40 protein-coding genes and 1 pseudogene are annotated in these 44524 nt (G+C 64.5%); 14 read left to right on the top strand and 27 right to left on the bottom strand.

Going from position 1 to position 44524, the window contains the following annotated elements:
• A partial coding sequence (locus AC630_RS23425) for a hypothetical protein (RefSeq protein WP_143198253.1) occupies positions 1-505 on the top strand: 505 nt, incomplete at its 5' end.
• A gap of 73 nt (positions 506-578) precedes the next feature.
• On the opposite strand, the gene AC630_RS23420 is transcribed toward AC630_RS23425, so the two are convergent.
• The 7 genes from AC630_RS23420 to AC630_RS23390 form a co-directional block, all read right to left on the bottom strand.
• Positions 579-1232, bottom strand: a complete 654-nt coding sequence (locus AC630_RS23420; RefSeq protein WP_083636356.1) for a response regulator — start codon at positions 1230-1232, stop codon at positions 579-581.
• Positions 1229-4780 carry a hybrid sensor histidine kinase/response regulator gene (locus AC630_RS23415; RefSeq protein WP_074120804.1) on the bottom strand — a complete coding sequence of 1184 codons (3552 nt, stop codon included), beginning with the start codon at positions 4778-4780 and terminating at the stop codon, positions 1229-1231. The genes AC630_RS23420 and AC630_RS23415 overlap by 4 nt, the downstream gene beginning before the upstream one ends.
• Before the next feature lie 137 nt (positions 4781-4917).
• Positions 4918-6408 carry a monocarboxylate uptake permease MctP gene (gene mctP, locus AC630_RS23410; RefSeq protein WP_074120803.1) on the bottom strand — a complete coding sequence of 497 codons (1491 nt, stop codon included), beginning with the start codon at positions 6406-6408 and terminating at the stop codon, positions 4918-4920.
• Positions 6398-6574 (bottom strand): DUF3311 domain-containing protein, encoded by a 177-nt coding sequence (locus AC630_RS23405; protein ID WP_074120802.1) that lies wholly within the window; start codon positions 6572-6574, stop codon positions 6398-6400. Before AC630_RS23405 ends, mctP begins: the two co-directional genes overlap by 11 nt.
• A 224-nt stretch (positions 6575-6798) precedes the next feature.
• The gene (locus AC630_RS23400) at positions 6799-7671 is read right to left on the bottom strand and encodes an MlaD family protein (protein ID WP_074120801.1); all 873 of its coding nucleotides are present in this window, start codon (positions 7669-7671) and stop codon (positions 6799-6801) included.
• A gap of 30 nt (positions 7672-7701) precedes the next feature.
• Entirely contained in the window at positions 7702-8472 is a 771-nt protein-coding gene (locus AC630_RS23395) for an ABC transporter ATP-binding protein (RefSeq protein WP_074120800.1), read from the bottom strand.
• Between the two features lie 2 nt (positions 8473-8474).
• Positions 8475-9608, bottom strand: a complete 1134-nt coding sequence (locus tag AC630_RS23390) for an MlaE family ABC transporter permease (RefSeq protein ID WP_074120799.1) — start codon at positions 9606-9608, stop codon at positions 8475-8477.
• Positions 9609-9741: 133 nt separating this feature from the next.
• Between AC630_RS23390 and dgcA the strand changes: the two genes are divergently transcribed.
• On the top strand, positions 9742-10737 hold the full coding sequence (gene dgcA, locus AC630_RS23385) for an N-acetyl-D-Glu racemase DgcA (protein ID WP_074120798.1): 996 nt from the start codon (positions 9742-9744) through the stop codon (positions 10735-10737).
• Here dgcA and AC630_RS23380 read toward each other — a convergent pair.
• Positions 10707-11903, bottom strand: coding sequence for an MFS transporter (locus AC630_RS23380; protein ID WP_074120797.1), 1197 nt, complete (start codon positions 11901-11903; stop codon positions 10707-10709). The two genes, dgcA and AC630_RS23380, sit on opposite strands and share 31 nt — an antisense overlap.
• 75 nt (positions 11904-11978) lie before the next feature.
• Between AC630_RS23380 and AC630_RS23375 the strand changes: the two genes are divergently transcribed.
• Complete coding sequence (locus tag AC630_RS23375; RefSeq protein WP_074120809.1) at positions 11979-13298, top strand: hypothetical protein; 1320 nt, start codon at positions 11979-11981, stop codon at positions 13296-13298.
• Positions 13299-13681: 383 nt separating this feature from the next.
• Positions 13682-14035 (top strand): ADP-ribosylation/crystallin J1, encoded by a 354-nt coding sequence (locus AC630_RS23370; protein WP_074120808.1) that lies wholly within the window; start codon positions 13682-13684, stop codon positions 14033-14035.
• Positions 14036-14054: 19 nt separating this feature from the next.
• Here AC630_RS23370 and AC630_RS23365 read toward each other — a convergent pair whose 3' ends face one another.
• On the bottom strand, positions 14055-14414 hold the full coding sequence (locus tag AC630_RS23365; RefSeq protein ID WP_074120807.1) for a hypothetical protein: 360 nt from the start codon (positions 14412-14414) through the stop codon (positions 14055-14057).
• 179 nt (positions 14415-14593) lie between these two features.
• On the opposite strand from AC630_RS23365, the gene AC630_RS23360 reads away from it, so the two are divergent.
• Positions 14594-16270, top strand: a complete 1677-nt coding sequence (locus AC630_RS23360) for a Na/Pi cotransporter family protein (RefSeq protein ID WP_074120796.1) — start codon at positions 14594-14596, stop codon at positions 16268-16270.
• 59 nt (positions 16271-16329) lie between these two features.
• Here the strand turns inward: AC630_RS23360 and AC630_RS23355 are convergent, their stop codons facing one another.
• The 3 genes from AC630_RS23355 to AC630_RS23345 are packed head-to-tail and all read right to left on the bottom strand — an operon-like array spanning position 16330 to position 18542.
• Entirely contained in the window at positions 16330-16770 is a 441-nt protein-coding gene (locus tag AC630_RS23355; protein ID WP_074120795.1) for an RbsD/FucU family protein, read from the bottom strand.
• A gap of 42 nt (positions 16771-16812) precedes the next feature.
• A complete protein-coding gene (locus AC630_RS23350) occupies positions 16813-17847 on the bottom strand; it encodes an aldo/keto reductase (protein ID WP_245330491.1) in 1035 nt (344 codons plus the stop codon).
• Entirely contained in the window at positions 17844-18542 is a 699-nt protein-coding gene (locus AC630_RS23345; protein WP_074120793.1) for an alpha/beta fold hydrolase, read from the bottom strand. The genes AC630_RS23350 and AC630_RS23345 overlap by 4 nt, the downstream gene beginning before the upstream one ends.
• Positions 18543-18650: 108 nt before the next feature.
• Here AC630_RS23345 and AC630_RS23340 point away from each other — a divergent pair, with 108 nt between their 5' ends.
• Complete coding sequence (locus AC630_RS23340) at positions 18651-19664, top strand: LacI family DNA-binding transcriptional regulator (protein ID WP_167561260.1); 1014 nt, start codon at positions 18651-18653, stop codon at positions 19662-19664.
• Positions 19665-19702: 38 nt separating this feature from the next.
• On the opposite strand, the gene AC630_RS23335 is transcribed toward AC630_RS23340, so the two are convergent.
• The 4 genes from AC630_RS23335 to AC630_RS23320 are packed head-to-tail and all read right to left on the bottom strand — an operon-like array spanning position 19703 to position 24096.
• Entirely contained in the window at positions 19703-20935 is a 1233-nt protein-coding gene (locus tag AC630_RS23335) for a glycoside hydrolase family protein (RefSeq protein WP_074120792.1), read from the bottom strand.
• A gap of 24 nt (positions 20936-20959) precedes the next feature.
• Complete coding sequence (locus AC630_RS23330; RefSeq protein ID WP_074120791.1) at positions 20960-21790, bottom strand: carbohydrate ABC transporter permease; 831 nt, start codon at positions 21788-21790, stop codon at positions 20960-20962.
• Between the two features lie 7 nt (positions 21791-21797).
• A complete protein-coding gene (locus AC630_RS23325) occupies positions 21798-22730 on the bottom strand; it encodes a carbohydrate ABC transporter permease (RefSeq protein WP_074120790.1) in 933 nt (310 codons plus the stop codon).
• A gap of 22 nt (positions 22731-22752) precedes the next feature.
• Positions 22753-24096, bottom strand: coding sequence for an ABC transporter substrate-binding protein (locus tag AC630_RS23320; RefSeq protein ID WP_074120789.1), 1344 nt, complete (start codon positions 24094-24096; stop codon positions 22753-22755).
• A 277-nt stretch (positions 24097-24373) separates the two neighbouring features.
• Between AC630_RS23320 and AC630_RS23315 the strand changes: the two genes are divergently transcribed.
• Entirely contained in the window at positions 24374-26146 is a 1773-nt protein-coding gene (locus AC630_RS23315) for a caspase family protein (protein ID WP_074120788.1), read from the top strand.
• 218 nt (positions 26147-26364) lie between these two features.
• Here the strand turns inward: AC630_RS23315 and AC630_RS23310 are convergent, their stop codons facing one another.
• The 4 genes from AC630_RS23310 to thiD all read right to left on the bottom strand — a co-directional run bounded on the left by AC630_RS23310 (position 26365) and on the right by thiD (position 30396).
• A complete protein-coding gene (locus AC630_RS23310) occupies positions 26365-27348 on the bottom strand; it encodes a threonine/serine dehydratase family protein (protein WP_074120787.1) in 984 nt (327 codons plus the stop codon).
• Between the two features lie 164 nt (positions 27349-27512).
• The gene (locus AC630_RS23305; RefSeq protein ID WP_074120786.1) at positions 27513-28556 is read right to left on the bottom strand and encodes a glycosyltransferase family 4 protein; all 1044 of its coding nucleotides are present in this window, start codon (positions 28554-28556) and stop codon (positions 27513-27515) included.
• Complete coding sequence (locus AC630_RS23300) at positions 28556-29368, bottom strand: UDP-2,3-diacylglucosamine diphosphatase (RefSeq protein ID WP_074120785.1); 813 nt, start codon at positions 29366-29368, stop codon at positions 28556-28558. The genes AC630_RS23305 and AC630_RS23300 overlap by 1 nt, the downstream gene beginning before the upstream one ends.
• A gap of 227 nt (positions 29369-29595) precedes the next feature.
• The gene (gene thiD, locus AC630_RS23295) at positions 29596-30396 is read right to left on the bottom strand and encodes a bifunctional hydroxymethylpyrimidine kinase/phosphomethylpyrimidine kinase (RefSeq protein ID WP_074120784.1); all 801 of its coding nucleotides are present in this window, start codon (positions 30394-30396) and stop codon (positions 29596-29598) included.
• Positions 30397-30641: 245 nt separating this feature from the next.
• Here thiD and AC630_RS23290 point away from each other — a divergent pair, with 245 nt between their 5' ends.
• Positions 30642-30887 (top strand): Lrp/AsnC ligand binding domain-containing protein, encoded by a 246-nt coding sequence (locus tag AC630_RS23290; RefSeq protein ID WP_014493934.1) that lies wholly within the window; start codon positions 30642-30644, stop codon positions 30885-30887.
• Here the strand turns inward: AC630_RS23290 and AC630_RS23285 are convergent.
• Positions 30884-31810 (bottom strand): cytochrome c, encoded by a 927-nt coding sequence (locus AC630_RS23285; RefSeq protein ID WP_074120783.1) that lies wholly within the window; start codon positions 31808-31810, stop codon positions 30884-30886. The genes AC630_RS23290 and AC630_RS23285 overlap by 4 nt on opposite strands.
• 153 nt (positions 31811-31963) lie before the next feature.
• Here AC630_RS23285 and AC630_RS23280 point away from each other — a divergent pair, with 153 nt between their 5' ends.
• On the top strand, positions 31964-32380 hold the full coding sequence (locus AC630_RS23280; protein ID WP_074120782.1) for a CHRD domain-containing protein: 417 nt from the start codon (positions 31964-31966) through the stop codon (positions 32378-32380).
• A gap of 234 nt (positions 32381-32614) precedes the next feature.
• On the opposite strand, the gene AC630_RS23275 is transcribed toward AC630_RS23280, so the two are convergent.
• A complete protein-coding gene (locus AC630_RS23275; RefSeq protein ID WP_074120781.1) occupies positions 32615-33898 on the bottom strand; it encodes a cystathionine gamma-synthase family protein in 1284 nt (427 codons plus the stop codon).
• A gap of 205 nt (positions 33899-34103) precedes the next feature.
• On the opposite strand from AC630_RS23275, the gene AC630_RS23270 reads away from it, so the two are divergent.
• Together AC630_RS23270 and AC630_RS23265 are read left to right on the top strand one after the other, a co-directional pair.
• Positions 34104-34322 (top strand): hypothetical protein, encoded by a 219-nt coding sequence (locus tag AC630_RS23270; RefSeq protein ID WP_074120780.1) that lies wholly within the window; start codon positions 34104-34106, stop codon positions 34320-34322.
• 159 nt (positions 34323-34481) lie between these two features.
• Positions 34482-34760: a hypothetical protein gene (locus AC630_RS23265; protein ID WP_143198247.1), complete on the top strand. Its 279-nt coding sequence runs from the start codon at positions 34482-34484 to the stop codon at positions 34758-34760.
• 141 nt (positions 34761-34901) lie between these two features.
• Here the strand turns inward: AC630_RS23265 and AC630_RS23260 are convergent, their stop codons facing one another.
• Positions 34902-35348 carry a c-type cytochrome gene (locus AC630_RS23260; RefSeq protein WP_074120778.1) on the bottom strand — a complete coding sequence of 149 codons (447 nt, stop codon included), beginning with the start codon at positions 35346-35348 and terminating at the stop codon, positions 34902-34904.
• Positions 35349-35538: 190 nt separating this feature from the next.
• Complete coding sequence (locus tag AC630_RS23255) at positions 35539-37848, bottom strand: xanthine dehydrogenase family protein molybdopterin-binding subunit (RefSeq protein ID WP_074120777.1); 2310 nt, start codon at positions 37846-37848, stop codon at positions 35539-35541.
• A 183-nt stretch (positions 37849-38031) separates the two neighbouring features.
• Here AC630_RS23255 and AC630_RS23250 point away from each other — a divergent pair, with 183 nt between their 5' ends.
• A complete protein-coding gene (locus AC630_RS23250; RefSeq protein ID WP_074120776.1) occupies positions 38032-38652 on the top strand; it encodes a GyrI-like domain-containing protein in 621 nt (206 codons plus the stop codon).
• A 24-nt stretch (positions 38653-38676) separates the two neighbouring features.
• On the opposite strand, the pseudogene murJ reads toward AC630_RS23250, so the two are convergent.
• Positions 38677-40207: pseudogene (murJ, locus tag AC630_RS23245) on the bottom strand (murein biosynthesis integral membrane protein MurJ).
• A 210-nt stretch (positions 40208-40417) separates the two neighbouring features.
• Between murJ and AC630_RS23240 the strand changes: the two are divergent.
• The gene (locus AC630_RS23240; RefSeq protein WP_074120775.1) at positions 40418-40846 is read left to right on the top strand and encodes a SufE family protein; all 429 of its coding nucleotides are present in this window, start codon (positions 40418-40420) and stop codon (positions 40844-40846) included.
• 4 nt (positions 40847-40850) lie between these two features.
• Here the strand turns inward: AC630_RS23240 and AC630_RS23235 are convergent, their stop codons facing one another.
• Complete coding sequence (locus AC630_RS23235; protein ID WP_074120774.1) at positions 40851-41267, bottom strand: Ros/MucR family transcriptional regulator; 417 nt, start codon at positions 41265-41267, stop codon at positions 40851-40853.
• 255 nt (positions 41268-41522) lie between these two features.
• Positions 41523-42395, bottom strand: coding sequence for a hypothetical protein (locus AC630_RS23230; protein WP_074120773.1), 873 nt, complete (start codon positions 42393-42395; stop codon positions 41523-41525).
• A gap of 312 nt (positions 42396-42707) precedes the next feature.
• Between AC630_RS23230 and AC630_RS23225 the strand changes: the two genes are divergently transcribed.
• On the top strand, positions 42708-44357 hold the full coding sequence (locus AC630_RS23225; RefSeq protein WP_074120772.1) for a glycosyltransferase family 39 protein: 1650 nt from the start codon (positions 42708-42710) through the stop codon (positions 44355-44357).
• The last annotated feature ends 167 nt before the right edge of the window (positions 44358-44524 follow it).

Below are 44524 nucleotides of genomic sequence, written 5' to 3'. Positions count from 1 at the left end.
CACCGAAGCTCCGCCGGTCGCGCCCGCGGGCAACGACCAGAGCCGCGACGGCTGGCTGTCGGACCTGCTGAACCGTACGGACGCCAACCAGGGTGCTCCGAACGGCCGTGAGGCCCCGCGTGGCCGCACGACACCCGCTCCGCAGCCGCAGGCTCCGCAGGGTAGCGGCAATCCGCTGGAATCGCTGTCGCTCGACATCGGCCGGCTGATGGACCGCAACCTTGCCGCCGAGATGTGGGATCGCTACCAGCGCGGCGAGAACAAGGCCTTCACCAAGCGCCTCTACACGCCCGCCGGCCAGAAGGCCTTTGATGAGGTCGCCCGCAAGTACCGCGCCGACCGCAACTTCAAGGGCACGGTCGACCGCTATGTCGCAGAGTTCGAGCGCCTGCTCGATGAAGTCGCCCGCGACGGCCGCGGCCCGCAGGAGCTGCGCAACCACCTGACCTCGGAGACGGGTCTGGTCTACACCCTCCTCGCCCACGCGGCGGGACGGCTGGGGTGAGACGCGGATAGCCAGTAGCGAATAAGAAAACGGAGGCCTCACGGCCTCCGTTTTTGTTATTGATGTCGAGGATTCAAGTCCCGCCGGGCTGCCCGAACGACAGTCGCTCCGCGAGGACGGCAGCCTGGGTGCGCGAGCCGACACCGAGCTTGCGCAGGATCGTCGAGACATGGCCCTTCACGGTCTGCTCGACGATGTCGAGCTCGCCCGCGATCTGCTTGTTGAGCTTGCCCTCGACGATCATTGCGAGAATGCGCAGCTGCTGCGCCGACAGCGAGGCCATGCGCGCGGCGAGCTCGACGTCGGCGTTCTGGATCGAGCCGCGGCCGCCGACGTTGGGCGGCATCCAGATTTCGCCCGCGAGGATCTTCGTGATCGCGTCCGCCATCTCGGGCAGGCTGAGCGATTTCGGGATGTAGCCGGATGCGCCATAAGCGATCGCGCGGCGGATCGTGGCGGCGTCCTGCCGCGCGGAGATGATCGCGACCGGCACCGTTGGGAATTGCGCCGACAGGATGAACAACGCGGCCAATCCCTGGATGCCCGGCATCGTCAGGTCCCACAGGATCAGGTCGATCTCGTCCGACTGGGTCGAGAGCACGCCAATCGCCTCGTCGAGGGACTGGCAGGCGATGATGTCGAGATCGGGCAGCACGGTCGACAGCGCGCTGCGCAACGCGGCCTGCACCAACGGATGATCGTCGCCGATAAGGATGCGCATAGTCACGCCAAGGAGGCTCCTTGTTTCGTCCCGAACCGCCGGCTCAAGGCTTCGCCGCCGAGGAAGCGCCGCAGCGCTGCCGGCTTGACCGGCTTCGACACGACCTCGCAGCTGCGCGCCCTCGCCTCTCCGCGTACCGCCTCGCTGCGATCTCCGGTGACGACGAGCGCACGGATGTCGTGACCCGACTTCTGCCGCAGATCGTCGAGAAAGTCCAAGCCGCTGCGCTCCCCATCGAGATGATAGTCGAGCAGCACCAGGTCCGGCGGGCTGGCTGCGGCCGTAGCCATCGCCTTGGCGGCATCCGATGCGACCAGCACACGATGCCCCCAGCCGCCGAGCAGCGCCGTCAGGCCATCGAGGATGGTCGCATCATTGTCGAGACACAGGATCGTCAGCGGCCGCTCCGCTACCGGCGGCACCGCAGCCGCGGCCTTGCGCTGAAGCGAGGTTCCCGGCCCGGACGCAAGCGGTACCGTGACGGCAAAGCACGAACCATGTCCCGGGCGCGAACGGACATCGACAGCATGGCCCAGGAGCCGCGAGACGCGATCGACGATCGCGAGCCCAAGGCCCAACCCCTTCTCCGACCCGGGCGCGAGGCGCTGGAACTCCTCGAAGATCCGCTTCTGATCCTCCGCGGCGATCCCGACGCCGGTATCCCAGGCCTCGATGCGCAGATCTCCGCCGCGCCGCCGGCAACCGAGCAGGATGCGCCCCTTTGGCGTGTAGCGAAGTGCGTTCGATAGCAGGTTCTGTAATATCCGTCGCAGAAGATGCGGATCGCTACGCACCGCGAGGCGGCAATTGACGACGCGGAGGACGAGCCCTCGCTCGCGCGCCATCGCCGAAAATTCCACGTTCAACTGCACGAGCAGATCTGCAATCGGAAAGTCGAGCGGCTCGGCACGAACGGCGCCGGCATCGTAGGAGGAGATGTCGAGCAGCCTGTCGAGCACATGCTCGGTCGAGCGCAGCGCCGTGATCGCGCTGCTCGCCAGGGTGCGTTCCTTGTCGGCCGCGCCAGATTGCGGCGAGGTGTGCAGGCTCTCGTCGAGCGCGGACAGGAACAGGCGAGCCGCGTTCAGCGGTTGCAGCAGATCGTGACTTGCCGCTGCAAGGAAGCGGGTCTTGCCGAGATTGGCCTGCTCGGCTTCCGCCTTCGCCTGTTCGAGCGCCTCGGTCCGCTCACGGACACGCAGCTCGAGATCCTCGTTGGCGTGCCGCAACGCTTCCGCTGCGCGATGACGCTCGGTCACGTCGGTGTAGGTCGAGACATAGCCGCCCTCGGCGATGCGATCGTAGACGATCTCGAGCACCGTGCCGTCCGGCCGCTTGCGCTCGTACAGATAGGGCCAACTCTGCGTGGCGACGTCGCGATTGACCAGGAGCGCGGCGAATTCGGACGCGGCATACTCGCCGCGCTCGACGTTGAAGGCGATGAGCTCCGCGAGCGGAAGGCCGACGCGCACAAAATCCGGCGGCAGGTCCAGGAGCGCGATCAAACGGCCGTTCCAGGCCGTGATGTTGAAATCGGCGTCAAACGCGCAGATGCCCTGCGGCACGCTCTCGAGCGTGCTCTGCAGGAGGCTGCGGTTGAATCGCAATGCCTCGGAGGCTTCATCAAGCATCGCCATCGCCGCCCGCCGCGACAGCGAATGCCCTTCCAGCGAAGCCGCGATCACCACCCGCGCCGAGGCCGCGCCGATTGCGCCGGCGAGAAGATTCTCGGTGAAGCGGATCGAGTCGAGATCGACCAGCCCCGACGGATCCAGGCGCGGCCCGGTTCCCGAGGTGCGAGCCGCGACATAGCTGTCGAACGCTGCCGCGCCGCGCTCCGCGCCGACAAAGCGCAGCGCGAGCGCGCGGAGATCGTCGAGGCGGACCACCACTCGCGAGGACAGCTTTGGGACCGATTCGCGGACGACACCATCCGCAAACGCCGCGGCCTGGTTGCGCTCGACGGTCGATTGCCATCCAAGCGCCGAGAACACGACGAAGCAGACGAGGTTGGCGGCGAGGCTCCAGAGCGTTGCATGCGAGATCGGGTCCAGCCCTTCGAGGCCGAACAGCGCGTTGGGCCTCAGGGAAGCGAGCTGCCACGGACCTTGCCGAACGATCCCCTCGATCGCGGGCCAGAGCAGCGCGGCCGAGGGCAGCAGCAGCGTATAGGCCCAGATGCAGAATCCGACGGCGATCCCGATCGCGGCGCCTATCTTGTTGGCACGCTGCCAGAACAGACCGCCGACGAACGCCGGGCCGAATTGCGCGACCGCGACGAACGACAGAAGACCGATCACGGTCAATGGATAGGCCTGGTTGACCAGGCGGTGCATCAGATAAGCGAGCAGCAGGATACCGAGGATCGAGAGCCTGCGCACCGCCACCAGCACCGAGGTCACCGGCCGGCTCTGCGTGCGCAGGCCGAAGAAGCGCGAGCGCAGCAGCAGCGGCATGATGACGTCGTTGCACAGCATGGTGCTCAGCGCGACGGAGGTCATGATCACCATGCCCGTGGCGGCCGACAGCCCGCCCAGGAAGGCGATCAGGCTGATGGTGCTCGCATCCGCTGCAATCGGGAGCGAGATGACGTAGGTGTCGGCGTCCATCATCGCACCGAACCTGGTAAGCCCGGCCGCGGCGATCGGCAGGATCAGCAGGCTGAAAAGCGCGAGATAGGTGGGATAGAGCCACGCGGCGGTGCGCGTGTGGCTTGGGCTCTCGTTCTCGACGACCGCGACGTGGAACGCCTGCGGCAGGCACAGGAAGGCGATCGCCGAGATGATGATCGTCGAGGGCCAGACCGGCTGCGTTGGGTCGAATGTCAGGATCCCGGCCAATTGCGGGTCCGATTGGAACTGCGACAGCAGAGCGGCTGGTCCGCCGGACAAACCAAACAGGACGAACAGCGCCACGATCAGGAATGCGACCAGCTTGACGACGCTCTCGAAGGCGATCGCGAGCATCAGCCCGCGATGATGCTCGCTGGCATGCACGTGCCGGACGCCGAACACGATCGCAAACAGCGCCATCGATGCGGCGACTCCGAATGCGGAGTCCTGCCAGAAGCGCAGTGCTTCGCCGCCCGCACGCTCGGGCTGCAGGATGAGATAGTCAAAGCTCTTGCCGACGGCCTTGAGCTGAAGCGCGATATAGGGAAGAACGCCAAGCAGCGAAGCGAGCGTCACGAACGCCGCAAGCACCTGGCTCTTGCCATAACGCGCGGCAATGAAGTCCGCGATCGAGGTGACGTTCTGCGCCTTCGCAATCGCGATCACCTTGGACAGGAGCGTCTGTCCGAACAGCAGCACCAGCGTCGGGCCGATATAGATCGTGGCGAAGTCGAGGCCACTCGTGGCGGCGCGACCGACCGATCCGTAAAAGCTCCATGAGGTGTTGTAGACCGCAAGCGTCAGGCAATAGCTGACCGCGGCGGCCCAGGATTTTGGCGAAACCAGCGGCCCGTCCACGCTCCGCCGATCGCCCCACCAGGCAATCAGGAACAGCGTGGTCACATAGCCGGCTGCGACCGCGAGTACGAGCCACGCTTGCAAGACATCCTCACTCGAGACCGGTCCGCCCGCCCACAGGCGGATTCGGGACGCGGGCGGATACTAGAGCGTTTTCAATCGCGTGGAAGGTACTTTCAGGACCGGCGGCCGGCTGTCCGGCCGCCGGTTGGAGATTGACCTCAGGCCGCCTCGCGCGACAGCCTGGCCTGCGGCAGGCGCTTGAGCGCGAGGTTGACCACGACGGCAACCACGATGTTGAGCGCGAGCGCCAACACCCCGGTGTAGACCGCAACCGTGCCCGCGCCGAAGTCGATGCCGTGCAGCGGCTTCAGCCCGTCCGACCAGGCGAGCCACGATCCGCCTGCAAGGCCGACGGCCCAGCCGGCCAGGAGCGCCGTGCTCGAGAACCAGTTCAGATAAAGGCCGAACACCAGCGCCGGGAGCGTCTGCAGTATCCAGAGGCCACCGAGCAGTTGCAGGTCGAGCGCAAACTGCGTCGGCATCAGCAGGATCGCGAGCAGCGCGCCGACCTTCACCAGCATGGAGGTGATCTTGGCGACCTTCGCCTCGCCCGCCGGCGTCACCTTCGGATCGACCCACACCTTCCAGAAGTTGCGGGTGAACAAGTTGGCCGCACCGATGCTCATGACGGCCGCCGGCACGAGCGCGCCGATCGCGATCGCGGCGAACGCAAAGCCCGCGAACCAGCTCGGGAACAGCGTCTTGAACAGCTCCGGCACGACGTCGTTGTTGCTCGCGAGCTTCAACCCCGCCGCGTGGCCCATGTATCCGAGCAGCGCGAGCAGACCGAGCAGCAGCGTATACGCCGGAAGCAGCATCGCATTCTTGCGAATGGTGTTACCGCCGGAGGACGCGAAAATACCCGTCAGCGTGTGCGGGTACATGAAGGCGGCGAGCGCCGAGCCCAGCGCCAGCGACGCATAAGGCACGATCTGCGACGGCGACAGCAGGATGCCGCCCGAGCCCTTAGCCGCGAATGCCGCATCCGCCGCCGTGAAGATCGCGCCGTAGCCGCCGAGCTTGGACGGCACGATCGCGATCGCGGCGATCACCACGATGTAGATCATGATGTCCTTGACGAAGGCGATCAACGCCGGTGCCCGCAACCCCGACGAATAGGTGTAGAGCGCCAGGACCAGGAAGGCGAGAACCAGCGGCACCTCGCCGCTCAGCCCTAGCGCCTTGATCGCCACCTCCATGCCGATGAGCTGAAGCGCGATGTAGGGCATCGTCGCCAGCACGCCGGTGGCAGCAACGGCAAGCTCAAGCCCGCGCGAACCGTAAGCACCGCGCACCACGTCGCCTGCGGTGACGTAGCCGCGCTCCTTGGCGACCTTCCACAACACGGGCATCACCGCGAACACGAAGGGATAGACGATGATGGTGTAGGGAAGCGCGAAGAATCCGTAGGCGCCGACAGCATAGACCAATGCAGGCACGGCGATCACGGTGTAGGCGGTGTAGAAGTCGCCACCGACCAGGAACCAGGTGATCCAGGTCCCGAACTTGCGGCCGCCGAGGCCCCACTCGTCGAGATGGGCGAGCGTCTCCGGCTTGCGCCAGCGCGAGGCGACGAAGCCCATGCCGGTGACGAGGATGAACAGTGTGAGGAATACGGCGAACGCCGCGCTATCGACATTAGTCAGCACGGCGCACGCTCCTGTAGACGATGTAGGTGAGCAGCGAGGTCAGCGGCACCCAGGCGAGCTGATACCAGTAGAAGAATGGGAAGCCGAACAGATAGGGCTCCCGGACATTGTAGAACGGCACAATCATCAGGCCGATGAACGGCAACAGCAGCAACAGACGTATCACGCTCTCCTCCCCTGCGAGTGAAATCGACGCGCTTTGCTTGAAGCGCGACTTGAGCGCGATATAGCTGACAATGACGGCCGGCCCCTCCCCCTACCTTGGCTCGGCCAGACCCCCATACTTTCGTATCGCCGCCTCACGAACGGAGCAGCGCGCATGATGCACATCGTCGCGCGCGGCTGATGCCTGTCGCGCGAGGACCTGTGTTGGGCGGAGAGGGACTGCTACTACCGCCGGCGCTCGGTCGCCGCCGCCGGCTTCGGCGGCTCGGGCGGCGGAGCTGGTTGCGAGCTGTTGCTGGCGCCGAACAGCACGCGGGTCGGGTTGCGGTCGAAATTGTTCACGGCCCGGCTGATGTCGCCGAGGGTGCGGCGGCCGTCGGACATCAGCGCGCCGGAGCGCTTGTCGAAATCGTCGGCCAGTTCGCGGATCGACCTCACCGCCTGGAACAGTTCGCCACCGTCCCTGCCGCCGGCCAGCGTGTTGAGGCCGAGCATGAGGTTGTCGGCCTTGAGCATCACGCCGTCGACCTTGGCCATCACGACGTCGATCTTCTCGGAGTTGCGGGCGAGCGAGTTGGTGAAGGTCTCGAGGTTCTTCAGCGAGTTCTTCACCGACTCCTGGTTGTCGGCGACGATCTTGTTGATGTTCTGCAGCGTGCCGCGGATCGCCTCGGTGACGTCCTGGAGCTTGTTGGGATCGGCCGTCAGTGTCGGAATGCCGTCCTGGTCGAGCGGCGGCGGGGCCGCGGCCTCCTCGCCGCCCTTGAGCGAGATCGCTGCAACACCGGTCAGACCCTGGAATTCGAGGCCGACCAGGGTGTCCTTGCGGATCGGGGCGTTGTTCTCGATCATGGCGAGTGCGACAACCCGCCGCGGGTTGTCCAGCTTCACCGAGACCACTTCACCCACCCGGATACCGTTGAAATTGACGCTGCCCCCGTTACGCAGGCCCGCCGCCGGGCCTTCGAACACGACGCGCAGCGGACTGCGCTGCTTGGTGGTGTGCAGCGACTGGAACCACAGCACGAAGCCAATCGCCGCGGCGATCACCGCCAGCGTGAATGACCCGATCAGTACGTAATTCGCCCGCGTTTCCATCAGGTGCTCCGGCTACTCAACCCAGCTGCTTCAACCCATGACCGCGCGGGCGCGCTTGCCATGGAAATATTGCCTCAACCAGGGATGCTGCGAGGCCTGCATGTCGGCGATCGACCCTGCCGCAATGATCTTACCGTTCCCTAAAACGGCAATGCGGTCACATGCTGTGTAAAGGCTGTCGAGGTCGTGCGTTACCATGAAAACGGTCAGTCCCAAAGTGCGCTGGAGCGTCCGCACCAGCTCGTCGAAGTCGCCCGCGCCGATCGGGTCCAGACCCGAGGTCGGCTCGTCCAGGAACACGAGGTCGGGATCGAGCGACAGCGCGCGTGCAAGTGCGACGCGCTTGATCATGCCGCCCGACAGTTCCGATGGAAACCGCTCCGCGACTTCGGGCTTGAGGCCGACCATGGTGAGCTTGGCCATGGTGATCTCGTCCATCAGCCGCTGCGAGACCCGGAGATATTCGCGCATCGGGAACTGGATGTTCTGCCGCACGGTCAGCGAGGAGAACAGCGCGCCCTGCTGGAACAGCACGCCCCAGCGGCGCTCCACGTTGCGGCGTTGCGATGTGTTGGAGGAATCCAGATCGACGCCGAACACCTCGATGCTCCCGGCAAGCTTCGGCACGAGGCCGATGATGGTGCGCGTCAGCACCGACTTGCCCGCGCCCGAGGGGCCGACAAAGCCCAGGATCTCGCCGCGCTTGACGTCGAGGTCGAGCCCGTTGAGCACGCGCGTCGCGCCGAACTGCACGGTCACGTCGCGGACGCGGATGATGGGGTTTTGGATCTCGCCTGCCATCGTCACATTCCGATCGAGGCGAAGAAGATGGCGAAGACGCCGTCCATCACGATGACGAAGAAGATGCCCTTCACGACCGACGCGGTCGTGTGCTGTCCGAGCGATTCCGCGCTGCCCTGCACGGCGAGGCCCTCGACGCAGGCGACGATGCCGATCACCGCAGCCATCACCGGTGCTTTCACGATGCCGACGATGAAATGATCGATCGAGATGGCGTCGCGCAGGCGCAGCAGGAACGCTTCGGGCTCGACACCGCCATAGAGCCAGGCGACGAGACCGCCGCCATAGAGCGCGGCCATCGCACCGAGGAAGGCCAGGATCGGCAGCGCCAGCACCAGGGCCAGCAAGCGCGGCAGCACCAGGACCTCGATGGGGTCAAAACCCATGGTGCGCAGCGCGTCGATCTCCTCGCGCATCTTCATCGAGCCGAGCTCGGCGGTGTAGGCGCTGCCGGAGCGGCCGGCGACCATGATCGCGACCAGCAGCACGCCGATCTCGCGCAGCACCAGCACGCCGAGCATGTCGACGACGAAGATGTCGGCGCCGAACCGGCGGAAATGAAAAATGCCCTGTTGCGCGATGATGCAGCCGATCAGGAAGGTGATCAGCACGATGATCGGCACCGCCCGCCAGCACACCTGCTCCATGTGGTGCACGGTCGAGGTCAGGCGGAACGAGCGCGGGTGAATCAGCACACGCCCAGCCGCAGCCAACACCGCGCCGAGCATGTCCACGAGGCCCGCGACCGTCCCGGCGATACCGGCGACAGTGCGGCCGATCTGCTCCAGCATGCCGGTAATGGTCACAGTACCGGTGTCGATGACGGGCGTCGCCTTGACCCGCCGGACCTCGTCGACGAGGCTCGAATAGTTCGCGGAGAGCCCCGCGATCTGCGCCTCGACGGCCCCTTGCGTCAGGCTGCGGCGCAGCCGCTCGATCAGCCAGGCGCCGAAGGTGTCGAGCTGGGCGACCTCGGAGACGTCGATGAAGATGCTTTGCGGGGTGCCAGCGAGCTTCTCCGCGTCGGCCACCATCCGCTCCAGGACCGGCGCGAAGCTCGCGGTCCAGGTTCCGGTGGCGCAAAGAGCCAGCGCGTTGCCCTTGGCAATCCGTTCCAGCTTCGGATCGCCGTTCAAGATGTCCGCTCCCGTCCCGAGGCGGAGGAAATCAGATCGTTGCGCACGCGCCCTTACCTAGAAAAGGTACCCCAACTGGCCATTGTTAGTTGCTACAGGTAACCAGCAGGTTCAGATTTCGCCAGAGTTCAAAATGACTTCCAGCAAAGTTCCGTCCCTCTCCGCGCGAATCGAGCGCTTTCCCATCGCCGGCAGTTTCACCATCAGCCGGGGCGCCAAGACCGAGGCCGTCACCGTCGTGGCCGAAGTGAGCCAAAACGGCCTGACCGGCCGCGGCGAGTGCGTGCCCTATCCCCGCTATAGCGAGACGCCCGAGGCGACGCTAGCCGCCCTTCAAGCGATGCAGGACGCCGTAGCCGGCGGCCTCACGCGGCAGACCCTGCAAGCCGCCATGCCACCCGGCGCGGCCCGCAACGCGCTGGATTGCGCCCTGATCGACCTCGAGGCCAAGTCGGCCGGCCTGCGCGCCTGGAGCCTCCTGGACCGCCCGGTGCCGGGCGAGCGCACCACGGCCTACACGATCTCGTTAGGTACCCCCGACGCCATGGCGGCGGCGACCGCCAGGGCGGCGCACCGGCCGCTGCTCAAGATCAAGCTCGGTGGCGAGGGCGATGCGGAGCGGATCGCGGCGGTACGCAAAGCCGCGCCCGAATCCGAGCTGATCGTGGATGCCAACGAGGCCTGGACCGAGGCCAATCTCGAGCGCAATCTCGCCGCCTGCGACGCCGCCGGCGTCACCCTGGTGGAGCAGCCGCTGCCGGCCGGCAAGGACGACGCGCTGGCGCGGATCAGGCGCCCGCTCGCAGTCTGCGCCGACGAGAGCGTGCATGACCGTGGCTCGCTCGCGCCCTTGCGCGAGCGCTACGACGCCGTGAACATCAAGCTCGACAAGACCGGCGGCCTCACCGAGGCGCTGGCGATGGCCGATGCCGCGCAGGCGCTCGGCTTCGAGATCATGATCGGCTGCATGGTCGCGACCTCGCTGTCGATGGCGCCGGCAATGCTGGTGACGCCGCAAGCGCGCTTCGTCGATCTCGACGGCCCGCTGCTGCTGGCGCGCGATCGCGACCACGCCCTGCGTTATGACGGCAGCCTGGTCTATCCGCCCGACGCCTCGCTGTGGGGATGAGCCCTGAGGCGGTGCCGTGCCGACCAGATGACGAGCGCTCCGGCAGCGGCCATCGCCGCCATGACATAGTACAGGCCGTCGCCGATGCGGGCGTAGATCGCGCCTGACGCGATCGAGGTCGTCGCGCCCAGAAGCCCATTGCACGCGGCGTAGTAGCCCTGCCCCCGCGCGATCTGATGCGGCGGCACGCGCTGCACCAGCAGGTTCATGGTGCCGACGATCGTCATGCCGAAGGTGAGGCCATGGCCGAGCTGCACGATCGCGAGCAGCGCCAGCGGCGGCTCCTGCGCCGTGACGATCCAGCGCACGACGGCACTCGCGCCGCCGATTGCGATCAGCGAGGACGGATGCAGCGAGAAACGCGGCGACAGCGCGAAGACGACAATCTCGGCGATCACGCCCAGCGTCCAGAGGCCCGCGATCGTGAGCCCGCCGAGACCGTGCGCCTGCCAGTTGATGGCCGAGAACGTGTAGTAGGCGACGTGGCTGCCCTGGATTAGCGCCGCCGAGGCGATGACGGCCCAGAAGCCGCCATCGCGCAGCAGCGCCTTGCCGGCATGCGTCTCGGCGGTCTTGCGCCTGACATCGTCGAGCGGCTGAAGCAGCAGGCTGGCGAGGACCGCGATGACAGCCCATGCGACGATGACCCAGATCAGGTCGCGCGCGGCGATGCTGTCGACGAGATAGCCGCAGGCGAGCGAGCCGGCGGCGAAGGCCGCCGAGCCCCATAACCGCAGCGGCCCGTAGTCGAGCCCGTAACGGGCGACACCGCGCAGCGCATAGGCATCGGTCAGCGGGGTCGTCGGCGTCCACATCATGCAGGTCAGCGCATAGATCAGGAACAGTGCCAGCGGCTGCTGCTGCAAGCCGACCGCCGTAAAGCCGATCGCCGTCGCCAGCACCGACACCATCATGCCGGCGCGAATGGCATGTCGCTTCTCGGCAAAGGCGGTGATTTGCGGCAGCGTGGTGAAGCGCGTGATCGCCGGCAGCGCGTTGATGATGCCGATCCAGGAGGCGTCGATGCCGATCGCCTTGAGCCAGACCGGAAAGAACGGCAGATGCGTGCCCGACACCGCGAATACGGCCGAGTAGAACACGGCGAGACTCACGGCGAATCGCCGCTTCACGGAATCTGGCGTGGGGATTTGTGATTCGCGTGCCATCAAACCAATTGCGATTCGGTCGATATCGTGGTGATCGTTACAGTAACGCGCAGCGATTTGCGCGACGAGATTGTCATGGCCAACGAAGCATTCGCCCTCTCGCCCATGTCTGCCCGCGCTGCCGAGCCGAACGAGCAGGATTACGACGCGATCCGCGAAGCCTTCATGGAGACCGCGCGCGGCCGCTGGTTCCTCGGCGAATATGCCAAGCGCAACCGCAATGCGGATACCCGCATGGTGCTCGAAGCGGTCGCAAAAATCGAAGAAACCCTTGCGGCACAGCGACAACCCGTCGTCGAGGACCGCCTGCCCGAGGCGCTGGTCGAGATCCGCCGCGCCATCCGCGAGGCTGAGACGATCGCGATCGCGGCGTTCGATCCCGCGGCGATCGAGGCGAGCCTTGCGCCGATTCCGCGCGGCATCCGCATCATCAAGGAGATCTCCTGGCGCTGGCGCGAGATCGGCGCCGACGGGCGAATCTGCGACATGATTGATTCGCAGCTCGCGTCCATCGAGGCCGCCTGCGCGCAGGTGTCGATCATCGACCCCCGCGCTGAGCTCAAGGCCGCATTCGATCTGCTCAAGGACCGGGTCGAACAGACCGACGGCGACGCAACGCCGCAGGCAGCGCGTCCCGCCCCTGCTCCGATGCGGCAAGCGACGCCGCCTGTCGCAGAGACTCCGCCTGCCGAGGCCGCGCCTGTCGCGATGGCGAGCGAAGCATCCGTGGCTTTTACGGAGACGCCGCAGGACGTCGCAGAGGCTGCCGAGCCCGAAGCGGCCGTTGAGACGGCCGGCACCGCCGAAGCATTCGCGATTGCCGAGCAGGCAATGGACGCCGCCGTAGAGCCGGAGATCGCTGCCGAAAGCCAGATCGCTTTTGAAAACGCCACGTTCGACGAGGCGGCGGTTGAGCCCGCTGCCTTCGCAGAGATAGCGGACGAATTCTTGCTCGATGCCGCCGCGGAAGCCGAGGACGAAGCCGTGCTCGAGCGCATTGCTCTGGAGATGGCCGCTCCCGATCTGGAGTTCGACGAGATCATCGAGCCGTTCGAGATGCCTGCCCCAGCGCCGGAGCCGATGGCTGCTGCGGTCGCAGAAGAGCCCGCCGAAGACGCGCCGATCGCGATGGACTCGCTGGCGCGCCTCACCGGCGCCATTGCGGAGGCCGCGGCCGAAGCGATGGAGCAACCCGCCCTGGCCATGGCAGCCTCGACAACGTTCGCCGCGGCGCCGACCACGACGCTTCCGATGCCCTCGCCCGTCCCCGAGCCCTCGCTCGGCGCCACCATCCTCGCCAGCGGCATTTTGCAAAAGCCTCGCGCGCCGGCCAACGATCCGCTCGCGCCGATCCGCCGCATGACCCAGGCCGAGAAGATCGCGTTCTTCTCGTAAGGGGTACAGGTCCTTGCGCCGTTCACTCTCGTGTCCCGGACAAGCGAAGCGCAGATATGGGACCCAGGAGCCAAAGCCTCCTCAGCAACATGGGCCCCGGCTCTGCAGCGCACCGCCGAAGTGGCGCTGCGCTGCGTCCGGGGCACGAGCGCAGGATGCGGCGCGCTCTCTCCACATCACCATTGCGAGCGCAGCGAAGCAATCCAGACCGTCACCGCGGTGAGATTCTGGATTGCTTCGCTGCGCTCGCAATGACGGAGTATGAGGCAACAGCGCACTCACTCTCGCGTCCCGGACGCGCTGCGACGCGCGGCCGAGTTGCTAGGTGGTTTGCCCCTCGCAGCTGGTGTATGCAGGGACCTCAAGAGCCGGTCATCACAACCATGTCCCCCACCGAAGACACTCTCACCCTCTGGCGCCCCGTCGGTCCGAAGGAGCTGGAGCTGATCCAGCAAACCGGCATGCGCGCGTTTCCGCCGCGCCTGCCGGACCAGCCGATCTTCTATCCAGTGCTGACCGAAGACTACGCCATCAAGATCGCGCGCGACTGGAATGTCCCGGCGAGCGGCTCCGGCTTCGTGACGCGTTTTGTAATCAAACGCGACTTCATCACGAAGTACGACGTACGGGAGGCCGGCGGGCGCTCACATCTGGAGTACTGGATTCCGGCCGACGAGCTCGATGCCTTCAATGCCGCGATCGTCGGCTTGATCGAGGTCGTCCGCACCTTCCCCTAGCCGCCGCGCGCTCGACCGGTCACCCGCAGTTCCAGACCGCGCCGATCGGCGTCCGCGTCCAGCACGGACCGAAGCTGCCGCCGTTGTAGCGGCCGCCGCCGAAGCCGGGCCGGCCGAAATAGTGCCACTCGCCATCCCAGCCGTAATACTTCGGGACCGGATCGATGTACCAATGGCGACGGTCGTTGCGCGAGAGGCGCCGCATTGCGTCTTTCTGGGCGTAGAGCGGCTGGCTGTTGCTCAGCGGTTGACGATAGCCCGGTAGGAAGCCGTAGCCATGCCAGACCGGCTTGGGGCGCTTTTGAGTTGACGCCGCCGGCGCCACGGCCGGCAGCAGCGACAGAATGATAGCAACAGATAGACACAGGACTCGTGACATGACTGCACGATAGACAGTCGCATGCGGGAGGGCCACTCAAATCCGAGTGGGCCGCTGGTTCTGCTCCATCCTGCCCCGCAACTTGCACCGACGCGCCAATCAGGCAGTGACTGAATTCCGGCCTTTGTTGCTGTACAGTCTGCTTCGCTATTCGTGGTGCTCTGCCGGAAGGAGCGCGCATGTCCACGGCGATCTCGACGCTCGGCGGGGTAGGTCTCTTCCTGCTCGGCATGACCGTGATGACGGAGGGCCTGAAGACGCTGGCCGGCTCCGCGCTGCGCGCGGTGCTCGGCAAGGCGGCGTCGACGCCGCTGCTTGGCTCATTTTGGGGTGCCATCGTCACGCTGCTGGTGCAGTCCTCCAGCGCGACGACGATGACGACGATCGGTCTCGTCAGCGCCGGCCTGCTGACGTTCCAGCAAGGGTTGAGCCTCGTCTTCGGCGCGAATATCGGCACCACGGGGACCGGCTGGCTGGTCGCGCTGATCGGCGTTCGCGTCTCGCTCACGGCCGCGGCGCTGCCGATGATCTTCGTCGGCGCGTTGACCAAGCTCCTCAGCCGAGGGCGAATTTCCGGGGTCGGTGCCGCGCTCGCAGGCTTCGGACTTGTGCTGTTCGGGCTGACGACCCTGCAGCAGGGCATGAGTGGGCTGGCGGAGCGATTGCACCCGGCGGACCTGCCTGCGGTCCTCGCGAGTCCCGGAGTGTCATGGTGGTCGGGCCTGCTCGGCGCGCTGGCGCTGGTCGTGATCGGATTGGTCATGACCGCGCTGATGCAATCGTCGACGGCCGCCATCGCGGTGACCTTGTCCGGCTATTTCGCAGGCGCGATCGGGTTGGACCAGGCCTGCGCGTTGATCATCGGCCAGAACATCGGAACGGCAACGAGTTCTGCGCTCGCCGCGATCGGCGCGAGCGCCACCGCAAAGCGGCTGGCGATCGCCTACGTCCTTTTCAAGCTGATCGCCGCGCTCATCGCGCTGCTGACTTTTCCCGTCGTAACGCCTTTGCTGCTGCGCGCCTCCGGCACGATCGACGGCGTCACGCTGCTGGCCGGGTACCACACGGCGTTTAACGTCCTCGGCGTCGCGGTCCTGCTGCCGCTGATCAACCCGTTCACGCGATTGGTCGAACGGATTCTGCCCGAGCGCAGCTCGCCGCTGACGCGGTGTCTCGATCCTTCGGCGCTTGAGACCCCGATCGTGGCGGTGGAAGCGGTGCGGCGGACGATCGCGCGCGTGCTGGTGACGGTGTGCGGCACGGTCGAGGCGCGACTGACCGGCCGCGCTGGACCCATACGCCTGGGAAAGGACACCGTCTCCGTGCAGGAAGCGGCCGATGCCGTGCGCCAGGCGCAAATATTTCTGTCGGACGTGGCCGGACCACCCGACACCGACGACGAGCAACGGCGTCTCACGAGCACGCTGCACGCACTCGATCACGCGTCCCGACTGACAGACCTCGCAAATGGAGGAAGCAAATTCGGTTCGGTGGCAGGCGGACCGGAGGACATCCGCGCCGGAGAACTATGCGCAGAAATTATGCGAAGCGCGGCCGCGATTGCGCGCGGCGTAGCGGCGCCGCCCGGCGTCGATGGATCGCCGCGATTTGCGCCTGGCGACGCCATGGCCGGTCCGCGCGCGAACCCACCCGACGAGGCCATCGCCGAGCTCGAGCGTTGTACGGCACAGCTCGGCGAAGTGCTGCGCACCCACCGCAGCGCGACGCTCGGCGCGGTGGCCAATGGAACCCTCACCGCCGACGCCGCCCTCCTTCGCGTCGAGGCGATTCGCAACGTCGAGGCCCTGTCGCAGCACGCCTGGCGTTCGGCGATCCATCTCATCGGTCGCGGCTAAAGCGCGATGAGTTTTGGTTGAATCGACGCACAGCCGACTGAACCTAATTTCATCGCGCTTTAGATCACGCCCTTGCGGATCAGGAAGCATCCATAGGCCCTGTTGTCGCCAACCTGCACGACACCAAAGCCCGCCGCCGCCGCGCGATAGAAGTCCGGCCGCGAGAGCTTGCCGGGACGAACGGGATGGCCGGTGGCGCGCTCGATCTCCGCCAGCACCTCGCGCTGCACGTCCGGCACGCGGTCGGGATCGTCGACCGGCATCATCACGCGCACCGGATCGGGATCGAAATCGTCGAGCGGATAGACCGACATGATGGCGCGGACGGCCGTCTCCATGCTCATGCCCGGCAACTGGATCAGGCGCTGCGATGAGGTGCTCAGTGCGATACGGGTGGCCGGGTGATTGGCGTCGACAAAAACGAGGTCGTCGCCGTGGCCCATGGATGCCAAAAGCCAGAGCAGGTCGGGCGTCAGGATCGGGTCAATTGATTTCAGCATGTTAGGGGACGCCTCCGGTGAATGAAATGAATCCCAGACTGATCATGTCGGAATCGGCGCTTCAAGAGAAAGCAGCCGTTCCGACTTCAGATCGCCCCAGAGCCCGCTAGGGACCCTCCTGCTCAATCGCGCCGCATTTTGCCGGACCTCTGCCGGGGAAACCGCGCCCAGCACGACACTCGACACGGCCGGATGTGCGAGCACAAATTGCAAGGCAACGTCCGGAAGCGAAACGTCGTGCGCACTGCATACGGCCTCGATCTGACGCACTCGCGCAAGGACCGCTTCACTTGCAGCGGAATAGTTATAGCGTGCGCCTTCCCTGGCGCCAGTCGCCAGGATTCCGGAATTGAACACGCCGCCGAGAAGGAGACCTATCCCCTTGCGTTGCGCAAGGGGGAAGAAGGTGTGAGCCGCCCCCTGTTCCAGCAACGAGTAACGGCCGGCCAGGAGCATGACGTCGAAGTCGCCGGCACTCGCGAAGCGCTCGCACATCGCCACGTCGTTGACACCGACGCCGATCGCCTTGACCACGCCATCCGCGCGCAGGCGGGCAAGAGCACGATAGGCCCCCTCCATTGCTTCTGCGAACCGCGTCTCGACCGCAGCCTCGCCGTGTGTCCACGCGTCGACGTCGTGAATGAGCAAAACATCGATGCGCCCGACACCGAGCCGAAGCATCGACTGCTCGATTGACCGCATCGCGCCATCATACGAGTAATCGATGATCGCACCGTGAGGTAGACCGCCGACATAGCCCGAGCCGGTTCCGCGCTCCACAAGAGGGTTGAGCCAGCGCCCCACTTTCGTGGACAGCAGGAAATCGTCGCGCGGCACGCCACGAAGCGCCGTGCCGCAACGATGTTCAGCCAGACCATGCCCGTAGAGCGGAGCGACATCGAAGATATTCATGCCGACGTCGTGCGCAGCAATGACGGCGTCGATGGCACGGCCTTCATCCAGCACCTGATAGAGGTCACCGATGGGCGCTGCACCGAAACCGAGACAGCTGACCGACAATCCGGTGCGCCCGAGCGTGCGGGTGGGCAACGGCTTCTCGTCTGTGAAACCCATCATTCATCCATCCACATTTGCAGAACTTCCGTGACGCGCCGGGGCGCCTCCAGCGGTGCGCAGTGACCACAGTCGGGGATCATAGACAGCGTGCTCCCGGTGATACCGGCAGCCAGCTCGAGCGAACAATCCGGCGGCGTAACCTGATCCTGTTCACCCACGATGACGGCAGTCGGGCACGATATTGACGCCAGCATAGGGCGGGCATCGGGCCGCGCGATGACAGCATCGACCTGCCGCGTGATTGCGTCGAGGCCCACAGACTCGGCCATTGCGACCATCAGAGCCGCAAGGCGGAGATCGTATCGATGAGCATGATGGAAGTCGCGATCCAATCCGGCCGCAGCCATCGCCCCGACACCATCGCGCCGCGCAAGTGCGAGTGCCGCATGGCGCAGCGGCGTGGTGGCAGGATTCTCCGGGCGCGCCGACGTCGAGACGAGCACCAGCCGCTCCACGCGTTCAGGCGCCAATCGCATGACCTCCAAGGCGACATAGCCGCCCATCGAACATCCTGCGAGCGCAAATCGTGCGGGCGCAGCGGCCAGCACGGCCGCGGCCATTCCGGCAATACTCCCGGAGTCGAGAGCAGCGACCGGGACGATGACTTCGCATCGACGCCCAAGCCGGTCTATCTGGGGCTGCCAGACACGATGGTCGCTCTTGAGGCCAGGAAGCAGGATCAATGGCGGAGGCATCGGATATCTTTAACGATTGCCGTCAATCGGATCACAGATCACTACCTCTCGACAAAGATAACGTTTAGATTGATGACGTGACTTCGTTCCCTCTTGAAGATGGCGTCGATGGCGAACATACGTGACGTTGCTAGGCAGGCTGGAGTTTCGATCGCCACGGTGTCTGCCGCACTCAATCGCAGCGGGACTGTCAGTGAAAAAACCCTTCGGCGGATTCTCGATGCGGTCGACGCAGTCGGTTACGCGCCGAATGGAATTGCCCGCAGCCTCAGGATGGGACGCAGCCAGCTGTTCGGTCTCATCGTCTCGGAGATCACAAACCCCTTCTTCGGCACGCTCACGCGCGCGATCGAGAAGGCGGCGCACGACGCCGGCTACGCCGTCATCATCTGCAACAGCGACGAGGATGAGGCGCGCGAGCTCGAGCTGCTCGAGCTCCTGCGCGTCCAGCGCGTTGCCGGCGTGATTCTGTCGCCGTCCGGACAGGGCACGGCCTACCGCGAAAAACTCACGCGCGAGATCGGCGCGCCGCTGATCACCATCGACCGGCGGATCGAAGGCCTCGATCGGGACTTCATCGGCCTCGACAATCGAGCCGCGGGCAGGATGATTACCGAGTATGTCCTGCGGCTGGGCCATCGTCGGATTGCCTTCATCGGTGGTCGAGCGGGCCTGTCGACCAGCGATGAACGCTATCAGGGGTTTTGCGAGGCTTTGCACGACATCGGCCTTCAGCCTGATCCTGCGATATGCCTCCGCGCCGACTTCCGCGGCGAGGCGGCCTATATGGTGGCCCAGCCGCTGTTGTCGGGTCGAAACCGTCCCACGGCGATCGTCGCTGCAAACAACGTGATGGCCCTTGGCGCGCTGCAGGCGATCGGCGATCTCGGCTTCAGATGTCCGCAGGACATCTCGCTGGCGGCGATCGACGACTTTCCCTGGAGCACGGCGTTGCGACCACGGCTGACGGCGATTGCCCAGCCCATCGAAGAGATGGGCCGCATCGCCGTGGACTATCTTCTCGACCGCGTCGGCGAGATCGAGACGGTCCCTGCCGCGCGCAGCCAGATATTCGCACCAACGCTGATCGCACGCGATTCCTGCGTAGCGCTGGAGCAGTAGCGCGCGCGACCGGGCCGGTAGCATGTCTTGCGCAGCGCTCAAATATGCAGCCCCGCCCATTCCGGACGCGTGATCCTGTGCACGGCGGACCATAGGCCGATATCCTTGCGGCCACCGCCGCCGATGCCGCCGCCCCAGGCGTGCACATTGTTGGACTCGAGCAGGCAGACACCCTCGGCGTCGCCGCGCTGGGCGCCGTCGGCGAGGCTCTCGAGTTGACCGGAGGCGTCAAGCGCGCTGCGCTCATGCATGTCGAACATGAACAGTCCGATCGTCAGCGTCCCCTTCCCGGCCATTCGCTCGCGCGCGTCGAGCGCCTCGCGCCAGACATCCGCGGCGCTAATGTCGAACAGATCCCAGTTGTCCATGAACAGGACGACATCGTCGACGAGCCCTTGCCTCGCCCATTCCGCCCAATCGACGAACGAGCCGCGCCGCGAGTCGGTCGGATAGCGCTCGGATACCCACCACGGCATCGGCAAGGCCATCGATCGGAGCGAGCGAACCCGTACCGCCAAGCGCTTTCCCTTCCCGTGCACGAGCGCCGCAGCCTCGCGCATGAACTCGGTGTTCTGCGCGACACGAAAGTCCACCCAGACAGGATCGTCGTTGCGCAGGTCGCGCGGATCCTTGCCATGAAGCGCGCGAAACGCGTCGCGCATCGGCGGCTCATAGCCGTAGATCGAGACCCCGCTGGGATCGACTTCCACACTTGGCTGCCGGCGAAACTCCCATTCCTGCGTCTCACGGTAAAAGTCGAGCATCACATAGTCGGGATTGTAGCCGAGTTGTTCGGTCAGCATTCCCAGCTTGTGTGCACGTGTCGCCGGATGCGCAAAACTGAGCTTGCTGCGCCGCGTCTTGCCCTCTCGCGTCTCGACCCAACACTGCGGATTTTCCCGCGCAAACCGCGAGACATCGAGCTGAAAATGCGTCTCCTCGAACAACGGATACCAGGCACCAATTTCGAGCCCTCTCTCCCGACCAACTTCGATCGCATCGGGCAGCGGGTCCCATTGACGCAAATCGTAGCTGCGTCGCGCCGTGCCTTCATTGCCGGGACGATCGATTCCGGTGCCACCTTCCCGGCCCCAGTAGATCGTTTCCAGCTTGGAATGGTACTGCGCCCGCGCCCCGAACATCGTGCGCCACGGCACCCGCTGCACGCCAGCTTCCTTGAGCTGATCGAGGATGCGTTCGACTGACGGACGACCCCAGCTGCCCCAGGAATTGAACCAGTCGCCGTGACTGACCGTGACATCAACCCGCATTCATGCCCCCCGTTTCCCGTACCGTCATCCCTTGACCGCGCCAGCCGTAATGCCTTGCACGAACCACTTTTGGATTAGCGTGAAGAGAATCAACACGGGCACCGTGGTCAGTGCGCCGAGAACCATGATCTCGCCCCATGGCGCGTGCCCGGAACTCGCGATCTCGGCGAGAGCGACCGGGACCGTTTTCATTTCGCTGCGCGTGAGAACCGTGCTGGAAAAGAGATACTCGCTCCACGAGATGATGAACGCGAGAATGCCGACGGCAAGGATACCGGGCGCAGCGAGCGGCAGGATCACAAGACGATAGATCTGCGCAGTCGAGGCACCATCCATCACCGCCGCTTCGTCCAGCTCCGGCGGAATGCTGCGAAAGAAGGATTGCATCAGCCACAGGCAGAACGGCAGCGTCAGCGTCGTGTGGGCGAGGATGCCGCCGACATAGGTGTTGGTGAGACCGAGCTGGTCGAGCGCTACGTACAGGGGCAGGAAAATCAGGATCGGCGGAATCACGTAGACGAAGAGCACGCCGAGCGTGATGGCGTCACGTCCGCGGAACTTGAAGCGCGTCAGACCGTACGCGGCGAGCGAGCCAAGCAGCATGTTGATGCAGGCGGCGCCGAACGCGACGATTGCGCTGTTGGCAAACCACTGCAGCGCGTCGGTCTGCACCAGCACTTCGTGCAACCAGTGAAGGCTCGGCTCTGTGAAAAGGCGTGGCGGCTTTGCCAGCAGGTCGGCTGGGGACCTTAGCGCCGACAGCAAAATCCACAGCAACGGGAAACTTGCGAACAGCACCAGTGCGGTCGCCCAGATGGCGAACGGCAGCCGAAGCAGAAGGCGACTGGGATTCATGGATTGCTCAATGGCTCAGGCTTTGCCGGATCACTCGGCGAAACGCGTAAACGACGGCCGCGATCGCAAGACCGAGGAGCAACGCAAGAACCGCTGCCCGCCCCGGGCGGAAGAAGCCCATCGCCTCCTCATAGATCCAGATGGGCCAGACATAGGTCGTTCCCGCCGGGCCGCCGCCCGTCAGCAGCCAGGGCAGATCGAAGGACGTCGCTGTCCAGATTCCGCGGAGCACCAGCAGCGCGATGGTCGCGCTGCGCAGCGAGGGCAGCGTGATGTATCGAAACTTCTGCCACATATTGGCGCCGTCGAGGCCGGCGGCCTCGTACAGAGCCGGATCGATCTGCTGCAAAGCGACCAGGTAGATCAACATGGCGAAGGGAAAGCCGTGCCAGATGTTGGCAAGCACCACCAGCCAGATGGCGACATCGGCGGAGCCGAGTGGAGACGCGTTGAGCGGAAACAGGCCCAGTATCTGCAGCCAATGCGTCAGGATTCCCGTGCCGTCGCTGAACATCCAGCGCCAGACCAGCGCCAGCGAGATGGCCGGCACGGCGTATGGCAACAGCAGCACGCTCCGCATGAGAACGCCCGCGCGTCCCATCGACAGAAGCGTCATGGCTGCCAGCAGACCGAGCACCAGCTGCCCAACCGTAGACCCGACGGTCCAGACCAGCGTCACCCAGGAAATCGCGCCGATCTTTCCGCTGGCAAGGACGTTGGCGTAGTTGGCGAGGCCAACGAAACGGCCGCTCTCGCCGACCATGCTGGCGTCGTAGAAGCTGTAGCTGATCGACTGCAACAGCGGCACGAACAGGAAGCCTGCCAGCAGCAGCAGGGCCGGCAGCACCAGCAGCCACGCCGTCGGTGGACGATAGCGCGCCAGGACGGACCACAGCGTGCGATCTGAGTCTAGCGGCGTGGCCGCACAATCCGAGTTCATGGCTTTGGTCCGGCGGCGCCCACTAGCGACGATCGAGCGACGACTTCATGAACTGATCGAGTTCGTCGATCGCCTGCACCGAGGTCTGCCGTCCGAGCGCGACCTTCTGCATGCTTTCATTGATGACGCTGGTGCTCTCCATGATCGAGGACACCGGGTTGAGCCCGGCTTCCAGCCCGTAGCGGTACCATCGGTTGATCACGTCGCGGCGGATCGTTTCGATTTCCTTGGCGAACCGCACATTGATCGGATCGGATTTGAAGGCTTCGCTGTCGTAGGCACTGTTGATTGCCGGCAAGGCGAAGATCGCCCGGCTGTTGGCGCGACGAGCGACTTCCGACGGCTGCATCAGGCAGGCGACGAGCTTCTTTGAAGCCGCCACTTCGGCTTCAGGCGCAGCGCCGATCATCATGTAGAAGCCGCCGCCCAGGCTTGCCTTCGCCGGGCCGTCGCGTCCGGGAAAGGGAAATACGCTGAGCTGGTCCAGCAGCTCCGGCCGTTGCTGCTCGACGAATTTCACCACACCGCCCCATTCGGCACCTGCGGCGATCTGACCGTTCATCAGCGCGGTCCGAATTTCGAGCAGCGTCCAGTCGATGCTTGCGGGCGGTGAAAAGGCCTTGTGCATCTTCATCATGTAGTCGAGGGATTGCACGGCATCGGCTTTCCGCCCGGCGAAGGAATAGCTGCCGCCCTTGGGATCAACCACCGTGATGCCCTCGGCGTAGAGCGCGTCGAACAGCGACTGTTGGGCGGCAAAGAACTTGGCTCCCCAGGGCACGGCGAAGCCGAACTGATCGGGCTTGCCATCGCCATCCTTGTCGATGGTCAGCTTCGCCGCCATCGCCTCCAGCTCTGCCCATGTCTTCGGTGTCGACTGAATGCCTGCCTGCGCAAGCAGGTCCTTGCGATACCAGACCGCGTGATGCAGCGCCCAGTCCGGAACCGCCCACGTCTTCCCTCCCGCCGAGACGGCCTGAAGGAATGCCGGGATGAAGTCGGCTCGGCCGTGACCGTCAATGACGTCATCGACGGCAACAAGGCTCTTCTTGTCGTGAAGGAACGCGACGACGCTCTCGACGGTGATGATGATATTGGGCGGCCGGCGATCCCTAAGGGAGGTTGCCAGTCGCGGATACATCACGTCGAGACCGACACTCTGCAGCCCCACTTTCACATTGGGCTGCTGCGCCGAACAGACCTCCAGTTGCTGCTTCAGAACGGCTTCGTGCGCCGGGGTGCTCGCCTGCTGCCAAAGCGTCAGCGCAACAGCCTGCTGCGCCATTGCGCGATCTGACAGGTCGAGGGCGCTAAGGGCGACAACGCCCAGGAGCAGCGCGCGGACGGACCCGAGCTTCGACGACATCGTTGTATCCCCCCAAATCCGAAACGTTTCATTTTACGCCTGAACGGTGCGGCCAGCCTGAAAATCTCTTCTTAGAATACTCATACAAATCCGACTTTGGTGTCAATCGAAACGTTTCGATTACATAAATTGTCGCATCCGGTATCCAGCGTCTGCCCACGCGTGATCCAGATCACGCTCCGTACGATTGTGACTGCGATCACGGACCTCAGCCTCGAACGCGGCCAAGCTTCCTCGCAACCAATCTCGCATCGAGATCAGTGCAAAGGAGCAAGCCATGTTCCGCCTAAAGCCCCTCCTGATGACCGCGGGCCTGCTGGGAAGCCTGTTCGGCTTCGCCTGCGGCCCTGTTTCCGCGCAAGTGGCTCCGGCCGAGCCGGCGGCGGCCGCCGCACTGCAAGGCCCGGAGCAGCGCGTGGCGCTGGTGATCGGCAATTCAAACTACCAGAACGCGCCGCAGCTCCAGAACCCCGACAACGACGCACAGTCGATGGCGCAATTCCTGAACTCGGCCGGCTTCGAAGTGGTCGCCGCGACCGACCTCACCCAGAACGACATGCTGCGCGTGGTGCAGGACTTTTCGGCCAAGGTCGCTTCCCGCGGTCCGAACACCGTGGCGATGGTTTACTACGCCGGTCACGGCGTACAGCTCGCCGGCGAGAACTACCTCGTTCCCGTCGACGCCAAGGTCTCTAACCCGACCGAGCTCGTGAACAACTCGGTGCGCCTGGTCGACGTGATGTCGACGCTGGAGACAATCCCGAGCCGCATGCGCATCGTCATCCTCGATGCCTGCCGCAACAACCCCTTCCCCTCCGTCAACGATGCCGGCCGCGGCCTTGCGATCGTCGATGCGCCGAACGGCTCGATCGTCGGCTATTCGACCGCGCCGGGCGCCGAAGCGCAGGATGGCACCGGCGGCCACAGCCCCTACACCCAGGCCTTCCTGAACGTCGCGCGCGAGCCCAATGTGCCGATCGAGCAGCTCTTCAAGCGCGTGCGTCTGGAAGTGAACCAGACCACCAGCGGCGCTCAGATTCCGTGGGAGAGCTCGTCGCTGACGAGCGACTTCACCTTCTTCGGCGACACGGTTGTTGCCGCCAACCGCGCGCCGCTGAATGCGCCGGTGGTGCAGATGGCTTCCAACCTGCCGAGCCGTTCGACGCGCCAGGCCTATGACTACGTCGTGTCCGAGGGACGGCCGGAGTACTATCAGGAGTTCATCCAGATGTACCCGCACGACCCGCTGTGCGACCGCATCCGCTGGCTGCTCGCGAACCTCACGATCTCGCAGGCCTGGCACAAGGCGGTGCTCGCCAACTCGCCGATCGGCTACCAGACCTTCTACGACAGCTACGGCAGCAGCCCCTATGCGCCGTCCGCGCTGAAGCTCGCAGCCCAGCCGAAGCTGATCCCCCTGATGCAGGCGACCAAGTTCCTGGCACCGCAGAACATTGCCCCGACCTTCAAGATCGGCACTCTCGGTCAGCCCAAGTACATGCCGCTGATGCAGCAGGGCAATGGCGGTGCGCAGATCAACGGCAGCCTGCCGGTCGTGCAGAAGCCGGTCGATGGCAACGTCCTCGGCAAGCTCGGCAATGGCGGCCAGATCGTCAACCTGCCGGCGGGCAACAACCAGCCGAACCAGCAGAACGGCATGCCGTCGCAGACCCCGGGCAAGATCGTGACCTTGCCTGCCACCACCAACAACACGCAGAATGGCGGCAACAATGCCGGCACTGCCAACGGCACTCCTGGCAAGATCGTGAGCATGCCGGTGAATGTCGGCAAGGGCGGCTCGAATGTCGATGTGAAGCCGGTCAACGTCCAGACGCAGAACAACCCGATCCGCATCAACAACGGCGTGAAGCTCAACAACAACAACCCGGTGAACAAGGTCCAGGTCCAGAACAGCCAGCAGAACACCCGCCCGCAGTTCAACACGATGTCGAACCGCAACAACGGCGGCGGCAACAACTTCCGGCAGTCGATGAACCAGGCGCCGAACATGAACGGGGGCAACAATTACCGCGGCCGCTTCATGCGCTGATCGCGTGGAAAGCGCACACGACAAAGGGACAGAGCGATAATACTCTGCCCCTTCTTCATGTCAGCTCTTAAACGTCGTCATTCCCCATTGCGCAACTTGCGCAATGGGGATGCGCTGTGAGGCGCAGGCCCGGAATCCTTACTCATTGTAGTGGTTATGGATTCTCAGATGCGCAAATGCGCATCGTAGCTCACGCTTCGCGTGCCCCGGAATGACGACTAAGCCACCAGCTCGGCGAACAGGTCGGCATCGACATTGCCGCCCGACAGCACAATGACCACGTTCTTGCCGGCGACGTCGAGACGCCCCGCGAGCAGCGCGGCAAGGCCCACGGCACCACCCGGCTCGACCACCAGCTTCAGCTCGCGATAGGCGAACGCCACGGCCGCGCCAACCTCGGCATCGGATGCGGTCACGCCGCGCGCGAGCAACTTGCTGTTGATCGCAAAGGTCATCTCGCCGGGGATCAGGGCCATCAGCGCATCGCAGATGGTGCGGCCCGCCGGCGGATGCGGCTCGCGATGGCCAGCGGTCAGCGAACGTCCGTGATCGTCGAAAGCTTCGGGCTCTGCCACCACGATTTGCGCCTGCGGATAGCGTGCCTTCACCGCGGTTGCGACGCCCGCGATCAGGCCGCCGCCGGAGGCCGGCGCCACCACGATATCGGGAGCGAGGCCGAGCGTTGCCATGTCCTCGGCGATCTCGCGGCCGGCGGTGCCTTGGCCGGCGATCACGAAGGGATCGTCATAGGGCTTGACCAGCGTCGCGCCGCGCTTCTCGGCGATGGCGCGCGAGATCGCCTCGCGGTCGTCGCGATCGCGATCATACAGCACGACCTCGGCGCCATAGGATTTGGTGCGCTCGCGCTTCGACAGCGGCGCATCCGCAGGCATCACGATGGTCGCCTGCATGTCGAGGATCTTTGCCGCCGCCGCTACGCCCTGGGCGTGGTTGCCGGAGGAGAACGCGACGACGCCGCCGGCGCGCTTGTCCTGCGGGATCGAGAACACCTTGTTGAAGGCGCCGCGGAACTTGAACGAGCCGGTGCGCTGGAGCATCTCCGGCTTCAGGAACACCTTTGCGCCAACGCGCTCATTGAGCACGGGAAAGGACAACAGCGGGGTGCGGATGGCGAAGGGCGCGATCACGCGCGCTGCGGCATCGATATCGGCAGGGCCGACCGGGAGGAGCTGTTCGGTCATGGCCGACTTTATCGCGGCCGATGAGGCCCGGGCAAGACACCTCCGCGCGAGGATTTCGACAGCGTTTTCGAGCGAAGTGGATACCGGTTCGCGTAAAGAAAACGCGTCAAAACAAGAATCTAGAGCCCCGTCCCGATCCATCGGAACGGAAATGGCTCTCGCCGTCAGGCGACGAAGCGCGCCGGCTCCGCTCCGTTCCGGCCGGGCAGCACCGCGTCGACCGCCCGGATGGTGTCCACAAAAGCCCGCGCCGAGGCTTCCCAGGTGTAGTTGGCGGCGAACGCGACGCAGTCCTGCCCGGAGATGTCGAGCGCCGCGAAACAGGCGCTGCGCAGATCATGATCGAGGGCGCCGACGGGCGCATCGCCGATCACGTCGCGGGGTCCCTTCACCGGGAAGGCCGCGACCGGAAGGCCGCTCGCGAGCGCTTCCAGCAGCACCAGGCCGAACGTGTCGGTCTTGCTCGGAAACACGAAGACATCGGCCGCGGCATAGATTTCCGCCAGTGCGTCGCCGTGCTTCTCGCCGAGGAAGATCGCATCGGGATAGGCCTCTTCGAGCGAGGCGCGCGCCGGCCCGTCGCCGACGATGACCTTGGTGCCGGGCAGATCGAGATCGAGGAAGGCCTCGAGATTCTTCTCCACCGCGACGCGGCCAACCGAGAGGAACACCGGCGCCGGCAGGCAGAGATCGATGGCGCGGGGATGGAACAGGCCCGTGTCGACGCCGCGCGGCCACAGCATGACATTGTCGAAGCCGCGCTCGCCGAGCTCGCGGGCGAGCGCCGGGGTCGCCGCCATCACGGCGCGGCTGGGCGCATGGAACCGGCGTAGCGCCCGCCAGATCAGCGAGCCCGGAACCGGCACGCGGGCGCGGACATATTCGGGAAAGCGGGTGTGGAAGCTGGTCGTGAACGGCAGCTTGCGCTGGCGGCAATAGCGGCGGACCATCAGGCCGATCGGCCCTTCGGTCGCAACGTGGATGCTGTCGGGGCGGGCTTCCTCGATCAGCTTCGCGATTCTGGCCGGTCGCGGCATCGCAAGACGCACGTCGCGATAGCTCGGCATCGCGAAAGTGCGGAACGATTGCGGCGTCAGGAACGTGAGCTCGACGCCGAGCCCCTTGGCGGCGTCAGCGAGCTTGGTCAGCGTCCGAACCACACCGTTGACTTGCGGGTGCCAGGCGTCGGTCGCGACCAGGATGCGCATCAGGCTGCCCTTGCTGCCACTTGCGGGACCTGCGCCGGCTTCTGCAAATGATCCGCCCAGGTGATGATCTCGAAATGGCCGTCGTCGTGCTCGACCAGCGCGGTGCAGCTCTCGACCCAGTCGCCGCAGTTCATGTAGCGGATGCCGGCCTCGTCGCGGATCACGGCGGAGTGGATGTGGCCGCAGATCACGCCGTCAGCCTCATGGCGCCGCGCCTCTGCGGCGAGCGCCTGCTCGAACGCGCCGATATAGTTGACGGCGTTCTTGACCTTCTGCTTGGCCCATTGCGACAGCGACCAATAGGGCACGCCGAACATGCGTCGGAAGAAGTTGACGAAGCGATTCATCTGGATCGCGAAATCGTAGGCCTTGTCACCGAGATGGGCGAGCCAGCGCGCGTTCTGCACCACGAGGTCGAAGATATCGCCGTGAATGACGAGATAACGCTTACTGTCCGCGCCAGTGTGCACGGTGTTCTCGACGACGTCGATGCCGCCGAAATGCGTGCCGTAATAGTTGCGCAGGAATTCGTCGTGATTGCCGGGGATGTAGATGATCTTGGCGCCCTTGCGCGCCTTGCGCAGCAGCTTCTGGACGAGGTCGTTATGCGATTGCGGCCAGTGCCAGCTCGATTTCAGCGCCCAGCCGTCGACGATGTCGCCGACGAGGTAGATCGTATCGGCATCATGGTAGCGCAGGAAGTCCAGCAGAAGGTCGGCTTGCGAACCGCGAGCTCCGAGATGAACGTCGGAGATGAACAACGTGCGAAAGCGCCGCTCCGGGCTCTCATCACTCACATCGTAACTTCCCATGCGCCAGCCTGTAACTATGTCCCGTGACAGGGGGATGACCGATTGAACCTGTGAGGCACCCTCAGATACGAATCAAACCTCGCCTCGCCCAACCCGCGAATATCAGTCGCATGCGACAATCAGGCGACATGGCACCGCGGTGGCTTCCGCAACGGCATGGAACTGTATAGCTGACAGGGTTAATTCCCGCGGGGCCGCGGGCCTAGTGCCGGCGATCCGAGCCAGCGTCAGTAGAAGCTGTGGAAATGATGGATCGGCCCGTGGCCATGACCGACGGTGAAGCGGTCGGCGGCTCCGATCGCCGCGCTGATCCAGGTCTTGGCGTTACGCACGGCGCGCTCGAGATCTTCGCCCCTGGCCAGACCCGCCGCGACCGCCGAGGACAGCGAGCACCCGGTGCCATGGGTGTTGCGGGTGGCGATGCGGGGCGCGGCGAGCGCAATCGTTCTGGTGGAATCGACGAGATAGTCGGTGCTCTCGGCGCCCTCGCCGTGCCCGCCCTTGATCAGGACCGCACGGCAGCCGAGCGCCAGCAGCCCGCGTCCCTGGCTCTCAATCTCGGCCTCGCTGGTCGCGATCGGCTCATCCAGCAGCGCGGCGGCCTCCGGCAGGTTCGGCGTGATCACAGTCGCCAGCGGAATGAGGTTTTTACGAAGTGCCTCGACCGCCTCGGACGCCAGCAGGCGGTCGCCGGAGGTTGCGACCATCACGGGATCGAGCACCACATGCCGGGGCGCCCAGCGCGACAGCGCGGCCGCGATCGCATCGATGCTGGCGGCCTGCGCCACCATGCCGATCTTCACCGCGCCGACGTCGAGATCGGAGAACACCGCATCGATCTGCGCGGTGACGAAATCGGCCGGCACCGCGTGAATCCCGGTGACGCCGCGCGTGTTCTGCGCCGTCAGCGCCGTGATGGCGGAGGCGCCGAAGACACCGAGCGCGGCAAAGGTCTTCAGGTCCGCCTGGATGCCGGCGCCGCCGCTCGAATCGGAGCCGGCGATGGTGAGCGCCACGGGCGTCGTCATGGGGCGATTTTCCGCGTTTTCGAAGCCAGCTTTTTCGAAGTCATGGCCCCTCCTACCGCGCAAGCCCCAAGGCAGCAAGTTCGCTTGCTAAATCCGGCCGGTTTTGGCCTATTAGAGCGTTTTCGAGCGAAGTGGAAACCGGTTCGCGTAAAGAAAACGCGTCAAACAAGAAGCTAGAGCCCCGTTTCGATTCCACCGGAACGGAAATGGCTCTAGCCGCCAGATACGCTTTCGGAGTGACTGCAATGGTTCCTTTTTTCGTCCAGATCAAATGCAAGCTCGGCCAGTCCTATACGGTCGCCAATGCGCTTGCCGAAGCCGAGATCGCCTCCGAGATCTACTCCACGGCCGGCCATTACGACCTCCTGGTGAAGTTCTATGTCGACAAGGACACCGACATCGGCCACTTCATCAACGAGAAGGTGCAGGTGCTGCCCGGCATCCAGGACACCCTCACCATCATCACCTTCAAGGCGTTCGGCGCGAGCTAACTGGCCTCCTTGCGCTTGGGTGGCGTCGGGCCATCCACCGGCGGCAACGATTTGAGATAATCCGCCATCGCCGCAAGATCCTCGTCCGACAATTGCGAGGTGTTCTTGATCACGCGCGTCATCCCGCCGCCAACGCTGTCGCCGTCGGGCAATTCGCCGGTCTTGAGGAAATAGGCGATATCCTTCGCGCTCCACTCGCCAAGGCGCTTCTGGGTGATGTTGGACACCCATCCCTCGCCTTCCGGATTGGGCCCGCCGGCAAAGCGTTCTCCGGAGATGATGCCGCCGAGGGCGTTGCGCGGGCTGTGGCATTCCGCGCAATGGCCAAAGCTGTTCACGAGATAGGCGCCGCGATTCCATTGCGGCGACTTCGTGCCGTCGGCGACGAAGGGCTTGCCGTCCATGAACAGGAATTTCCAGATGCCGATGTTGCGCCGGATGTCGAAGGGAAAGCGCACGTCATGGTCGCGCACCTTGCCAGAAACGGGCGGTAGCGTTTTCAGATAGGCAAAGAGGTCGAGGACGTCCTCGCGCCTGGCGTGCTGATAGGACGTATAGGGAAAGGCCGGAAAGTAATGCCGTCCGTCCGGCGAGACCCCGTGCATCACCGCGTTGACGAAATCGGCGTCGGTCCATTTACCGATGCCGTAGGTCGGATCGGGGGAGATGTTCGGCGTGTAGAACGTTCCGAACGGCGACTTGATCGCGACGCCGCCACCGAGCCTGACACGATCGGGCTGGTTGGGAACGGCATGGCAGGACGCGCAGCCGCCGGCGTTGAAGATCACCTCACCATTGGCGAGATCAGGCATATGGGCAGGCGCGGTCCCGGCGGCCGCCACCACCGGCGCGCTGAGCCACCAATAGACGCCGGCCGCAGTGACCGCGGCGAGCAGCGCCACGAAAATTGTTCGTTGCAACATTCAGGTCCATCCACTCGTTGCGGCGAACTTATGACCGATGCCCTGGCTGCTCCAGCCACGAAGAATTTAGCCCGCACACGCAGGAAACGGGAATAAACTGAAACGTTGACTGTTGGAAGTTTGCCAGTTCAACGAGGCCACAGGGAGAATGTCATGAACAAGACCGTCATCGCCATGGTAGCGCTCGGCGCCGTCGCTTTTGCAGGCTCCGCCAGCGCCGAGAAGCTGAAAGCAACGCTCAGCGGCAAGTCCGAGGTGCCTGCAACGACCACCAACGGCACCGGAACGGCCGACCTGGACTATGACGCCGCAAGCAAGAAGCTGTCCTGGAAGGTCACTTATTCCGGCCTGTCCGGCCCCGCCACCGCCGCGCATTTCCACGGACCGGCCGAGGCCGGCAAGAACGCCGGCGTCGCGGTTGCGATCCCGAACGCAACGTCCAGCCCGGTCGAAGGCTCGGCGACGCTGACCGACGCGCAGGCCGCCGATCTCTTGGCTGGCAAGCTCTACGTCAACATTCACACCGCGGCCAATCCGGGCGGCGAGATCCGCGGTCAGGTGACGAAGTAAGTCTCAAGGCTGCTTCGTCGCGGAAAGGCCGGGTGCGAGGGCGCGCCTGGCCTTTTTGCTGCCAAGAGATCACAGGCTCGGCGAGGAGCGACCTTCTCTCCGCAGATGGTTTCGACGGTCTTCTTCGTGCTTCCCGGATTTCGCTTCGCTCCATCCCGACTACAACATCAACCGTTGCGCAGACCGCCGATCTGCTCGCCAGTGCGCGCACCCTGCGCTCACGCCCCACCGCGTTCAAGCCCCACTCAACGCCTGTGCGAGGTCCGCGATCAGGTCCGACGGATTCTCGATACCGATCGATAGCCGGATCGTAGAATCGAGAACGCCGATCTTGCGGCGGATGTCGGCGGGAACACCGGAATGAGTCATGGTTGCGGGCAGGCTAGCGAGCGATTCGGTTCCGCCAAGGCTCACCGCCAGCTTGAAGATCTGCAGCGCGTTCAGGAATTTCACAGCCGCCGGCTGGCCGCCGACGATGTCGAATGAGAACGTGGATCCGGCTCCGAGGCATTGCCTTGCGAAAACACGCCCGGCCGCCGAGGCCTCCTCGTGATGACCGAGATAGTGGACCTTCGCCACCTTGGCATGGTCGCGTAGGTAATCCGCCACGAGGTGCGCGTTCCTGTCGGCTCTCTCCATGCGGATGCTCAACGTCTCGAGAGACCGGCTGATCATCCAGCAGGAATGAGGATCCAGCTGGGTGCCGATCGCGCCTCGCAGCGCCTTGATGTCCTTCATGATCGCTTTTGAGCCGAGCGCGGCGCCCGCGATCAGATCGGAATGACCGCCGACATATTTGGTCAGGGAGTACAACGAAAGGTCCGCGCCGTGCTCGATCGGTCGCTGAAACACCGGCCCGAGCAAGGTATTGTCGCACGCGATGATCGGCGCGTGCCCTTGGGTCCGGCCGATCACGTCGGCGACGCGGCGGATCATGGCGATATCGACCAGGCCGTTGGTCGGATTGGCCGGCGTTTCGATCAGGATCATCGCAATCCGGCCCTTGCCCGCGGCCGCCTCTGCGGCATGCGTCACCGCTGTTTCGTCGAGGCCGTCGGCAAAGCCGACCGCGCTGATCGAGAAACGCGAAAGCGTGTTGGCAAGCAAGGTTTCCGTCCCGCCGTAAAGCGGCTGGGAGTGCAGGATGACGTCGCCCGGCCGGATGCAGGCGAGAATCGTCGTCGCAATCGCCGACATTCCGGACGAGAACAGCGCGCAGCTCTCAGCGCGCTCGTAGATCGAGAGCCGATCCTCGACAATCTCGCTGTTGGGGTGATTGAACCGCGAATAGACGAGGCCGGCGCCCATCCCCTCCGGCGGCTCGCGCCGGCCCGAGACGAAATCGAAGAAATCCTGTCCGTCTTCGGCCGTCCTGAACACGAAGGTCGAGGTCAGGAACACCGGTGGCTTGATGGCCCCTTCCGAGAGCTGCGGATCGTAGCCATAGGTCAGCATCAGCGTTTCGGGATGCAGCATATGGTTACCGATGTGGGTCTTCGACGGAAACGGTTTTGCCATGGCCTGTCTCGCTTTTCTTGATCCAGATCCTCGCCGCGCGTTGGAACTCTGCGATGGTGGAGCAATCGGGATTCGAATGCGCCGGCATTCGACTCTCATAAACTTCGCGGCGGCTAAAGTTGAAGATAGCTCATATGCGGCGCTCTGACAGCGATCCGTCAGGCCTGGCGGACAAATTCTGCGTTTGATTTTGTTCGACGGAGCGATGTCCGCCTTGCCGGAAACCGTCACCGACGTGGAGCGGCGCTACGGCTTTGCGCAAGTGGCAATCATCCCAACGCCCTTTGGCGACGCCGTATCGGGCCAAATGGCCTGGGACGAGGATCGAAACGTCGTTGGCGTCGATGACATCGGACGCCAACTTAAGAGAAGCCTGAAAAAACCTTGCGGTCGCTTTGGCATCCGTTGGTGCGAAACTCGATGACATGGGCCGAGGTGCCTCCACGTAATCGTTCGCGTAAATCCCGCTGGGGCCCTACCTTTGACGCGCCGCCCGCAAACATCCCTGATTCCGTCCACCTATGTTCGTGCTGTCGCCACAAACCGCCCTCACGAATGCGTGACCGCGTATGGGGAGAAAAAAGTGCGCGCACGAAGAACATGGAAGGCCGTGGGGGCCAAACATCACTACTCGAGTATCGGGCAGCTCCAGCTGGATCTGGCAGCATTCAACCGCTGCATAGACGTACTGGAAAAGGCCGACGCAAATCCTCAGGACATCGAGGTGCTGACTGCGCATGCGCTGACGCTCGCCGAACAGATCGACGAGGTGCGCTGGTCGAACCCCGCAAAAGCTCTGGGGTGGTTACTCGGAAATGAGACAAGCGAGCCAGCCGCTCGAAAAGTTTCAGGAGCCGGCTAAGCTCGTTGCGCGATCACCAGGACGCTTCCGAAAGGTCCTTGCGCCGCATCTGTCGAGAGCACATTGCAGAGGCGTCTGCACGCTACGCAACAAAAAGGGACGGACGCTGTGCGCATCCGCCCCTTTCTCGTCAGCCCCGCGTCAGCTGTTCTTGATGCGGAAGGTTTCGTGGCAGCCGCCGCATGCCTTGCCGATCACTGGAAGCGTCGCCTTGAGCGTGTCGAGATCCTTGATCTTGCCCTTGGCCTCGGCGACGACCTCGGCGAAGCTTGCGATCTTCGCGTCGAAGCCAGCCTTGTCCTCCCAGATCTTCGGCGAGGTGTGGTAATCGCCGTCGAGCTTTACGCCCTTCGCGCTCGCCGGAAACAGGTGCGGCAGCTTCTTGGCGGTATCCTCGAACTGCGCCAGGGCGGTGTCCACCGTGGCCTGGTCGTAGGGCTTCTCGCCCTTGACCATTGCCGACATCGCGCCGGCGTTCTTGCCGTTGCCCTTCATGAGGGTCTGGGCCTCCTTGACGGAGTCGTGCTGCGCCCAGACGGCACCCATACCGAGCAGGAGCGCGCCCCCGACAACCAACACTCGCTTCATTCGCAAAATCCCTTTCCGTGATACAGGATCGTGCTGACCCCACATTGGGGCCAACACCACTTGGCAGATTTCATTCCATCCAGAGCGCGACGTTAAATCGTCGCACTTTGGATAATTTGGTTGAGCGCGATCTCCCCGCAAACGCGTTCCCGCGTTTGCCCCGCAAAACGCGTTCCGCGTTTGCTTGGGATCACAGGCTGTGACGGCGATGGTGCTCGTTGATGGCGATCCACACCCGCTCCGGGGTTGCCGGCATGTCGATGTGGTCGATCTTGTATTCGCGCCAGAGCCCGTCGACGATGGCGTTGACGACCGCCGGACAGGAGCCGATCGCGCCGGCCTCGCCCGCACCCTTCACACCCAGCGGATTGGTCTTGCAGGGAACGTTGTTGGTCTCGAACACGAAGGCTGGACCATCCGCCGCCCGCGGCAGCGCGTAGTCCATGAAGGTCGCGGTGATCAGCTGGCCGTCGCCCGCGCCATAGACCACCTGCTCCATCAGGGCCTGGCCGATGCCCTGCATGGCGCCGCCATGCACCTGGCCGGCCAGCAGCAGCGGATTGAGCGTCTTGCCGAAATCATCGACGATCACATAGTTGACGACCTTGATGATGCCGGTGGCCGGATCGATCTCGACTTCCGCCAGATGCGTGCCGTTCGGATAGGTGCCGTCGGCGCTGGCAAACGTCGCGCTGCCGTTCATCTTTGATGGATCTGCGCCCGGGCGCTTGGCGAGATCGGTGAAGGAGATCGTGCGGTCGGTGCCGGCGATGCGGATGGCGCCGCCCGAAATCTCGAGATCGCCGGCGCTTGCCTCCAGCGCCTGAGCCGCGATCTCCTTCAGCTTCTTGCCCAGCTCACCCGTGGCACGCTCCACACAGACGCCGCCCGTCGGGATCGAGGCCGAGCCACCGGTGCCGAGCCCGGTCGCGATCTCATCGGTGTCGCCCTGGTGGATGTGCACGCGCTCCGGCGGCAGGCCGAACTGCTCGGCAACGATCTGGGCGTAAGCCGTCTGGTGGCCCTGCCCGCTCGATTGCGTGCCGATCAGGACGGTGACGTCGCCGTTGGGGTCGAGCCTGACGTTCGCGGTCTCTTCCCCCATCACGCCGCAGATCTCGACATAGCTTGCAAGGCCGATGCCGCGGATCAGGCCCTGCTTCTTGGCCGCCTTGGCGCGCTTGGGAAACTCCTTCCACTCCGCGATCTCCATCGCGCGTTTCAGATGCGCGGCGAAATCGCCGGAATCGTAGACCTTGCCGGTGGCGGTCTTGTAGGGCAGCGCCTTCGGCTGGATGAAGTTCTTGCGACGGATGGCATCCGGCGTCATGTCGAGCTTGCGCGCGCAGGCATCGACCAGGCGCTCGATGACATAGGCGGCCTCGGGCCGGCCAGCGCCGCGATAGGCGTCGACCGGTACGCTGTGGGTGAAGATGGTGCGCACCCGGCAGTGGAAGGCCTGGATGTCGTAGAGGCCCGGCAGCATGCCGGCGCCGCCATGGGGAATGTAGGGGCCGAAGGTCGACAGATACGCGCCCATGTCGCCCATCAGGTCGCAATCCATGGCGAGGAATTTGCCGTCCTCGGCAAGCGCCATCTTCGCGGTTGTGACGTTGTCGCGGCCCTGCGCGTCGCCCATGAAATGCTCGGAGCGATCGGCCGCCCATTTCACGGCCTGCTTCAGCTTTCGTGCGGCGACCGCCATCAGGGCGTATTCGCGGTACGGAAACAGCTTGGTGCCGAAGCCGCCTCCGACATCGGGGCAGATCACCCGCATCTTGTCCGTCGGGATGTTGAGCACGTTCTGGCAGAGAATGTCGCGCAGGCGATGGCTGCCCTGGCTGCCGACCGTCAGCGTCAGATGGTCGCGCTTGGCGTCGTATTCGCAGACCGCCGCGCGCGTTTCCATGAAGTTCGCGACCACGCGCGGATTGACGATGGAGATTTCGGCGACCGCGTGCGCCTTGGCAAAGGCGGCTTCGGTCGCCTTCTTGTCACCGATCGAGACGTCGAACAGCACGTTGCCGGCCTTGTCCGGCCAGACCTGCGGTGCGCCCTTCTTGACGGCATTGACGACGCCGGTCACGGCCGGCAGCGGGCTCCATTTGACGTCGATCGCCTCGATCGCGTCACGGGCCTGGTCGGTGGTCTCGGCGACGACGAAGGCGATGGAATCGCCGACATGGCGCACCTCGTCCTTGGCGAGGATGGGGTAAGGCGGGCCGGTGAATGGATCGGTCTCGAGATTGAACAGGCAGGGCAGATTGCCGAGATCCCTGACGTCGTCAGCGGTCAGGATCAGCGCGACGCCGGGCAACGTGCGGGCGCGGCTCGCATCGATGGTGTATTTGGCATGGGCGTGCGGCGAGCGCAGCATCAAGCAGCGCAGAGCAGCCTGCGGCGCGTAGTCGTCGGTATAGCGGCCCTTGCCGCGGATGAGTGCGTCATCCTCCTTGCGCAGCACGCTTTGGCCAACGCCGAACTTGATGGGGGCAGCCATTTTCGCTCCATGTCCTCATGGTTGTTTTGCCGGCATATTGCCGTGGAAAAAGTGGCAGTGCAAACGGCTTTCGTCGTGCGAGATGAGGAGCCGACCACCTTGCAGCGGTGCCCGTTACTGTTTACGGCACGCCTGGCCGGGGGTGGGACCGGGCACGTCCGAGGTGGCAAAAAAGGTAGAACCGTGGGCAAGGTCGATTTCAAGAAGACGCTTTCGAAGCTCTACAGTGCGCCGATCGGCAGATTTGCTGCCATCGACGTGCCGGCACTGCAATTCGTCAAAATAGACGGCAAAGGCGACCCGAACCGCGAGCCGGGCTATGCGCAGGCCATCGAATGGCTCTATTCGGTGAGCTATGCGATGAAGTTTGCTTCCAAGGCTCGATCTGGAAGAGACTACGTCGTCCCGCCGCTCGAAGGCCTCTGGTGGGCCGACGACCCCGCCGATTTCGTCAACCGCCGCAAGCACCGCTGGAAGTGGACGATGATGATCATGGTGCCGGACTTCGTCGGCCGGCCGCTGTACGACGACGCCGTCACGAAGACACATGGGAAACGCGGCGAGCCGCCGCCGGAAACGCTGCGCCTGGAGTCTCTCGATGAAGGACGTAGCCTTCAAACGCTGCATGTCGGCAGCTACGACGACGAGGGGCCGATACTTGCCAGGCTTCACGACGAGGTGATGCCCGCGGAGGGACTGACATTCGCTGGACCGCACCATGAAATCTATCTGAGCGACCCGCGCAAGACGGAGCCCGAGAAACTCAAGACGATTCTCCGGCAGCCGATCAGAAGGGCTGACTGACCACCGTGGCTGAATCGGGCCAGCCTAGTTGCGCACCAGCGAGACCAGCCAGTTGCGACCGAACAGCGCGAGGAGCGCGAGCGCGTAGACGATTGTGCCCCCGACGGCGAGCAGCGCCAGCGTCAATTCGTCCCGGAAGGCGTGCATGGAGGCGAAAGAGGCCGCGCTGAAGCGTGCGATCAGCCAGAAGGCGGCGGCCAGGATGATTCCGATCAGCAGGAATTTGGCGAGCGACAACAGCCAGGCGCGGTCCAGCACGAGAAATCCTCGCCGCACTGCGAAGAAGAGCACCAGCAGCAGATTGGTCCAGACACCAACGGCTGTTGCCAGCGCCAGGCCGATCTGCGCGAGCGATCCCATCAAGGCAACCTTCAGGGCGACGTTGACCGCGATGCCGGTCAGCGAGGCGCGAACCGGCGTCGCCGTATCCTTGCGCGCGTAGAAGGTCGCGACCGCGCTGCGGATCAGCACGAAGGGGATCAGACCAATGGCATAGGCCGCGAGCGTGGCGCCCGCGGCGGCGGCATCGGCCTTCGAGAACGCGCCACGGGCGAACAGCGCACGCATGATCGCATCGGGCACGGTGATGAAGGCGGCCACGAAGGGCACCGAGAACAGCAGCGTGAAATCAAACGCGCGACGTTGCGCCTTCATCGCGCCGTCATGGTCGTTGGCCGTGATCCGCCGCGACATCTCCGGCAGCAGCACCGTGCCGATGGCGATGCCGATGACACCGATCGGCAGCTGGTTGAGGCGGTCGGCATAATAGAGCGCCGACAGCGCGCCTGCGGGCAGGAAGGTCGCGATGATGGTGTCGGCGAACAGCGCAACCTGCGTGCCCATCGAGCCTAGCGTCGCCGGCCCGAGCGCCTTGAAGAAGCTGCGGACATCTTCGTCAAGTTTGAGCGGCGCAAAGCGCGGCAAGCCGCCATGGCGCGCGAGATCACCCGCGAGCAGGAAATATTGCAGGAAGCCCGAAATCAGGACACCCCAGGCTGCGGCGTGCCCTGCGCTGGGAAACCAGGCGGCGAGCGCAAGCGTCATCATCATCGAGACGTTGAGGAAGATCGACGCGGCCGCGGCGCTGGCGAAGCGCTGCATCACGTTGAGCATGCCACCGTAGAGCGTCACCAGCGTGATCAGCAGAAGATAGGGAAAGGTGATCCGGGTCAGCTCGATCGCGAGCTTGCGCTGCTCGGCGTCCTCGGAAAAGCCGGGCGCCAGGATGCTCATGGCCTGCGGCATGAACAGCCAGGCGACGATCAGCAGCACGACCTGCGAGGCGAGCAGCAGCGTGAAGATGCGGTCGGCGAACAGACTTGCGGCCGCCCCCCCCACGCTCGCCATGGACGTGCGCGTAGGCCGGCACCCAGGCCGCGTTGAAGGCGCCCTCGGCAAAGATTGCGCGGAAATGGTTGGGCAGCCGCAGCGCCACGAAAAAGGCGTCGGCCACGGGGCCGGCGCCGAGGATCGCCGCGAGCATGATGTCGCGGGCAAATCCCGTCAGCCGCGAGAGCAGCGTATATCCGCCAACCGTGAATATCCGTCCGAGCATCGTTGCCTTCTAGAGCGTTATCGGTCAGCCGATAAGACCGTGAACTATGATGGGGACGAAAAAGGTGGTTGCTCTGCCCACCTCTCCCCAGCGGGGAGAGGTGAACCAAACGATCGGCTGCACGCAATCCAATAGTCAATTAGCCCCCAACCCCTATCGATTTCACCGCTTCGCGTCCCTATATTGGGCTGAACGGGAACACGGGCCAGCATGACGACGATCGACGAAATCAGGGACAATTTTGAGGTTCTGGACGAGTGGGACGACCGCTACCGGTACGTCATCGAGCTCGGCCGCACCCTGGAACCGATGCCCGAGGCGGAGCACTCCGCCGCCAACAAGGTGCAGGGCTGTGTCAGCCAGGTCTGGCTCCAGAAGCTGGTCGATCGCGGCAATGGCCCGCCGATCCTGAAATATCGCGGCGACAGCGACGCGCATATCGTGCGCGGGCTGGTCGCCATTGTGCTCTCGCTCTATTCGGGCCGCACACCGCAGGAGATTCTTGCGACCGACGCCATCGCGGTGTTCGACGAATTCGGCTTCCGCGATCATTTGACGCCGCAGCGCTCCAACGGCCTGCGGTCGATGGTCGAGCGTATCAAGACCGACGCAAAAGAGGCACTGGCGGACGCCTTGTAGGAATTTACTTCCGCTTCCGCTGCTGCTGTCCCAAACCCATCTGCTTCGCCAGTTGCGAGCGCGCGACCGCGTAGTTCGGCGCGACCATCGGATAGTCGGCCGGCAGTCCCCATTTCTCGCGATATTGCTCCGGCGTCATGTTGTACTGGGTGCGCAGATGGCGCTTCAGCGACTTGAAGCGTTTGCCGTCTTCCAGACAAACCAGATAGTCCGGCGCGATCGACTTCTTCAGCGACACCGCCGGCTTTGCGGGCTCGAGCGGCGCAGTCTCGGTACGGCCTGACGAGACCCGCACCAGCGCGCCGTGCACCTGGCTGATCAGATTTGGAATCTCGGCGGCCGGGGTCGGATTGTTGCCGACATAGGCGGAGACGATACTCGCCGTCAGCTCGATGAAATTCTTAGCCCCGGCATCCGACATCGGCCCGACCTTTCTTCAATCTTGCGCCTCAGAGACGGCGCCGAAGTATCCGTCTCAACAATACGTTCGACTTAAGTAAGACGACTGACGAATATGAACTGATTACTGATCTCGAGACAAGAACGGCGGCGCTTTACTAGAGCCATTTCCGTTCCGATGGAATCGGAACGGCGCTCTAGATTCTTGTTTTGACGCGTTTTCTTGACGCGAACCGGTATCCACTTCGCTCGAAAACGCTCTGGTGCGCGGCACGTCTCAGGATCGCTGGTCCAGATGGGCGCGCAACTCGTCGATCGAGGCAAAGCGCATCATGCCCTCCGGCATCTGCGCTTCGATCGAGCCGTCGGAATAGAGCGAATAGGCCATGCCGTCGACGATGCCGGACTTGAGCACGGTCACGGGCGCCTGCTCTGCCGCAGGCGGCGGCTCGGGTGCGGGTGGCGGCGGAGCGGCCTCCGCAAAGGTCGATGGCGAGCGCGGCGGCGGACGGCGCGATGCGACCGGCGGTTCCGGTGGGCGCATACGGTCCGGCTTTGGCCAGGCATCGTCAAAGCTCGCAGGCGGAGTTTCCGGGGCGCCAGGCGCCGCGGGCTCTTCAAGCGGCGGCTGCGGTGAGCCCTCGCCTGCCTTCGCCTCGGCACGCTCGCGCTCCTTCCGGGAAGTCGAGGCGAACAGCAGGTTGCGACGGCGCGGTGCTTCCGGAACCGCAGGCAGCGTTGGAACTTCCGGCTCCGGCGGCGCCTCGACGCGCGGACGCTCGCGCGCGGCTGCTTCGCTCTGCCATGGCAGCGGGCCCGCCGCCGGTGGTGGTGGCGCCGGTTCGATTCTCGCCGCCGCAGCAGGCATCGGCTCGGGCACAGGGGCTCCAGGCATCTCAAGTCCCGGCAGCACGGGCCTGACCCGAACCTCGGACGGCGCGACCGATCCGGCCAGCCGGCGCGCGATGCCCCTCAGCTCCGTCGCCACGACGTACAGACCGGCCAGTAACATTCCGGAGCAGACGCCGATCGTGCCGGCGATTAAGAGGGTGCTGCCGAGGCTGGCCTCCCTGACGGTCAAGCCAAACAGGATCGTAAGGAAGCCCGCCAAAACGGCGAAAATCCCTGCGATCAACAATGCCAAGGTCATCGAACTCACCCCCGGCCGCGAATCCACACGCGACACCCGTCACGCCACGATACCGTCATACTGGGTTTCACGCCAACGCCCAATTGTGGGCAGCGTTCCTAAAGGGAAGGAAATCAGGGACTTATTCACATTCCCTTCAGCTGCGGATCGGTACTGCTAGCGTGCTCCCAAGTTTCTGGAATTGCTGCGTCGCATCAGGAATTTAGCCATAATGCCCAATTACTTGGTAATGGAACTGCGCTATAGGGATCCCGGGGAGCAGGCCCGTGCGCACCAGCAGGGCCAAGAGGGGATTCCGGGTCACCAATAGCCATGACATCCATCACGACTTCGGCGATCGACACGCCGGCGCGGCGCTCGATTGAGCGGACTTGCGACGACCTCGCCATGCTGGTGCTGGCTGCGGTCGCCGTCCTTGCAGGCTTGACCTTCCGCGACTACGGACTCGGGTGGGACGACTACACCCACGCTGAATATGCCGATCTGTTGCTGCGCATGTTCGGTTCCGGCTTTAAGGACACCGCGGCGCTCTCCTTCGCCAATCTCTATATGTACGGCGGCGGTTTCGACATGGTCGCCGCCCTCCTGCACAAGATCATTCCGCTCGAGCTGTTCGAGACGCGCCGTCTGGTCGGCGCGATCGTCGGCGTGATCGGACTTGCGGTGACGTGGCGGCTCGGCCGCCGCATCGGCGGGCCGCTCGCAGGCCTTGCGACACTGCTGCTGCTCGCGCTCTGCCCGATCTTCTACGGCCACATGTTCATGAACCCGAAGGATGCACCCTTCGCAGTGGCCATGATCATCCTGATGCTCGGCCTGGTCCGCCTCGCGGAGGAATATCCGCAGCCGTCGCCGCGGACGATCCTGATCGTCGGCTTAGGTGCGGGCCTCTCGATCGGCTCCCGTATCCTCGGCGGCCTCGCGCTGGTCTACGCCATGATCGGCTTCATCCCGCTGTTCCTGGAGGAACTGCGCAGCGAGGGCCTGCGCGAGTCGGTCCGCCGCTTCGCCCATGTCGTCTATGTGCTGCTGCCCGGCCTCGTGTTCGGCTACCTCGTGATGGGCCTGATCTGGCCGTGGTCGATCATGGAGCCCGGCAATCCCTTCGAGGCGCTGACCTACTTCTCGCATTTCTTCGAGAAGCCCTGGAAGGAGATGTTCGACGGCGCGATCGTATCCGTGCCCGACATGCCCTGGTCCTATCTGCCGACGCTGTTTGCGCTTCAGCTTCCCGAGGTGATGCTGGTGCTGATGATCGGCGCCATGTTCAGCACCTTTGCCATGCTGCCGCGCCGCGAGGTCCCGGCCCGCCGCAAGACCATCCTGCTGATGCTGACGATCGCCGCGACCCTGCCGCTCGCGATCGCGATGGTGAAGCGGCCGGCGCTCTACAACGGCATCCGCCACTTCGTCTTCGTGATCCCGCCGATGGCGGTGCTCGGCGGCGTCGCCTTCGCCTGGACCATGGAGCGCCTGCGCGCCAATCACCGCAGCTGGCAGCCGGCGGTGCTCGCGGCCTTCTGCTTCGGCCTTGCACTGCCGCTCGCCGAGATGATCCGGCTGCATCCCTATCAGTACACCCACTTCAACTACATCGCGGGCACCGTGCGCGGCGCCGACGAACGCTTCATGCTGGACTATTGGGGACTCGCGCTGAAGCAGGCGTCCGACGAGCTGCGCGAGCAGCTCGTCGAGCGCCAGGAAGCACCGCCGGCCAATCGCAAGTGGAAGGTCGCGGTGTGCGGCCCGCAGCGCCCGGCGCAGGTCGCACTCGGGCCCGACTTCACGATCGGCTGGGATTCCAATGCGGCCGATTTCGCCATGACGCTCGGCGAGTTCTACTGCAAGGGCCTGACCGCACCTGTCATGGTCGAGATCAAGCGCGACGACGTGGTGTTCGCCCGGGTCTACGACATCCGCGGCCGCAGCATTTCCAGCCTGCTCTCGATCCCGGCGCCGTAAAATTCTTCTCCCGACCCGTAGCCGAAGCCCGGATGATGCGTAGAGGCTGGGCAAGTATCTGTTTTGCGCCCACCTTACACGGCGTATTCGAATGTTGGACGAATTTGGCCTCGGAGTGGCGGTGGGGCGGCCCGTAGCCGGGCGATGATGTCGGTGGTGGCGCTCAG

It is taken from the genome of Bradyrhizobium sp. AS23.2 (assembly GCF_001908185.1).
Taxonomy (GTDB): Bacteria; Pseudomonadota; Alphaproteobacteria; order Rhizobiales; family Xanthobacteraceae; genus Bradyrhizobium.
This window is presented reverse-complemented; position numbering and strand designations above follow the sequence as displayed.

Bases quoted from the DNA above. Each gene is read 5' to 3' on its own strand.
- AC630_RS23400 (WP_074120801.1), bottom strand. From the start codon at position 7,671: ATGGAAACGCGGGCGAATTACGTACTGATCGGGTCATTCACGCTGGCG.
- AC630_RS23395 (WP_074120800.1), bottom strand. From the start codon at position 8,472: ATGGCAGGCGAGATCCAAAACCCCATCATCCGCGTCCGCGACGTGACC.
- dgcA (WP_074120798.1), top strand. From the start codon at position 9,742: ATGACTTCCAGCAAAGTTCCGTCCCTCTCCGCGCGAATCGAGCGCTTT.
- AC630_RS23380 (WP_074120797.1), bottom strand. From the start codon at position 11,903: ATGGCACGCGAATCACAAATCCCCACGCCAGATTCCGTGAAGCGGCGA.
- AC630_RS23375 (WP_074120809.1), top strand. From the start codon at position 11,979: ATGGCCAACGAAGCATTCGCCCTCTCGCCCATGTCTGCCCGCGCTGCC.
- AC630_RS23370 (WP_074120808.1), top strand. From the start codon at position 13,682: ATGTCCCCCACCGAAGACACTCTCACCCTCTGGCGCCCCGTCGGTCCG.
- AC630_RS23365 (WP_074120807.1), bottom strand. From the start codon at position 14,414: ATGTCACGAGTCCTGTGTCTATCTGTTGCTATCATTCTGTCGCTGCTG.
- AC630_RS23360 (WP_074120796.1), top strand. From the start codon at position 14,594: ATGTCCACGGCGATCTCGACGCTCGGCGGGGTAGGTCTCTTCCTGCTC.
- AC630_RS23355 (WP_074120795.1), bottom strand. From the start codon at position 16,770: ATGCTGAAATCAATTGACCCGATCCTGACGCCCGACCTGCTCTGGCTT.
- AC630_RS23350 (WP_245330491.1), bottom strand. From the start codon at position 17,847: ATGATGGGTTTCACAGACGAGAAGCCGTTGCCCACCCGCACGCTCGGG.
- AC630_RS23345 (WP_074120793.1), bottom strand. From the start codon at position 18,542: ATGCCTCCGCCATTGATCCTGCTTCCTGGCCTCAAGAGCGACCATCGT.
- AC630_RS23340 (WP_167561260.1), top strand. From the start codon at position 18,651: ATGGCGAACATACGTGACGTTGCTAGGCAGGCTGGAGTTTCGATCGCC.
- AC630_RS23335 (WP_074120792.1), bottom strand. From the start codon at position 20,935: ATGCGGGTTGATGTCACGGTCAGTCACGGCGACTGGTTCAATTCCTGG.
- AC630_RS23330 (WP_074120791.1), bottom strand. From the start codon at position 21,790: ATGAATCCCAGTCGCCTTCTGCTTCGGCTGCCGTTCGCCATCTGGGCG.
- AC630_RS23325 (WP_074120790.1), bottom strand. From the start codon at position 22,730: ATGAACTCGGATTGTGCGGCCACGCCGCTAGACTCAGATCGCACGCTG.
- AC630_RS23320 (WP_074120789.1), bottom strand. From the start codon at position 24,096: ATGTCGTCGAAGCTCGGGTCCGTCCGCGCGCTGCTCCTGGGCGTTGTC.
- AC630_RS23315 (WP_074120788.1), top strand. From the start codon at position 24,374: ATGTTCCGCCTAAAGCCCCTCCTGATGACCGCGGGCCTGCTGGGAAGC.
- AC630_RS23310 (WP_074120787.1), bottom strand. From the start codon at position 27,348: ATGACCGAACAGCTCCTCCCGGTCGGCCCTGCCGATATCGATGCCGCA.
- AC630_RS23305 (WP_074120786.1), bottom strand. From the start codon at position 28,556: ATGCGCATCCTGGTCGCGACCGACGCCTGGCACCCGCAAGTCAACGGT.
- AC630_RS23300 (WP_074120785.1), bottom strand. From the start codon at position 29,368: ATGGGAAGTTACGATGTGAGTGATGAGAGCCCGGAGCGGCGCTTTCGC.
- thiD (WP_074120784.1), bottom strand. From the start codon at position 30,396: ATGACGACGCCCGTGGCGCTCACCATCGCCGGCTCCGATTCGAGCGGC.
- AC630_RS23290 (WP_014493934.1), top strand. From the start codon at position 30,642: ATGGTTCCTTTTTTCGTCCAGATCAAATGCAAGCTCGGCCAGTCCTAT.
- AC630_RS23285 (WP_074120783.1), bottom strand. From the start codon at position 31,810: ATGTTGCAACGAACAATTTTCGTGGCGCTGCTCGCCGCGGTCACTGCG.
- AC630_RS23280 (WP_074120782.1), top strand. From the start codon at position 31,964: ATGAACAAGACCGTCATCGCCATGGTAGCGCTCGGCGCCGTCGCTTTT.
- AC630_RS23275 (WP_074120781.1), bottom strand. From the start codon at position 33,898: ATGGCAAAACCGTTTCCGTCGAAGACCCACATCGGTAACCATATGCTG.
- AC630_RS23270 (WP_074120780.1), top strand. From the start codon at position 34,104: ATGTCCGCCTTGCCGGAAACCGTCACCGACGTGGAGCGGCGCTACGGC.
- AC630_RS23260 (WP_074120778.1), bottom strand. From the start codon at position 35,348: ATGAAGCGAGTGTTGGTTGTCGGGGGCGCGCTCCTGCTCGGTATGGGT.
- AC630_RS23255 (WP_074120777.1), bottom strand. From the start codon at position 37,848: ATGGCTGCCCCCATCAAGTTCGGCGTTGGCCAAAGCGTGCTGCGCAAG.
- AC630_RS23240 (WP_074120775.1), top strand. From the start codon at position 40,418: ATGACGACGATCGACGAAATCAGGGACAATTTTGAGGTTCTGGACGAG.
- AC630_RS23235 (WP_074120774.1), bottom strand. From the start codon at position 41,267: ATGTCGGATGCCGGGGCTAAGAATTTCATCGAGCTGACGGCGAGTATC.
- AC630_RS23230 (WP_074120773.1), bottom strand. From the start codon at position 42,395: ATGACCTTGGCATTGTTGATCGCAGGGATTTTCGCCGTTTTGGCGGGC.
- AC630_RS23225 (WP_074120772.1), top strand. From the start codon at position 42,708: ATGACATCCATCACGACTTCGGCGATCGACACGCCGGCGCGGCGCTCG.